At 38.7% G+C, this 57,671-nt stretch carries 52 protein-coding genes, 1 pseudogene and 1 other annotated feature; of the genes and pseudogenes, 39 read left to right on the plus strand and 14 right to left on the minus strand.

Translation table 11 applies throughout. The annotated features are described in order from the left end of the window. The first annotated feature begins 256 nt into the window (after window positions 1–256). Both A6J31_RS02810 and A6J31_RS02815 read left to right on the plus strand, forming a co-directional pair. Complete coding sequence (locus tag A6J31_RS02810; protein WP_002890593.1) at window positions 257–1,159, plus strand: HAD family hydrolase; 903 nt, start codon at window positions 257–259, stop codon at window positions 1,157–1,159. 57 nt (window positions 1,160–1,216) lie between these two features. After that, window positions 1,217–1,636, plus strand: coding sequence for a hypothetical protein (locus A6J31_RS02815; protein ID WP_014634219.1), 420 nt, complete (start codon window positions 1,217–1,219; stop codon window positions 1,634–1,636). Between the two features lie 100 nt (window positions 1,637–1,736). Here A6J31_RS02815 and A6J31_RS02820 read toward each other — a convergent pair whose 3' ends face one another. The 4 genes from A6J31_RS02820 to A6J31_RS02835 all read right to left on the minus strand — a co-directional run bounded on the left by A6J31_RS02820 (window position 1,737) and on the right by A6J31_RS02835 (window position 4,446). Further along, window positions 1,737–2,375: a histidine phosphatase family protein gene (locus A6J31_RS02820; RefSeq protein WP_080610398.1), complete on the minus strand. Its 639-nt coding sequence runs from the start codon at window positions 2,373–2,375 to the stop codon at window positions 1,737–1,739. A gap of 2 nt (window positions 2,376–2,377) precedes the next feature. Continuing rightward, entirely contained in the window at window positions 2,378–2,851 is a 474-nt protein-coding gene (locus A6J31_RS02825; RefSeq protein ID WP_014634221.1) for an aminoacyl-tRNA deacylase, read from the minus strand. A 112-nt stretch (window positions 2,852–2,963) separates the two neighbouring features. Continuing rightward, on the minus strand, window positions 2,964–3,866 hold the full coding sequence (locus A6J31_RS02830; RefSeq protein WP_070655210.1) for a glycoside hydrolase family 25 protein: 903 nt from the start codon (window positions 3,864–3,866) through the stop codon (window positions 2,964–2,966). A gap of 190 nt (window positions 3,867–4,056) precedes the next feature. After that, a complete protein-coding gene (locus tag A6J31_RS02835; protein WP_080611232.1) occupies window positions 4,057–4,446 on the minus strand; it encodes a sodium transporter in 390 nt (129 codons plus the stop codon). A gap of 151 nt (window positions 4,447–4,597) precedes the next feature. On the opposite strand from A6J31_RS02835, the gene A6J31_RS02840 reads away from it, so the two are divergent. After that, complete coding sequence (locus A6J31_RS02840) at window positions 4,598–5,440, plus strand: Cof-type HAD-IIB family hydrolase (RefSeq protein ID WP_080610399.1); 843 nt, start codon at window positions 4,598–4,600, stop codon at window positions 5,438–5,440. Between the two features lie 36 nt (window positions 5,441–5,476). Here A6J31_RS02840 and A6J31_RS02845 read toward each other — a convergent pair whose 3' ends face one another. Further along, complete coding sequence (locus A6J31_RS02845) at window positions 5,477–6,103, minus strand: Pr6Pr family membrane protein (RefSeq protein WP_080610400.1); 627 nt, start codon at window positions 6,101–6,103, stop codon at window positions 5,477–5,479. Window positions 6,104–6,212: 109 nt separating this feature from the next. On the opposite strand from A6J31_RS02845, the gene A6J31_RS02850 reads away from it, so the two are divergent. The 10 genes from A6J31_RS02850 to htpX all read left to right on the plus strand — a co-directional run bounded on the left by A6J31_RS02850 (window position 6,213) and on the right by htpX (window position 18,147). Continuing rightward, a complete protein-coding gene (locus A6J31_RS02850) occupies window positions 6,213–7,370 on the plus strand; it encodes an Mbeg1-like protein (RefSeq protein WP_080610401.1) in 1,158 nt (385 codons plus the stop codon). Window positions 7,371–7,400: 30 nt separating this feature from the next. Then, window positions 7,401–8,168: an SDR family NAD(P)-dependent oxidoreductase gene (locus tag A6J31_RS02855; RefSeq protein ID WP_080610402.1), complete on the plus strand. Its 768-nt coding sequence runs from the start codon at window positions 7,401–7,403 to the stop codon at window positions 8,166–8,168. Between the two features lie 9 nt (window positions 8,169–8,177). Then, window positions 8,178–8,309: a hypothetical protein gene (locus A6J31_RS11775; RefSeq protein WP_263970029.1), complete on the plus strand. Its 132-nt coding sequence runs from the start codon at window positions 8,178–8,180 to the stop codon at window positions 8,307–8,309. Between the two features lie 114 nt (window positions 8,310–8,423). Beyond that, window positions 8,424–8,759 (plus strand): nucleotide pyrophosphohydrolase, encoded by a 336-nt coding sequence (locus A6J31_RS02860; RefSeq protein ID WP_080610403.1) that lies wholly within the window; start codon window positions 8,424–8,426, stop codon window positions 8,757–8,759. Beyond that, entirely contained in the window at window positions 8,759–10,504 is a 1,746-nt protein-coding gene (locus A6J31_RS02865; RefSeq protein ID WP_080610404.1) for a DUF2075 domain-containing protein, read from the plus strand. Before A6J31_RS02860 ends, A6J31_RS02865 begins: the two co-directional genes overlap by 1 nt. Window positions 10,505–10,585: 81 nt before the next feature. After that, complete coding sequence (locus A6J31_RS02870) at window positions 10,586–11,521, plus strand: Rpn family recombination-promoting nuclease/putative transposase (RefSeq protein WP_080610405.1); 936 nt, start codon at window positions 10,586–10,588, stop codon at window positions 11,519–11,521. Window positions 11,522–12,053: 532 nt separating this feature from the next. After that, the gene (locus A6J31_RS02875; protein ID WP_080611234.1) at window positions 12,054–15,389 is read left to right on the plus strand and encodes a YSIRK-type signal peptide-containing protein; all 3,336 of its coding nucleotides are present in this window, start codon (window positions 12,054–12,056) and stop codon (window positions 15,387–15,389) included. A gap of 143 nt (window positions 15,390–15,532) precedes the next feature. After that, a complete protein-coding gene (locus tag A6J31_RS02880) occupies window positions 15,533–16,537 on the plus strand; it encodes a DNA/RNA non-specific endonuclease (RefSeq protein WP_080610406.1) in 1,005 nt (334 codons plus the stop codon). Between the two features lie 148 nt (window positions 16,538–16,685). Beyond that, window positions 16,686–17,246: a LemA family protein gene (locus A6J31_RS02885; RefSeq protein ID WP_002884070.1), complete on the plus strand. Its 561-nt coding sequence runs from the start codon at window positions 16,686–16,688 to the stop codon at window positions 17,244–17,246. Between the two features lies 1 nt (window position 17,247). Beyond that, window positions 17,248–18,147, plus strand: coding sequence for a zinc metalloprotease HtpX (gene htpX, locus A6J31_RS02890; protein WP_002884129.1), 900 nt, complete (start codon window positions 17,248–17,250; stop codon window positions 18,145–18,147). Window positions 18,148–18,197: 50 nt separating this feature from the next. Here the strand turns inward: htpX and A6J31_RS02895 are convergent, their stop codons facing one another. The 4 genes from A6J31_RS02895 to A6J31_RS02910 form a co-directional block, all read right to left on the minus strand. Further along, window positions 18,198–18,845 (minus strand): metal-dependent transcriptional regulator, encoded by a 648-nt coding sequence (locus tag A6J31_RS02895; RefSeq protein WP_037600899.1) that lies wholly within the window; start codon window positions 18,843–18,845, stop codon window positions 18,198–18,200. 79 nt (window positions 18,846–18,924) lie between these two features. Next, a complete protein-coding gene (locus A6J31_RS02900; protein WP_070476393.1) occupies window positions 18,925–19,851 on the minus strand; it encodes a metal ABC transporter substrate-binding protein in 927 nt (308 codons plus the stop codon). A 20-nt stretch (window positions 19,852–19,871) separates the two neighbouring features. Then, window positions 19,872–20,711 (minus strand): metal ABC transporter permease, encoded by an 840-nt coding sequence (locus A6J31_RS02905; protein WP_080610407.1) that lies wholly within the window; start codon window positions 20,709–20,711, stop codon window positions 19,872–19,874. Next, window positions 20,701–21,429: a metal ABC transporter ATP-binding protein gene (locus A6J31_RS02910; protein ID WP_021144381.1), complete on the minus strand. Its 729-nt coding sequence runs from the start codon at window positions 21,427–21,429 to the stop codon at window positions 20,701–20,703. The genes A6J31_RS02905 and A6J31_RS02910 overlap by 11 nt, the downstream gene beginning before the upstream one ends. 289 nt (window positions 21,430–21,718) lie before the next feature. On the opposite strand from A6J31_RS02910, the gene A6J31_RS02915 reads away from it, so the two are divergent. The 6 genes from A6J31_RS02915 (at window position 21,719) to A6J31_RS02940 (ending at window position 28,870) form a co-directional block, all read left to right on the plus strand. After that, the gene (locus tag A6J31_RS02915; RefSeq protein WP_014634243.1) at window positions 21,719–22,192 is read left to right on the plus strand and encodes a membrane protein; all 474 of its coding nucleotides are present in this window, start codon (window positions 21,719–21,721) and stop codon (window positions 22,190–22,192) included. Next, complete coding sequence (locus A6J31_RS02920) at window positions 22,189–22,584, plus strand: DUF4430 domain-containing protein (RefSeq protein ID WP_002884044.1); 396 nt, start codon at window positions 22,189–22,191, stop codon at window positions 22,582–22,584. Before A6J31_RS02915 ends, A6J31_RS02920 begins: the two co-directional genes overlap by 4 nt. A gap of 174 nt (window positions 22,585–22,758) precedes the next feature. After that, complete coding sequence (gene ppc / locus A6J31_RS02925) at window positions 22,759–25,581, plus strand: phosphoenolpyruvate carboxylase (RefSeq protein ID WP_021144379.1); 2,823 nt, start codon at window positions 22,759–22,761, stop codon at window positions 25,579–25,581. Between the two features lie 67 nt (window positions 25,582–25,648). Then, a complete protein-coding gene (gene holA, locus A6J31_RS02930) occupies window positions 25,649–26,683 on the plus strand; it encodes a DNA polymerase III subunit delta (RefSeq protein ID WP_048790741.1) in 1,035 nt (344 codons plus the stop codon). A gap of 95 nt (window positions 26,684–26,778) precedes the next feature. Continuing rightward, window positions 26,779–27,384, plus strand: a complete 606-nt coding sequence (gene sodA / locus A6J31_RS02935) for a superoxide dismutase SodA (protein WP_004182735.1) — start codon at window positions 26,779–26,781, stop codon at window positions 27,382–27,384. 97 nt (window positions 27,385–27,481) lie between these two features. After that, window positions 27,482–28,870, plus strand: coding sequence for a serine hydrolase (locus A6J31_RS02940; protein WP_080610408.1), 1,389 nt, complete (start codon window positions 27,482–27,484; stop codon window positions 28,868–28,870). A gap of 71 nt (window positions 28,871–28,941) precedes the next feature. Here the strand turns inward: A6J31_RS02940 and A6J31_RS02945 are convergent. Further along, window positions 28,942–30,191 (minus strand): annotated as a pseudogene (locus A6J31_RS02945) (ISL3 family transposase). A gap of 129 nt (window positions 30,192–30,320) precedes the next feature. After that, window positions 30,321–30,977, minus strand: a complete 657-nt coding sequence (locus A6J31_RS02950; protein ID WP_080610410.1) for a prepilin peptidase — start codon at window positions 30,975–30,977, stop codon at window positions 30,321–30,323. Window positions 30,978–31,086: 109 nt separating this feature from the next. Here A6J31_RS02950 and A6J31_RS02955 point away from each other — a divergent pair, with 109 nt between their 5' ends. The 17 genes from A6J31_RS02955 (at window position 31,087) to ileS (ending at window position 48,560) form a co-directional block, all read left to right on the plus strand. Continuing rightward, a complete protein-coding gene (locus A6J31_RS02955; protein WP_014634248.1) occupies window positions 31,087–31,608 on the plus strand; it encodes a Dps family protein in 522 nt (173 codons plus the stop codon). Window positions 31,609–31,695: 87 nt separating this feature from the next. Then, complete coding sequence (locus tag A6J31_RS02960; RefSeq protein ID WP_080610411.1) at window positions 31,696–32,133, plus strand: Fur family transcriptional regulator; 438 nt, start codon at window positions 31,696–31,698, stop codon at window positions 32,131–32,133. Between the two features lie 102 nt (window positions 32,134–32,235). Continuing rightward, window positions 32,236–32,442 carry a YqgQ family protein gene (locus tag A6J31_RS02965; protein WP_014634249.1) on the plus strand — a complete coding sequence of 69 codons (207 nt, stop codon included), beginning with the start codon at window positions 32,236–32,238 and terminating at the stop codon, window positions 32,440–32,442. Beyond that, a complete protein-coding gene (locus A6J31_RS02970) occupies window positions 32,435–33,403 on the plus strand; it encodes an ROK family glucokinase (RefSeq protein ID WP_014634250.1) in 969 nt (322 codons plus the stop codon). Before A6J31_RS02965 ends, A6J31_RS02970 begins: the two co-directional genes overlap by 8 nt. Window positions 33,404–33,547: 144 nt before the next feature. Beyond that, complete coding sequence (gene typA, locus A6J31_RS02975) at window positions 33,548–35,398, plus strand: translational GTPase TypA (protein ID WP_002884130.1); 1,851 nt, start codon at window positions 33,548–33,550, stop codon at window positions 35,396–35,398. Between the two features lie 19 nt (window positions 35,399–35,417). After that, window positions 35,418–35,687, plus strand: a complete 270-nt coding sequence (locus tag A6J31_RS02980; protein WP_002884134.1) for a DUF3165 family protein — start codon at window positions 35,418–35,420, stop codon at window positions 35,685–35,687. Window positions 35,688–35,814: 127 nt separating this feature from the next. Further along, window positions 35,815–37,167: a UDP-N-acetylmuramoyl-L-alanine--D-glutamate ligase gene (gene murD, locus A6J31_RS02985; protein ID WP_080610412.1), complete on the plus strand. Its 1,353-nt coding sequence runs from the start codon at window positions 35,815–35,817 to the stop codon at window positions 37,165–37,167. A gap of 3 nt (window positions 37,168–37,170) precedes the next feature. Further along, window positions 37,171–38,241, plus strand: coding sequence for a UDP-N-acetylglucosamine--N-acetylmuramyl-(pentapeptide) pyrophosphoryl-undecaprenol N-acetylglucosamine transferase (locus tag A6J31_RS02990; protein WP_002884072.1), 1,071 nt, complete (start codon window positions 37,171–37,173; stop codon window positions 38,239–38,241). Window positions 38,242–38,250: 9 nt separating this feature from the next. After that, on the plus strand, window positions 38,251–39,393 hold the full coding sequence (locus A6J31_RS02995; RefSeq protein WP_080610413.1) for a cell division protein FtsQ/DivIB: 1,143 nt from the start codon (window positions 38,251–38,253) through the stop codon (window positions 39,391–39,393). A gap of 126 nt (window positions 39,394–39,519) precedes the next feature. Beyond that, window positions 39,520–40,896: a cell division protein FtsA gene (gene ftsA, locus A6J31_RS03000; RefSeq protein ID WP_022496829.1), complete on the plus strand. Its 1,377-nt coding sequence runs from the start codon at window positions 39,520–39,522 to the stop codon at window positions 40,894–40,896. Between the two features lie 28 nt (window positions 40,897–40,924). Continuing rightward, window positions 40,925–42,247 (plus strand): cell division protein FtsZ, encoded by a 1,323-nt coding sequence (gene ftsZ / locus A6J31_RS03005; protein ID WP_002884133.1) that lies wholly within the window; start codon window positions 40,925–40,927, stop codon window positions 42,245–42,247. Between the two features lie 2 nt (window positions 42,248–42,249). Then, on the plus strand, window positions 42,250–42,933 hold the full coding sequence (locus A6J31_RS03010) for a YggS family pyridoxal phosphate-dependent enzyme (RefSeq protein WP_014634254.1): 684 nt from the start codon (window positions 42,250–42,252) through the stop codon (window positions 42,931–42,933). A 4-nt stretch (window positions 42,934–42,937) separates the two neighbouring features. Beyond that, entirely contained in the window at window positions 42,938–43,522 is a 585-nt protein-coding gene (locus A6J31_RS03015; RefSeq protein WP_038675734.1) for a cell division protein SepF, read from the plus strand. 3 nt (window positions 43,523–43,525) lie between these two features. Further along, window positions 43,526–43,783, plus strand: coding sequence for a YggT family protein (locus tag A6J31_RS03020; protein ID WP_037604445.1), 258 nt, complete (start codon window positions 43,526–43,528; stop codon window positions 43,781–43,783). Beyond that, the gene (locus A6J31_RS03025; protein WP_014634257.1) at window positions 43,783–44,586 is read left to right on the plus strand and encodes an RNA-binding protein; all 804 of its coding nucleotides are present in this window, start codon (window positions 43,783–43,785) and stop codon (window positions 44,584–44,586) included. The genes A6J31_RS03020 and A6J31_RS03025 overlap by 1 nt, the downstream gene beginning before the upstream one ends. A gap of 52 nt (window positions 44,587–44,638) precedes the next feature. Continuing rightward, complete coding sequence (locus A6J31_RS03030) at window positions 44,639–45,514, plus strand: DivIVA domain-containing protein (protein WP_080610414.1); 876 nt, start codon at window positions 44,639–44,641, stop codon at window positions 45,512–45,514. After that, window positions 45,501–45,714: a binding site (T-box leader), on the plus strand. It overlaps the preceding gene by 14 nt. 47 nt (window positions 45,715–45,761) lie before the next feature. Further along, complete coding sequence (gene ileS, locus A6J31_RS03035; RefSeq protein ID WP_048790743.1) at window positions 45,762–48,560, plus strand: isoleucine--tRNA ligase; 2,799 nt, start codon at window positions 45,762–45,764, stop codon at window positions 48,558–48,560. A gap of 91 nt (window positions 48,561–48,651) precedes the next feature. Here ileS and nrdF read toward each other — a convergent pair whose 3' ends face one another. The 3 genes from nrdF to nrdH form a co-directional block, all read right to left on the minus strand. Further along, window positions 48,652–49,611: a class 1b ribonucleoside-diphosphate reductase subunit beta gene (gene nrdF / locus A6J31_RS03040; protein ID WP_014634259.1), complete on the minus strand. Its 960-nt coding sequence runs from the start codon at window positions 49,609–49,611 to the stop codon at window positions 48,652–48,654. A gap of 157 nt (window positions 49,612–49,768) precedes the next feature. Next, complete coding sequence (nrdE, locus tag A6J31_RS03045) at window positions 49,769–51,928, minus strand: class 1b ribonucleoside-diphosphate reductase subunit alpha (RefSeq protein ID WP_080610415.1); 2,160 nt, start codon at window positions 51,926–51,928, stop codon at window positions 49,769–49,771. Between the two features lie 94 nt (window positions 51,929–52,022). After that, window positions 52,023–52,247, minus strand: a complete 225-nt coding sequence (gene nrdH, locus A6J31_RS03050; RefSeq protein ID WP_004182714.1) for a glutaredoxin-like protein NrdH — start codon at window positions 52,245–52,247, stop codon at window positions 52,023–52,025. 331 nt (window positions 52,248–52,578) lie between these two features. Between nrdH and acnA the strand changes: the two genes are divergently transcribed. The 3 genes from acnA to icd are packed head-to-tail and all read left to right on the plus strand — an operon-like array spanning window position 52,579 to window position 57,557. Then, window positions 52,579–55,242, plus strand: a complete 2,664-nt coding sequence (gene acnA, locus A6J31_RS03055; RefSeq protein WP_080610416.1) for an aconitate hydratase AcnA — start codon at window positions 52,579–52,581, stop codon at window positions 55,240–55,242. Window position 55,243: 1 nt separating this feature from the next. Then, window positions 55,244–56,368 carry a citrate synthase gene (locus A6J31_RS03060; RefSeq protein ID WP_014634261.1) on the plus strand — a complete coding sequence of 375 codons (1,125 nt, stop codon included), beginning with the start codon at window positions 55,244–55,246 and terminating at the stop codon, window positions 56,366–56,368. Between the two features lie 13 nt (window positions 56,369–56,381). After that, entirely contained in the window at window positions 56,382–57,557 is a 1,176-nt protein-coding gene (icd, locus tag A6J31_RS03065; protein WP_048674467.1) for an NADP-dependent isocitrate dehydrogenase, read from the plus strand. Window positions 57,558–57,671: the final 114 nt, after the last annotated feature.

Here is a 57,671-nt window from a genome sequence, read left to right on the forward strand (position 1 = left end):
AAAACACGAATAATCTTTCCTTAAGTGGGGTCAAAAATTGAAAAGAAAGGGCAAAAACGGTATAATAAGACTGTTTGGGCAATTGCATTCTGATAAAAAACAGACGAGTAAGATTGCCACAAGACAGTTGACTTAAAGCTTACTTTTGCAAGACTGAAGATTAAATTAGGAGCTGACTGATATTGCAGTTTAGTTATTAGACCTCTTAATTTACCTAAGTCTCTGACAAGAGAATGATATAAGAAAGAACGGACAGATGATTACCTCTATTGTTTTTGACGTTGACGATACTATTTACGACCAACAGGCACCTTATCGTATTGCCATGGAAAAATGTTTCCCTGACTTTGATATGAGTCACATGAATCAAGCCTACATTCGTTTCCGCCACTATTCTGATGTTGGTTTTCCACGTGTAATGGCAGGTGAGTGGACAACCGAGTATTTCCGTTTTTGGCGCTGTAAAGAGACCCTTTTGGAGTTTGGCTACCGTGAAATTGATGAAGAAACGGGTAACCATTTCCAAGAGGTTTACGAGCATGAATTGGAAAATATCACCATGCTTGATGAAATGCGCATGACCCTTGATTTCCTCAAGGAAAAAAATGTTCCTATGGGGATTATTACCAATGGACCAACAGAGCACCAACTTAAGAAAGTCAAAAAGTTGGGACTTTATGATTACGTTGATCCTAAGCGTGTCATCGTCAGTCAGGCAACAGGTTTCCAAAAGCCTGAGAAGGAAATCTTCAACCTCGCAGCTGAGCAATTTGACATGAATCCATCGACGACGCTCTACGTTGGAGACTCTTATGACAATGATGTCATGGGTGCCTTCAATGGTGGCTGGCATTCTATGTGGTTTAACCACCGTGGACGTAGCCTCAAACCAGGTACTAAGCCAGTCTTCGACTTGGAAATCGATAGTTTTGAGCAACTCTTTGGAGCGGTGAAAGTCCTTTTCGACCTTCCAAATAACAAATATATCTTTGATATCAATGATAATGAAAATCCAGTCCTTCAACTAGGTATCAATAATGGTCTTATGATGGCGGCTGAACGTCTTCTTGAGAGCAATATGAGTATTGATAAAGTGGTTATCCTTCTTCGTTTGAATGCGAACCAGGAAAAAATCCTTCGTATGAAATATGGAAGATAATAGAGCGGCCTCGTGTGGCCGTTTTATTGTCTAGAACGTGAGATAAGGAGTTTGAAAATGGTAGAAATCAACAACTTAAAACATGATATTGAAGCACTAAGTGCTGAACGTGAGGCTTTGAGAAAAGAGGTCGAATCACTCGAAGCCAAACGTGACGATCTCTTTGAAGGTGTTAGAGATGCAGAACAGATGAAGTGTCTTGCCTGGGATTCCTATAATGCATTATCAGACCACCTTAATACTGAAGAAAAGCAACGAGAGTTTGCTAACAACTATTGGGAACATGTTCATAGAACTGTCAAAATAGATATGGAATTTGTTTTGAGTCGTGGTCTTCGTTTTAAGCGTTTATTGTCTGAAGGACAGTATGATCTTGTCTTACAGGAACTAGACGTTTTCGAAAAGGAATTAGATGATTTGGCTCGAGGATTTGGTGTTGAATTAGACCGTTTGCCAGAGGAACCGAGTTGGAAATAATGGAAGTGAAGCTCTTGAAGTAGTAGGCTTTAAGGGCTTTTTGAGTGCAAAAAAGCGACCCTTGTTCAGGATCGCTTGTCTTATGAAGTCAGTCGATGATTTAGCTGATCTTGTTTTGTTCATCCATATAAGATGTATCATTCCAACATTTGAGAGTGAAGTGCTCGAAATCATTGGTTTCGAGAATAGTGACAGAAGCATTGTCAAGACCTCCTGCCTTACGAAGAAGACCCGGTTCAAAACCAAGGAGGGTACGGATAGAAGCTGTTAGGTTAGCTCCGTGACCAACAATGAGGATATTTTTAGCATCACTATCTTTAAGTGTTTTGACAAATTCGGCCACACGTTTGGTTGTCTGGTAAACAGATTCAGCTTGGAAGTCATTAGCACGGAAGTTGGCTAGGTTATGACGGAAGGCATCCATTTCTTTTGGATAGATGGCCTGAACGAGTGAAATTTTTTGTCCTTCCAGTTTGCCAAGCTGCCATTCACGCAAAGCTTTAGTGTAGGTAACTTTAGCTTTAGGTTTTTGAGACTCCATGATGAGCTCTGTAGTTTTTTTAGCACGTGGTAGGTCACTTGAGAAGACCAAGTCAAAATGAGTGTCACTAAGATAGTGACCTAGCTCACGTACTTGTTCAACAGATTCTTTAAGCAAAGGCGAGTCTCCCTTGGCGCCTTGAAGTCGGCCTTCCAAGTTCCACTCAGTTTTACCGTGACGTACAAAATACAGTTTCATGATTACTCCTTAATATCAGCAAATTCAGCATTAACAAAATCAGCAAGTTCTTGACTATTGATACGGATAGAGCGCCCAATTTCTCCCGCTGAGACAATAAGGAAGCCAGCTTCTTGGGCAGATTGATCGATGTAAATAGGGAAATTGTGCTTTTGGCGAATACCCACTGGGTTGTTGGCCCCGTGAACATAGCCAGTTGTTTTTTGGAGATCCTTTTGTGGAATCATTTGAACCTTCTTGTTCCCTGAAATTTTAGCTAATTTCTTTTCAGACAGGTGTTCGGTGATAGGGACGATACCGATGACTGGTCCTGTCTTATCCCCCTTAAGGGCAAGGGTTTTATAAATGCTCTCACGCGCCACATCTTCTGGAAGCTCCCCTTCTAAACCATTGAAGGATAAGCTATCATGGTCAATCTTAGCTTTATCAAGAATTTGGTCAACCAAGGTCTTCTTGACTTTGCCTTTCTTAGCCATTTTCATATCTCCTTTTAAAGTTATACATTTCTACCATCCATTATAACACATTCGACCGAACACGCCTAAACCAATTTGACAAGAAGAAAACCAGTGTCTAAGGCACTGGTTTTTACTGACTACTAGATGAACTTGTCGAAGTAGTCTTCTTATTTTTAGTTGGTTTTTGCTTGATCTTACCAAAGAGTTTTTCAAAGGTTTTACGTTTGTTTTTCTCAGGATTGATTTGGTTAAGATCTAGTATATTGTCGAAACCAGGTAGGCTTCCTTGTGATGTATATTGGTGAAGGTCATAGTCGATTTCAGTATTTGGCAAAGCCTCATAATAACCAGAATCGGTACCATAGGCTGGAATCCAAACAGCATCGAAGTTTTTAGTTGAAACTTCTTGCTCAAGCATGAAATAAGCACCAATATAGAGACCAACTTTTTCAGCTCCAAGACGTTTGAGCTCAGCGAGAAAGGCTTGAACACCTTCTTCCATGTTAGACATGGTTTCCTCTTCAACGTCAATCCAGTAATAGGTAGGTTTGTATGGAGAAGCATTTTTGTAGAAAATACGAGCTTCTTCCTTCATCTCCTTTACAGAAGTACCTTGAGCGTAAGAGTAAACGGCAACTGGAACGTCACGTTTTTTGAGTTCTTTGATATGTGTTTTAAAAGATTTGTCGATCCCATTTGAACTAGCGGCATTACTATCCTTACTAATCTGTGATCCACCAAAGACGCGGACGATAGCACCAGAAATATGATTTGACAAGACATCGTAATCGATATCCTGAGGTAGTTGCCACCCCGAAAGGTCGATAATGGGATTGAGTATCAGCTCCTCGTCGGAACTGCTAGATGTACTACTGGTTGTTGTTTTTGGTTTAGTAGCAGAAGGAATAGCAGATTTCACGTTTTGAAGATGCGCCTGCTGTTTGGACGTATTGTGAATATTTGCAATAACTAATGCTAATCCTAAAAGAGCTAGAACCACGTAAACAACGATCGGTTTTATTCTTTTTCTCATTACTCCCATTCTACCTTAAATAGCGCAAAAATGCAAAATAGAGTGTTTGTAAATTCTGTGAGAGATATTAAAGTGACTGATTTTCAAAAAGCCTTTGTAGTGCTGACTTAGGCACATTTTATGAATAAGGGTGTTTTGCGCTGGTCTTGAATTAAGTGAATTTTTCATTTATTAAAGCAAGAAATTTAACTTAAAAGTCAGTTTCTTCCTTGAAACTAGCGCCACTAGTGGCATCAGACCAGGCGACAAGAGCTTGAGCAGAGTTATCCAGATAGGTCTTGAGAGGTTGCTTCAAATCATAAATGGTCTCCCAAAATCCTAGGACCTTTCCTTCGTTGTCGATAGCAGCTTGGTAGGTTTGGATAAGGACTTGATCAAAACTGTCTGTTGGAATCTGATAACTTCTTTCTTTGGTAGGAGAGGCTAGCACTTCAGACATAATCCAATCAGGCAGATTTTCATCCTCACGGGGAAAGAAACTACCGTCAGCGCCACCGTTGTCGTAGAGAAAGTTTCCTTGGGCATCATAGGCTGCTAATTTATAGGGCAGGTGATTCAGTAGAGTTTTTAAATCATTCATACCTTCATCATAGCTTCTTTCAGGAGAAATGGCAATGCTTTGGATTGAGAAGAATACTATCATAGGATAGTATCAGTTTGTCCGAGGAAAGTATTATCTCTTGGAGCAGTATCAGGGTATAATAAGGTAAAAGAAGACTCGAGGTGAGAACATGTCAAAACTTATTTTTCTAGATGTTGATGGGACGTTGGTGGATTATCATAACCGCATTCCTGAGTCAGCAATCAAGGCTATTCGTCAGGCCCGTGAAAAGGGGCATCTGGTCTATGTTTGTACCGGACGTAGCAAGGCAGAAATGCAACCGGAATTATGGGAAATTGGCTTAGATGGGATGATTGGTGGCAATGGCTCTTATGTAGAGCATCATGGCCAAGTCCTCATGCATCAGCTGATTTCCAAGGAAGATGCAGCAAAGATTGTGGATTGGCTGACAGAGCGCCATCTTGCCTTTTATCTGGAGAGCAATAATGGTCTCTTTGCTAGTCCTGATTTTCGGGAGCGGGCGCGTGAGACACTTAAGACTTACGCTATTCAAAAGGGGCAATCTGCAGAATCTGTTGAGGGTAAGGAACCAGAAGATTTCATTCATGGCCTCCAGTATGGTGGAGAACTCTATCGTGACGACCTAAACAAGGTCAGTTTCGTTTTGGATTCCTATCAGGATCACTTGGATTCCAAAGAAGCTTTTCCACAGCTTGAAGCCCATACTTGGGGAGGGCGAGGTGAAACAGCCTTGTTTGGTGACTTGGGTGTTAAGTATATTAACAAGGCCCATGCCATTGATGTTCTTTTGGAACATTTGGGGGCTAAGCGTTCGGATACCATTGCTTTCGGCGATGCCAAGATTGATATCCCTATGTTGGAATACTGTGAGGTTGGCGTTGCCATGGGAAATGGTGACCCAGAAATCTTGGCTATGGCAGACCTAGTTACAGACGATGTTGAAGCTGATGGCTTGTATAAGGCTTTTGATAAATTAGGCTTGTTGCAATAGAAAAAACTGAGTTACCTAGGTAACTCAGTTTATGTTTTATGCTGGTTTACGACCGATAAATTTTTTCAAGAGATATAAGAGATAGCCAACAGCGATATACCCAGCACTGATGACTAGGACATTTACCAAGACCTTGTTCCAACCAAATTTATTGACATTGATAAAGAAGTAGGCGAAGGGGCTATCTTTGGCACCTGGAATTGGGAGTTTTAGCACCAAGCCATTTAGAAGGGCAAAGGCAAAGTAAGACAGAGGGACCACGGACCAGTAAATTGGCTCACGTAGACGGTAGGCTTTCTTAGCATCGAAAATGAGGGTATCAAGCACCAATCCCCAAGGGACAATATAGTGGACCAAGAAGTTACGGAGGGTCCAGAATTTCTCAGGTTCTGTAATAGGTGCCAAGAGGATGTGATAGATGACTCCAGTGATGAGGATGGCCATAGTTACACCACCCTTGTAACGCAAGAGTTGGGTGTTAGTCGTCGCATCCCCTTTTTTAAAGTCATAGATGATAAAGAAAATCAAACTAGAGAAGACCAGGATATTGGACAAAACAGTGTAATAGAGCAACATACCCCAACCATCGTCATGGATTTGGATAGAGACTCCTACCAAACCACAGAGAGCTAGTAAGATACGGTAAAATCGTGAAATAGCCATAAGCTTCCTTTTCCTAATAAATAATCTCTCTTATCATATCACATTTTTCACTAACAATTTATTGAAAATTCTAGTAAAATCAAAGTAAGAAAAACTTTAAGGAGTAATGATGTCCCATTTAATCGATTATCTTGATAAGGTTAAGGATTTGCCTTTCGACCAAGAGCCTCTTAATATCTTGGATAAGGTTTGCATCAATGAAATTGGCTACCTGACTTATGAAAAATGGCTCTCAGCAAGTGATTTGAAGGAAACCATCAATTTACATGACTATGCTGAAGGGAAGGACTTAAATCCAGACTACAGCTTCATGGTGACTAAGGAACGGGTAGATTTGGCTGAAGCCATGGTCAGGTCTAGGCGTTTCGCTGGACTTAATCTAAGTGACTACTGTAGTGTCTTGGACAAGGAAGTGGAAAAGCAGTTTGCGGCTATGATTTTCAGCTTGCCTGAATTGGACTACCAGCAGATTGTCTTTCGTGGGACAGATGATAGCGTTATTGGTTGGAAGGAGGATTTTCAACTGACCTACAGTCGGGAAATTCCTGCGCATCGCTCAGCTATGGCCTTTCTGGAGAAGCACTTGCCAAACCTCAGTGGTCATATCGCTGTTTCTGGACACTCCAAGGGTGGCAATCTTGCCCTCTATTCGGCTGTTCAGAGTTCGACTGTCTTGCGTGAGCAAATAGCAGAGCTCTTGCTTCTTGATTCTCCGGGCTTGATGAAGCCCCTCTTAGAGAAGCCTTCTTACCAAGAGTTGAAAGCCAAGATGACGGTTATCAGACCTCAAGAATCAGTTGTGGGAGTCATGCTCTACTGGGACAAGGTCGCAAAGCTCGTAGCAGCAGATGGCATAGGCATCGCTCAACACAATGTCTTGCTTTGGCAGGTTGACTTGGAAACAAATGATTTTGTTTATGTGGACCAGCCGACAGACCTGAGTCAACGCTTAAAAGAGACCTTCCAAGAATGGATTGAGACCTTGCCTAATCAAGAACTCAAGCAGGTTTGTGACTTGTTCTTTGATACCATTCTTGATTCTGGAATTGAAAGTCTGGATGATATTGGTATCAAAACCCTTCCTAAGCTAGGTCAACTCTTGCAAGAATTCGGCAATCTCTCGGACCAACAAAAGAAGGTCCTTCAAGACGGTTTCAACCAGTTACTCTGGATATTTTGGAAGTCGGGAAATAAGAAATCTAGTCTGCCCAAGCTAGAACTTCCTGATTTTATCAAGAAGTTGAGTGAATTAACCAACAACGATTAGAGACAGCAGATTATAGAAGTGGAGAATTTTATGCCTAAAAACGTATTGATTACAGGAGCAACATCAGGAATTGGGGAAGCAACTGCGCGTGCCTTTGCCGAAGAAGGAGAAAATCTCATCCTAACAGGTCGCCGTGTGGAGCGCTTAGAAGCTCTAAAAGAAGAGCTCCAAGCAACCTATCCAAATCAAAAAGTTTGGACCTTTGCCCTGGATGTCACTGATATGGCCATGGTCAAGGATGTTTGCCAAGGCATTCTCAAAAGTGTAGGTCAAGTCCATGTCTTGGTCAATAATGCAGGTCTGGCACTAGGTCTAACAGTTTATCAAGACTATGAGGAGTGGGACATGCTGACCATGCTCGACACCAATGTCAAGGGCTTGATGATGGTGACACGTCAGATTTTGCCAAGCATGGTTGCCGCCAATGAGGGCCATATCATCAATATGGGCTCTACGGCGGGCATCTATGCCTACGCAGGGGCAGCCGTTTATTCAGCTACCAAGGCCGCAGTAAAAACTTTCAGCGATGGCTTGCGTATCGATACCATTGCTACAGATATCAAGGTGACGACCATTCAACCTGGTATCGTTGAGACAGACTTCTCTCAAGTTCGCTTTCACGGTGATAAGGACAAGGCAGCCAAGGTTTATCAAGGGTTAGAAGCCTTGCAAGCCCAAGATATTGCGGACGCAGTTCTCTACGTCACCAAGCAACCACGACGCGTCCAAATTTCGGACATGACTATCATGGCTAACCAACAAGCCACAGGGTTTACCATTCATAGAGAGGAAGACTAGGAGAAGCTTATGAAGAATCACACTAATCCAGCCATCGGCAGTAGCTGGGAAGACTTACAAACAAAACTCTTTAGCAAGGAAGAAATTGAAGCCAGTTACCAAAGAGTGGAAAAACTCATTCAGGAAAAGGTTCGTAAATAGATAATGAAAACACGGCACCAAGCTGTGTTTTTTTGTTCGAATTTTCCCAAAACTATGAAAGAAACTGTGAAAATGCTATAATGTAAGGGATTACGACAGTTTTGAGGTAACAAAATGAAGAAATTAATGAATAGAATCAATCAATTTAGAGATGATAGGGATTGGCGTAAATTTCATAATGAAAAGGATTTAGCTATCTCCATATCACTAGAAGCAAGTGAACTTCTTGAGTTGTTCCAATGGAAAAACTCAGAGGAAGTTGTAGAGAGCTCACTTAATGAAATTAAGGAAGAACTTGCTGATGTATTGATTTACTCTTTGATGATGGCAGATAATTTAAATTTGGATGTTGAGGATATTATAAAAGAAAAAATTGAAATAAATACAAAAAAATATCCTATAGAATTAAGTAAGGGTAACAATAAAAAATATACTGAATTGGAGAAATAATGGTTAAAGTAAAAAGTCCAATTGTAAGAGAAATAGAGTATGCAAGCGACTCTCTCGTAAATCTTAAAAATCAACTTAAATATAGTGAGCACAAAAATGAAAGAAAATTACTATTTGATTATCCGGTAGTTTACATTGTTAATGATGAAAACAAGAATCAATTTAGTGTATATGTTGGAGAAACAACTGATATAATTCGGAGAACTAGCCAACACTTAATTGATGATATAAAAAAAGACGATAGAGATGATTGGAGAGATTTTGCGACATCTTCTACAACGAAGATGTTTGTAATTGGTCACAATCATTTTAATAAGTCGTTAACTCTAGATATAGAAAATCGTTTGATGCTTTATTTATCAAGTGTTGAAAATGTCAAAAGAGTACATAATAGAAAAGAAAATCCTCAAAATGAGTATTATACATCTGATGAGTTAGATTCAATTTTTCTTAAAATTTGGTATTCGTTAAGAAAGAGAAATAAGTATTTATTTCCTGCTGAGAGTATTGTTCGAAATTCAGCAATTTTCAAAGCATCTCCGTTTCATAAATTGACAGAAGAACAAATTGAAGCTAAAAATAGTATTATTAATAAAATAAGTGCCTCAATTAGTAAAAATGAAGAGGGGACACTTATTCTAGTTAAAGGAGAAGCAGGTGCAGGGAAGACGGTTTTAATGAGTTCTTTGGTAGATGATTTATTGAATTCTGATGATATTTCATTTATTAAAGATAATAATTACATTAATCTTATTGTAAACCATAACAACCAATTAAGTGTATATAAAGAAATTGAAAGAAAATTAAATTGGAATAGTGGTTCAAGCTTGGAAGTAGCGATGAAGCCTACTCAATTTTTAAACGCTTTGAGAAAAGAGAAAATCAAGGCTGGAGTAGTCATAGTTGACGAAGGGCATCTGCTTCTTACTGCGAAAAATCAAGCATATCTCGGCGGAAATCATTTAAAAGATTTATTAGCGCAGTCAAAAGTAGTTGTTTTGGTTTATGATGATAAACAAATTATGAATAAATCTCAAATGTGGACTGATAATACATTTTTAGAATTAGAACATGAGGCAAACCTAGAAGGAAATTTAATTCAATTACGTAATCAAATGAGAATAAAGGCTAATCCTGAAACTGTTAATTGGATTCGTAATATTATTGATGAAGGTGAAATTAAGGAATTAAAAAAAGACAATCAATATGATATTAAGTGTTTTGATTCTCCGTTGGAATTGCAAAATGCTATTAAATTAAAGGATAGTGATCAAAAATTAGGTATTTCTAGATTAGTGGCTACATATGATTGGCCATTTGTTGAAGAGAAAAAGAAACAGGCGACTCCGAAATGGTTTGTAGAGATTGATGATTGGAAAGCTCCTTGGAATCAACAATTAAAGGCAGATAAGAAATATGCAAAATTGTCTTGGATAGAACAACCTCAAACAATTAATGAAATAGGTTCTACGTTTACAGTTCAAGGATTTGACTTGAACTATGTTGGTGTTATTATCGGACCATCCGTGAAATATAGAAACGGCAAAATCGTATTTGATATTACTAAGAGTAAAAATAAAGGCGCTGTTCAAAACAGAAAACTTGAAACAGGTGAAATGATAAACTATGGAGAAACATTATTAAAAAATGAGTTAAATGTTTTGTTGACACGTGGCGTAAATGGCCTATACGTCTATGCAGTTGATGAAGAACTTCAAAAAGCATTAAAAAATGCGATAAAATAAGATAACTTACATATTCCAAAACTTTTTCCGAATAATAGAAGTAGAGGGGACAACCCTCTATTTTTAGTTGAGGAGATGTAAATGGAAAAAAGACATAAGCATGTCTCACCGACCTTGGATATTATGGCTAAGAAGATTTTTAGCCTGCCTGAGGTTACGGTGGCATTTATTCGAGATATTTTGGATTTGGATGTTGTGGATGCTCAGATTTTGGAGGGGACACAGCTTCATAAAAAGGACTTTGATGAGGATGAGCTCTTTTCAACCTCGGTGGATGTTCGAGCCAAGTTGAATGATGGAACCGAGGTTATCATTGAGATTCAGGTGCGTAAGCAGCATTATTTTCTCAATCGTTTTCATTATTATTTGGCTAACCAGCTGGTAGAAAATGTGCAACAATTACGCCAACAAGGGCAGACGCATAAGATGTATGAGCAGATGGAGCCGGTCTATGGTATTGCTATCTTGGAGAAGACCTTGTTGCCAGATGAGGAGTCCCCGATTAATACTTATTGGATGGCCAATAGTCGGACGGGGAGGCCTTTGAATGCTTACTATAAGGATGGGAAACAGCAGAACCTTCTTCAGATTGCCTTTTTAGAGTTGGATAAGTATAATAAAGATAAGCATATCAGGGATGAAGGGCGGCAGTGGCTAGAGTTCTTTGGAAATCTCCCATTTTCTAAGGAACCTAGTCAAGCGGTCACGCATGCCGATTCATTACTGGATTCATCCAGCTGGACACAGGAGGAAAAGGCGATGATTGATGAACGCATACGTATTCAAGAAAATTATGACATGACTATGGAAACAGCTATCGATGAAGCACGTGAAGAAGGCTTGGAACAAGGGTTAGAGCAAGGACTAGAGCGTGGACTTAAACAAGGGTTAGAACGAGGTCGTTATGAGGGACAACTAGAACTGATTCGTAAGATGCTGTCAAAAGGTCTGTCGTTAGAAGTAGTATCGGATGTGACTGGTTTATCGGTTGAAGAATTAGAGACATTGTTATCGTAAGAATCAGTTAGGAATAAACATTTATTTGAAAAGTCAGAGGCAGTTTTTGTCTCTTTTTTTATTTTTGGGTATTTAACATTTGTAATACTTAAACATTCGGAAAATAATACTTTGAATCGTAAAATTAAAAAAGACTGTCAAACGTTTGACATAAATCTGAGAAAACAGATTTAATACAATTTGATTGTTTTAGCCGATAAATCTTGCTAAATAAGCCTTTATGGAAGTTTAGAGTTTTCTCTTTCTTACACGTGAAAGAAATTACCTTTTTGTGCGACATTTTTAGACTATAATTTAGAAATGAATAACTGAACTTTCTAATATGACATTTTTGTTAAGGCCTTGTTAAAATGGATTACTTAGCCTTTTATTTTGTGTTCTCATGACTTATAATTTGTTTTGGTTTGTTTTGGATTAAAGAAACAACAGCATCATTAAGTACATCAAATATTTAAGAGTCTCTGTTTTTAGTTCGAGAATAGCTTAAAACTAAAATGGAGAGATTGTGAAAAAAAGTATCGGGAGAATTAACTTGTTTAGAGAAAGTAAAACAAAACCAAAGTACAGCATCCGAAAATATTCCATTGGGGCAGCATCGGCTTTGATTGGCTTCATGGCCCTTGCCAATGGGCAAGCAGTTCAGGCTGACGAGGCACAATCGATTAGTGACTTGACTGATGCTTCAAATCAAGCGCAGGCCCCTCAAGCGGTTTCAACAGCTCAGTTGGCGACTTCAGAGCTAGCATCAGAGAGTGTGCAAGCTTCTCAGCCTGCCAATATTATGCCGTCTCAACCTCAGGTAAGGACTGTTCAAGCAGCTGAGCAGACTCCGACCATCGATCAAGTGATTGAGACAGGCACCTCTCAAAATCAAGGAACGTCAGCAAATGTCTTAACCAATGCGACTGAGGGTCAAGGACAAGGCAAGGAGTATAACACAGATGCCTACGGTGCCAAAATGCCTTACACGACTCATGAAGCAGAAAATGCGACTATCGAAAATGGAGCTACAATCCAACAGTCAACTGACATGGAATCTACGGCCGTGGAAGCGACGAACCAAACTTATGTCGAGCTTCCTAAAAAAGATGCAGCAGTTACTTTCAATGTCACCGAGCCAGCCAATGCTTTGAATGTGCGTTATACAATACCTGATGGTGCATCAGGTCAGTTGGATGTGCAGGTTAATGGTTCAAGCGTTGGTAATCTTGATTTGTCATCTCACTCAGCATGGCAGTACCTTAAAGGTGACCACGAATATGATCAAGTCGTTGATGGATCAAGTGCACGCTTCCGTTTTGATGAGACACGTCTTCTCCTCAAGGACATCCAATTGAAATCTGGTGATAAGATTTCTTTGGTTAAGAAGAAAGATGACAATGTCCCTTATGGTATTGATTTTATTGAGCTAGAACAGGCTCCAGCGCCAGTTGCCCAAGGTGAAAATAGCATCAGTATTGTGGATAAGGGTGCATCTGCCAATGATGATAGTGATGACACAGCTGCCCTACTTGCGGCTGTTGAGGAAGCTAAAGCTAGCGGAAAATCTGTCTATATTCCAGAGGGACGTTTCAATTTCGACAAACAAGTTAATATCGAAGCTGATAATCTAAAAATTTCAGGTGCTGGTGTTTGGCATACACAACTGCACTTTACAAGTGATAAACGCTATGGTGGTGGAATTGTCTTCGGTCATAATAGTAATGGCATTGAGTTGAGCAATCTTTACATGGATTCTAACTTGACGTCTCGTTATAATGAGGATGCGCAGTACAAGGCTATTTCGGGAACACTTGGTAAGGATTCGAAAATTCACGACATCTGGGTTCAGCATTTTGAAGTCGGTATGTGGATTGGAGACTACGACCAGACGGGAAATATGAAGTATACGGACGGTCTTGTCGTTGAAAATGCTCGTATCCGTAATAACTTAGCTGATGGTATTAACTTTGCCCAAGGGACCAAGAATTCAACAGTTAAAAACTCTAATATCCGTGGGAATGGTGATGATGGTTTAGCCATCTGGTCAAGTATTTCAGATGGTACAAATGCCGCGGCTGAGGAAAATAATAAATTCCTCAACAACACCATTGAATCAGGCTGGCGTGCGGCTGGTATCGGTATTTTTGGTGGTAAGGGGCATGAAATTTCAGGAAACCTCATCAAGGACGTCTTTGCTGGAGCAGGTATCCGTGTAAACACAGTCTTTGCAGGCCACAATTTTGACCTCAATGATTCTGGAATTAAGATTCATGACAATACCATTCTACGTTCAGGGACAACTAATGACCTCTATAACCTCCATCGTGGTGCTATTGATTTCCAACAAGTTCGTGGAACAATCAAGAATGTCGATGTTTACGATAATAAACTATTGAATACCTTGGCTGATCCAGTGATTACCAAAAACTTTGAGATGGGTGACAATGGTAATGGAGAAATCCGTTTATCTAATAATACGATTGACAATAAGGCGACGATTGTTGGGGTTGTCTCAGCAGTTTCTCCAACAAAACCTGAACCAAAGCCTGTCAATAATCCAGTCTCTGAGACTTCAGTTTCCGAAACGCCAAAGAGTGAGGAAAGTTCATCAGCCCCAGTTTCCGAACCATCAAACAGTGAAGTAGCTTCCGAGACTTCAGTTTCAGAAACACCAAAGAGTGAAGCAGGTTCAAGCACCCCAGTTTCAGAAGCATCAAACAGTGAAGTGGTATCCGAGACATCAGCATCAGAAACACCAAAGAGTGAGGAAAGTTCAAGCACTCCAGTTTCTGAAGTATCAACTAGTGAAGTAGTTTCTGAGACATCAGCATCAGAAACACCAAAGAGTGAGGCCGGCTCAAGCACTCCAGTTTCTGAAGCATCAACTAGTGAAGTGATCTCAGAGACTTCAGTTTCAGGAACACCAAAGAGTGCGGAAAGTTCATCAGCCCCAGTTTCCGAAGTATCTAACAGTGAATTGGTTTCTGAAAATTCAGCATCAGAAACACCAAAGAGTGAGGAAAGTTCATCAGCCCCAGTTTCCGAGACTTCTAACAGTGAAGTAATCTCAGAGACTTCAGTTTCAGAAACACCAAAGAGTGAGGTAGGTTCAAGCACTCCAGTTTCCGAAGCATCAACTAGTGAAGTAGTTTCTGAGACTTCAACATCAGAAACACCAAAGAGTGAGGCAAGCTCAACTGCTCCAGCCTCTGAGTCACCAAAGAATGAGGAAACTTCGGTAGCTTCATCTACTAGTCAGGTTGACGTAGCAATTACTTCTGACAGCCCAGAGAAATCTCCAACTTCAGAAAGTACACAAAAGGATCCGATTAGCGAGGTTTCTTCAGAAGTTATTGAAAAAGGTTCAACAAGTCAGGTCGATGTCAAACTTTCTGAAGCTCCAACAACAGCACGTACATCTGAAGTTGTCAGCATCTCGCCAAATAGTCAAGTCGCTTATAACAATGACCTAAAAATCTCTGTAACAAGCAGTCAGCTCGCCTCAGAAGCTATTCGCTTTAATTCTCTTTTGAATGAGAAGTCTGTGGATGTGATTGCAAGTAAAGTCATGGCGGTTATGGCCTATGAAACATTAGCTTCAGAAGTGGCATCACTTACAAGCTCTGAAGGTGTTGCCAAAGAGATTAGCAGTGATTTGTCAGAATTGGCGGAAAGCAAGAAGGATGACACACCTAAGAATGTCGCTCGTATTGATAAAGCAACTGAGGCAAAACAGGTGGCCAAGAGTTCTGAAAGCCAAGCTAGCACTTCAAAAGAAAAAGGTAAGTCTAATACGACAACGGTCTTCCTACTTGTCGGAGTTGCTGCAGCACTAAGTATATCTACAGTTTATCTTACAAAACAAGGTAAAAAAGCAGGTAAGTAATAGATAAGAAGCATCCATTAAATTGGGTGTTTTTGTTTTTAAGCAAGATCTAAGATACCTAATGTCATTATTCTTTATTTTTAATCATCCACTTTGATTTGGTTCTGTATAATTAAAGTGATAAGAAAAATTAAGGAGTTAAGATGATGAAAGAAAAAAGAAATAGTAGGATTTGTTTATTTGCTCTCCTTGTTTTAGTATTTACTTTAGGATTCGGATTTTCATTAGATACTAGCAAACAATCTTTGGCTGTGAGCTCTCAAGTGGTTCAAGCGGATGAGAACAATGGTATCTTGGCTTTTAATGGTCAAAAGCAGTTTGTCATGGAGGAGAAGGACCAGCTAGGACGTGCCCGCAGTGCTCATATACAGTTACAAGATAAGGACGAGCCGAAGAATAAGCGTCCCGGTAAAATAAAATATGATCCTGTAGGATGGCATAACTATAAGTTTTATTATGGGGACGGTAAATCAAAATCTTGGCTAATGAATCGAGGGCATTTGATTGGCTATCAGTTTTCTGGTGTCAATGACGAGGGCAAGAATTTAGTACCTATGACTGCCTGGTTGAATTCTGGAAATTATAAAGGAACCGACGAAGGTAATCAGTCAGGTATGCTTTATTATGAGAATCGCTTGGATAACTGGCTAGCACTCCACCCTAACTATTGGTTAGACTATAAGGTAACAGCTATCTACAGTGGAGACGAGTTGTTGCCTCGTCAAGTAGAACTTCAGTATGTTGGTATTGATGGTTCTGGAAATCTCTTGGAAATTAAACTTGGTGGAGATAAGGAGACTCTTGACAGTCAGGGAGTTACGCATGTTATCTTGGATAACCAATCACCAAATGCAGAAATCAATTATGCAGATGGGACAGCGACAAATACGGTTACTGAATTTACTGAAGCACCATCTGAGCCTAGTTCTGAGAGTTCACAGGTGACTGAACAACCAAGTTCTGAACCAGAGCCTGTGCAACCTGCACAAGAAGAAAGTCGAACAGTTTATGTGGCGCGTCATGGTACAGCAGATGTTTATTGGTATGACATCAACAGTATGCCTAGCAATACCAACAAAGCAAATGTCGTTACAATGACAGAAGCAGATGCCCTAGCCCAAGGTAAACGACACACGTCTAAAGAGTAATACAAAAGCTGGACATCTTGTCCAGTTTTTTTGTAAAACGACTCAGATTTTACCACTTTTATCTGAAAATTTGATATACTGAGACTATCAAAGATACTTGAAAGAGAGGTTAATTGACTCTTTTTCAGTACAAGAAAGGAATAAAAATATGATTTGGATTATTATTGCCATTATCGTTGTTCTTGTAATTTTTGTTATTGCAAGTTATAACGGCTTGGTTAAAAGCCGTATGCAGACTAAGGAGGCATGGAGTCAAATTGATGTTCAATTGAAACGTCGTAATGACCTTCTTCCTAACTTGATTGAGACTGTAAAGGGATATGCAAAATACGAAGGTTCAACGCTTGAAAAAGTAGCAGAACTTCGTAATCAAGTAGCAGCTGCGACTTCACCAGCAGAAGCGATGCGTGCTAGTGATGAATTGACACGCCAGGTTTCTGGAATCTTTGCGGTTGCTGAAAGTTACCCTGACCTTAAGGCTAGTGCCAACTTCAGCCAGCTTCAAGAAGAGTTGACGAACACTGAAAACAAAATTGCCTATTCACGCCAACTTTATAACAGTGTAACAAGTAACTACAATGTGAAATTGGAAACATTCCCAAGCAATGTTATTGCTAAGATGTTTAGCTTTAAGGCTGCTGAATTCCTTGAAACACCTGAAGAAGAAAAAGCTGTTCCTAAGGTTGATTTCAGTGGACTAGGTAACTAATATGTTATTTGATCAGATTGCTCGAAATAAGAGAAAGACTTGGCTTTTGCTCCTGGTCTTTTTCCTCTTGTTGGGCCTTGTTGGTTATGGTGTCGGCTATCTTTGGTTAGGTTCAGGCTTCGGTGGTTTGATTCTTGCTCTAGTTATCGGTTTTATCTATGCCGTTACCATGATTTTCCAATCAACCAATGTCGTTATGGCTATGAATGGTGCACGAGAGGTTGATGAACAAACCGCTCCAAACCTTTATCATGTGGTTGAAGATATGGCTATGGTGGCACAAATACCGATGCCACGTGTCTTTATTGTCGATGATCCTTCAATGAATGCTTTTGCGACGGGGTCTAGCCCTAAAAATGCTGCTGTGGCTGCTACGACAGGTCTTCTTGCAGTTATGAATCGTGAGGAACTTGAAGGGGTCATAGGGCACGAAGTCAGCCATATTCGTAACTATGACATCCGTATCTCGACTATTGCAGTTGCCTTGGCATCTGCCATCACCATGCTAGCTGGTATGGCTCGCAATATGATGTTCTGGGGTGGAGGCCGTCGTCGTAATGATGATGACCGTAATGGAAGTAGTGGCTTGGAGATTATTCTTCTCATTATTTCCTTGATTGCCATTATTCTTGCGCCTTTGGCAGCTACCCTGGTTCAGTTGGCTATTTCACGTCAGCGTGAATTTCTAGCTGATGCTTCTAGCGTCGAATTGACACGTAACCCACAAGGTATGATTAATGCTCTGCTTAAACTTGATCATAGTGAACCGATGCAACATCACGTGGATGATGCTAGCGCAGCTCTCTATATCAATGATCCTAAAAAGGAATCTGGTTTGCAGAAGCTCTTTTATACGCACCCACCAATTTCAGAACGGGTGGAACGCTTGAAACAAATGTAAAAAAAGTGAGACTGATGACACTTCTAAGGGTGTTTATCAGCCTCGCTTTTTTAGTTTGATTCAATATAAAGGTTGCTAGCAACAGTTTCTGGAATTTGAATTTCTTTTCCATCAATATTCAGGCGGTAGAGTTGTGTAAAAGGGTCAAAGCCTTTCAAGGTAAAAGTTACTCCAATTTTAAGACCGACAGTTTCCAAATAATGGAGTAAATCAATTTGATCCTGAACTCGACGAAGTACATAGTCTCCAGGAGTTAGGTCTTGTGTAAAAGTCTGGTTGTAGATTTCCTCTATGAGCTGACCTGACTTGGGGATTTGCCCACCGTGTGGACAGGTTTGGGGGTAATTGAGTAGGCGGTCAAGGGCATTGATAAAGTGATCAGAGACAGTATGCTCTAAAATTTCAGCCTCTTGATGAATTAGGTCACAAGTATATTGCAAGTGGTCCACCAAAAAGACTTCGATGAGGCGATGTTTCCGATAGAGTTCAGCAACATTGATTTTACCAGTTTTCGTTAGAAGATAGCCTTTGACTTTGTCTTTGATGATGAGGTCTTCTGAAATCAATTTCTTAATCATTTCCGTCACAGCAGGTGGAGACACCTGCATACGGTTTGCGATTTCCTTATTGCTTATTTTACCTTCTTCAGTACCAATCTCATAGATACATTTGAGGTAGTCTTCTTTGTTAGGTGTCATTTCTCTTCCTTTGAAAATAGTCTCACCTTAGTATAACAGATTTATCATAAGAATACAGAATATTTCTTAGATGAGATTTTTACTGATTCAAGCCTTGGGTGATTTTATCCAGATTATATTTCATCATGTTGTAGTAGCTATCACCGTCTTGCCCTTTTTCAGCAATAGAATCTGTAAAGATCTTTGCATAAATAGGAATATTGGTATCCTTAGATACTGTTTTCATAGGGCGTTCATCGACACTGGATTCGACAAAGAGAGCTGGTACCTTTGTTTGACGTAGTTTTTCCACGAGTGTTTTGATTTGGTCTGGTGTGCCTTCTTCTTCTGTATTGATTTCCCAGATGTAGGCAGATGGTACGCCATAGGCTTTAGAGAAGTATTTGAAGCATCCTTCACTAGTGACAATCAGTTTTTTCTCATCGGGAATCTTGTTAAATGTCTCTTTAGCTTCTTGGTCCAGTTTACTAAGTTTGTCAGTATAGGATTTTAGATTCTTTTCGTAGAAGGTCTTGTTTTTAGGGTCCTTAGCAATCAGTTGCTTGGCAATATTTTGAGCATAAATAATCCCATTTTCCAGATTAAGCCAAGCGTGGGGATCTTCCTTACCTTTTTCTGATTGACCTTCAAGGTAAATTACCTCAACACCATCACTAACTGCAAAATAATCTTTATTTTCTGTCTTATGAGCATTCTTGACTAACTTAGTAAACCAAGCATTTCCACCAGTTTCTAAATTGATGCCGTTGTAAAAAATCAAGTCAGCTTGCGATGTCTTCTTTACATCATCAGGAAGAGGTTCGTATTCGTGAGGATCCTTACCAACGGGTACAATACTGTGGAGAGTGATTTTATCTCCAGCAATATTTTTGGTGATATCGGCAATAATGGAATTGGTCGTAACGACTCGTAATTTATCCTTGCTACTGCCTTGTTTATTGGTACAAGCTGTTAGAGTAACTACCGCTAAAAGTAGTAGTACTATTGTTGATAGTATTTTTTTCATATTATTTTCATCCTATTATTTTATTGTTTATAAGTTTTTTTCATGCCACTTTGTTTAGGGGCGATGAAAAAGCTGATGAGAAAGAGTAGAGCAGACGTTAATACAATGCACGAACCAGCTGCAATATTAAAACTATAGCCTATAAAAAGACCTAGAACAGATGCCAAAGCCCCCAATCCTGATGAGAGAAGAATCATTGTTTTTAGGCTATGAGCATAAAGGTAGGCAGTCGCAGCCGGTGTAATTAAAAGTGCCACAATAAGAATAGTACCGACACTTTGCATGGCAGTTACAGCAACCAAGGTTAGAATAACCATCAGTAAGTAATGGTAGAAGGAGACTTTAACTCCCATTGACTTGGCCAAAATTGGATCAAAGGATGTTAGGAGTAGAGGGCGAAAGAAGATTGTAATAGTTGCTAGTACGAGAAGTGAAACGATAATCGTTATCCACATGTCCATGTCTTGTACAGCTAGAATATTCCCGAAGAGAATATGAAAGAGATCTGTGGAACTATTAGCAACACCGATGAGAATAATACCGAGAGCTAGAAAGCTCGAAAAGGTAATCCCAATTGCCGTGTCACTCTTAATAATGGAATTACTTTTGATATAGGTAATCATTGTAGAAGCTAAAAGTCCAAAGATGATGGCTCCTATGAAAAAGTTAATACCCAAGATAAAGGAAATGGCTACCCCAGGTAGAACCGCATGTGAAATTGCATCACCCATAAGTGACATCCCTCTTAGAATAATAAAACAACCAACAGCACCCCCGACAATTCCAATAACTAAAGCCGTTATAAGAGCATTTTGTAAGAAGTGGAAATTTAGCAAACCATCAATAAATTCAGAAATCATTTACATCTCCTTTATAAAATAAACTGTTACCGTAGGTTTTACGGAGATTATCCTCATTAAAAATAAGATTAGTAGGCCCACTAGCAATCAGTTTACGATTTAGGAGGATAACTTGGTCAAAATAATGAGGAACTTTGCTCAAATCATGGTGGACAATAAGAATAAGCTTACCTTTGTCCCTAAGTTCTCTCAAGGTGTTCATGATAATATCTTCGCTAACGGAGTCAATCCCTACAAAGGGTTCATCTAATAAAATAATATCAGCCTCTTGTACAAGACAACGAGCGATTAGAACACGTTGAAATTGACCTCCTGATAATTGGCTTATTTGTCGATGGGCCAGATCATTTAGACCGAGTAGTGTTAAAGCCTCTGTGACCTTAGACCAATCACTTTTAGATAGACGTTTAAAGAACTTGGTTTTGGGATAGAGTCCTAGAGAGATGCACTCTCTGACAGTAATCGGAAAGTTAAAATCAATATCAGCCTTCTGTGCAACATAGGAAATACGATTCAATTGCTGACGAATAGGTTGTTTATTGAAAAGGATTTTTCCAGAGTGAGGAATAATATCAATTAATGCTTTAATTAGAGTTGATTTACCAGCACCATTTGGTCCAATAATTCCAGTAATACTAGGTCCCTCCAAGTTTAAGGTGATATTATCCAGAGCTAATGTCTGTTGGTAAGACACATTAATATTTTCAATTTGAATCATTAGCTACCTCCTTGAGTTTAATATACTTTAAAACAAAAATTAAGTCAAGTTAACTTATATAATTAATTGAACTTAATTATTTTATCGTTGTCAAGATGACAGAGGATAGTGAATGAGAGTACATTTTTTATATCAAATATTTAGCCTGATCAAACTGTTTGATATTTGGGAGAGGCTACAAGGAACATTATTTTTACAATTTGTACGATCTCACTCTGTATTTCAAGAAATCTTTAGTTTTTATTTTTTAAAACTAGTCATATTTCCTTATTTCTGGCATAATAGATATATGAAATTAACGATTCAACGAATGGCTCGAATAGCCATTCTGTCAGCTCTGGCAGTAGGATTGCGGTCAGCATTTATAGGATTGCCAAATATTCAGCCTATTACAGCTATGTTTTTTGTGGCTGTTCTTTATTTGGGTTTGGTTGATGGTCTATTGATTATGGCTTTAACCATGTCCATCTCAGGATTCATTTTTGGTTTTGGTCCCTGGGTCTTTAATCAGATTCTGGCTTTCGGCGTCTTGATGGCTCTTTGGAGTTTGATGGCACCTAGGTTGTCACTTGTTTGGCAGATTGCTTTGGTTACTCTCTTGTCCTTTCTCTATGGGGTTCTCATGGATTACAGCTATGGCCTCCTATTTAAAAGTGGGATTACCTTTGTTATTTCTGGTCTACTTTACGACACCTATCATGCAATATCGACGCTTCTATTTTATCCATTCATACAGTCTATTTTTCGGAGGTTTTTGAAATGAAAAAATTATTAACCTATATCTTTCTCGCCTTATCACTTGTTACCCTAGCAGCCTGTGGAAAAAATGAGGCAGCTAAACTTACTAGTAGCACAAACAATCATCAGTCTAAGGTTCAAGGTCAAGTGACTTTGATTTTGAAAACAGATAAGGAAAGTAAGAAAAAATCAGTAGAAATCCAAAAAGGGGATACAGTGCTTGATGTCTTGGAAGAGGTCTATCCTGTTCAAGAAAACGATGGCTTTATCACTGAGATTGATGGTATTTCTCAAGATAAAGATAAGGGCATCTATTGGATGTTTGATGTTAATGGGAAACTTGGTGAAAAAGCAGCCAACCAACTTAAGGTTGAAGATGGCGATGAAATCAAATTCTATCAAAAAAAGTATAATTAAGATTCTGAACTCTGTTTCAGAGTTTTTTTTTATAAAGTTCGGAAATAGACTTAAAAAATTGTTTGAAAAAGTCGGAAAATTGCAAAATAACTGACGATTTAAAGGAAAATAGTTTACTTTTGTTTTAAAAGTGATATGATAAAAGGGTACTACATAAAGTAAGGAGAATACGGTTTGGCTTTTAACAAATTGGAAAGCAGTAACAACCAGGAAATCATCTCTGAAGAAGTTGGTATCTTGAAAGAATTGTTGGATGATGCAACACGAGGCATGGCTGGAGAGCAAGGTCTCACAACAATCCAACATTTGGTTGAACTTTATGATGAAGGTGACTATGTGGCCCTTACACAAGCCATTTCAGAAATGACGAATGACGATATGGTCGTTGCATCACGTTATTTCTCTTTGTTACCTCTCTTGATTAATATCTCTGAGGACGTGGATTTGGCTTATGAAGTCAACCACAAGAACAATATTGATGAATCTTATCTAGGTAAGTTGTCTGAAACCTTTGATGTTGTCGCTGAAAGTGATAATGCACGTGACATTCTTGAACATGTCAATGTCGTGCCAGTATTGACAGCTCACCCAACTCAGGTTCAACGTAAAACCATGCTTGAATTGACTAACCACATTCACGAACTTCTCCGTAAGCATCGTGACGTTAAGGCTGGTCTTATTAATAAGGATAAATGGTATGCAGATTTGCGTCGTTATGTAGAAATTATGATGCAAACAGATATCATTCGTGAGAAAAAACTTAAGGTTAAAAACGAAATCACTAACGTTATGGAGTATTATAACTCCTCATTGATTAAGGCGATTACGAACCTATCACATGAATTCAAACGTTTAGCAGTTGAAAAAGGTATTGAACTCGACAATCCAACACCTATTACTATGGGTATGTGGATTGGTGGTGACCGTGACGGGAACCCATTTGTAACAGCAGAAACTCTTAAACTTTCTGCAACAGTACAAAGTGAAGTTATCCTCAACTACTATATCGAAAAAGTTGATAATCTTTACCGTTCATTCTCCCTTTCATCACGCTTGACTAAGGTTTCAGATACAGTAGCAGAGATGGCGAAACATTCTCCAGATACATCTGTTTATCGTGAAAATGAACCTTACCGTCGTGCTTTCAGTTACATCCAGTCTAAGTTGATTCAAACACTTCTTTTCTTTAAAGAAGGAAACTTCAGCAAGGAAAGAGTTGCTAAACGCCTTTCTGAAAATGTTCGTCTGGGTTCGGCTTCAACAGGTGAAGTAGTAGCTGATTACGTGCAACAACGTCTCAGCCAAAGTCTTCAAGCTGTCTCACAACAAACAACAGAATTCTACGAAACAGCAGATGCCTTCCATGACGATCTTTTGGCAATCAAAAATTCACTTCTTGAAAACGACGATGCTGTCTTGATTTCAGGTGATTTCGAAGAGCTTCTTCAAGCTGTAGAAGTCTTTGGTTTCTATCTTGCTACAATCGATATGCGTCAAGATTCAAGTGTTCATGAAGCATGTGTAGCAGAGTTGCTTAAATCTGCAAATATTGTTGATAACTATAGTGAATTAACAGAGGTTGAAAAAGTTGCGGTTCTTCTTAAAGAATTGCAAGAAGATCCTCGTACCTTGTCATCAACTAATGTGCCTAAGTCTGAAACACTTGAAAAAGAATTGGCAATCTTCCGCACTGCTCGTCTCTTGAAAGACTATATCGGTGAAGATGTCATCAAACAACATATCATTTCTCACACTGAGAGCGTTTCTGATATGTTTGAGTTGGCCATCCTTCTTAAAGAAGTTGGTTTGGTTGATACAGAACGTGCGCGTGTCCAAATTGTTCCACTTTTTGAAACTATCGAAGACTTGGAAAACTCTAATGATATCATGAAACAATATCTTGGTTATGATATCGTTAAACGTTGGATCAAGAATAGCAACAACTACCAAGAAATCATGTTGGGTTACTCAGACTCTAACAAAGATGGTGGTTACTTGTCTTCAGGTTGGACACTTTACAAAGCTCAAAACGAATTGACTAAGATCGGTGAAGAGCGTGGTATTAAGATTACCTTCTTCCATGGCCGTGGTGGTACTGTCGGTCGTGGTGGTGGCCCATCATACGATGCCATTACGTCTCAACCATTTGGTACCATTAAAGACCGTATCCGTTTGACTGAGCAAGGTGAAGTTATCGGTAATAAATATGGTAATAAGGATGCTGCCTACTACAATCTTGAAATGCTTGTTTCAGCTGCCCTTGACCGTATGGTAACACGTCAGATTGCAGACCCAGATGAATTGGTTGATTTCCGTGAAATTATGGACGGTATTGTTCATGATTCTAATGTTATCTATCGTGATCTTGTCTTTGGAAACGAACATTTCTATGATTACTTCTTTGAAGCAAGCCCTATTAAAGAAGTCTCAAGTTTGAATATCGGTTCTCGTCCAGCGGCTCGTAAGACTATTACTGAGATTTCTGGTCTTCGTGCGATTCCTTGGGTATTCTCATGGTCACAAAACCGTATCATGTTCCCAGGTTGGTATGGTGTGGGTTCTGCCTTTAATCGCTTTATCCAAGCTGAAGAAGGCAACCTTGAGAAACTTCAACATATGTTTGAAACATGGCCATTCTTCCGTTCACTTTTGTCAAACGTGGACATGGTGCTTTCAAAATCAGACATGAATATCGCCTTCCACTATGCACAATTGGCAGAGAGTGAAGAAGTACGCAGTGTCTTCAATATTATTTTGGATGAGTGGCAGTTGACTAAGGATGTTATTCTTGCTATTGAAAAACATGATGGCTTCCTTGATGAAAGTCCATCACTTAAAGCAAGTTTGGACTTCCGTTTACCATACTTCAATGTCTTGAACTACATCCAAATTGAATTGATTAAACGTCTTCGTAACAATGATTTGACCGATGACGAAATTAGCCTTATTCACATTACCATAAATGGTATTGCAACAGGTCTTCGTAACTCTGGTTAGTGAAGTAAAGTTCATCACTTTGGTGGTGGGCTTTTTGTTATGGTGAAAAATCTGTTATAATAAAACCATGATTGCTATGGAAACGATTGAAAAGCTGTCCAAAGAAAAGCTCCCCATGATAACGGTCTTGGCGGGCGAGGATTTAGGGCAGTATAGTCAAGCAAAAGAAAAATTTTTAAAACAAATTGGTTTTGATCCGGGTGACTTAACCTATTCTTATTTTGATATGTCTGAGACTGATTATCAAGATGCTGAGCTCGATTTAGAAAGCATGCCTTTTTTTGCAGATGAAAAGGTGGTCATTTTTGATCATTTCGCGGATATGACTACTGCTAAAAAATCGTATCTGGATGAGAAAGAGTTGAAGCGCCTTGAAAATTATCTTGAGTCTCCTGTTGAAACAACACGTCTTGTCTTGATGTCTGCAGGAAAGCTAGATGGAAAGCGTCGTTTAGTCAAACTTCTCAAACGTGATGCCATGGTGCTTGAAGCCAGTCCTTTAAAAGATGCAGAACTTAGAACCTATTTTCAAAAGCAGGCGCATCAAGAGGGGCTTACATTTGACACAGGAGTCTTTGAGGAACTTTTGATTAAGTCAAATTTTGACTTTTCAGATGTTCAAAAAAACTTAGCTTTTCTAAAGGGGTATAAAACGGAAGGAAATATCTCATCGCAAGATATTGCTGAGGCCATTCCTAAAAGTTTGCAAGATAATATTTTTGATATGACGCAACTTCTTTTGCGAGGCCATATCCAGAGTGTTCGTGAATTGGTTCATGATTTACGGCTTCAGGGTGAAGATGAGATTAAGTTGATTGCTGTTATGTTGGGACAATTTCGTACCTATTTACAGGTTAAACTCTTATCTGCTCAAGGCAAAAGTGAGCAGCAAATTGTTTCAAGTCTGTCAGATTATTTAGGGCGTAAAGTCAATCAATTTCAGGTTCGTTTTGCACTGAGAGATAGCCGTCCTTTGTCAGTAGCATTCTTAAAAAAGACGATTAAGATTTTAGTAGAGACAGATTACCAGATAAAAACAGGAACTTTAGATAAAGATTACTTGTTTGATTTAGCACTTTTAAAAATCGTATCAAACCGCTAGAAATTTGGAGTTTTCTTTGATTTTGTAAGCAAAATTTTTGAAAGCTCTACCACTTTACGGTAAAATGAAGAAAAAATGAAAAGAGGACCTTTACTATGGCAATTATCCTTCCAGACCTTCCTTACGCTTACGACGCTTTGGAACCATACATTGATGCTGAAACAATGACTCTTCACCACGATAAACACCACGCAACTTATGTAGCAAATGCTAATGCTGCTCTTGAAAAACACCCAGAAATTGGTGAAGATCTCGAAGCACTTTTGGCTGACGTGGAACAAATTCCAGCAGATATTCGTCAAGCACTTATTAACAATGGTGGTGGACACCTTAATCACGCACTTTTCTGGGAACTCTTGTCTCCTGAAAAACAAGAACCAACTGCAGAAGTAGCAGCTGCTATTAACGAAGCTTTCGGCTCATTTGAAGCTTTCCAAGAAGCTTTCACAGCAGCAGCAACAACTCGTTTTGGTTCAGGTTGGGCATGGCTTGTTGTTAACGCTGAAGGTAAGCTTGAAGTCGTTTCAACTGCTAACCAAGATACTCCTATCTCAGACGGTAAGAAACCAATCTTGGCACTTGATGTTTGGGAACATGCATACTACCTAAACTACCGTAACGTACGTCCAAACTACATCAAAGCTTTCTTTGAAATCATTAACTGGAATAAAGTTGCTGAGCTTTATGCAGCAGCTAAATAAGTTTAAAATTATCCTCACTATTGGGGATAATTTTTTTGTAATATGATTGTAAAATCTCCTTGATTTTTAGTGAATTATAGCTTAAACTATAATTGTTATGAAAAAAAAGAAAAAACATTCAAGCAAAAAGTATAGTGGAAGCCGCCGAAAAACTAAAGATAAAAAGAAAGATTCGGTAAAACAAGACCTTCAAAAAGACGTCCAAAAAGACACTAAAAAAGATGTCAAAAAAGGCGCTAAGAAAGACAACAAAAAAGCATCGAAAAAAGATGCTAAAAAGACTTCTAAAAAATCAGTAGACAAGAAGTCAGCTGAGGAAACAGTAGTACCAGTTGAACACAAGGAAAACGAAGCAAAAACTGAAACTTTGGCACTTAGAAGTAAGCGCTCTAAGAAATCTAAAGCTAAATCAAAATCATCTCGTGATGATAAAAAAGCTTATATTATCTTAGCCTTCCTAGGTGTTTTGGTAATTCTTCTGTTTGTTGCCATGCTTGCTTTAGCAGGACGTGGTAAACAAGCTGGTCACACTGGTGGTATTGGAAATATCTTCGGATCTAGTTCTAAAGTCACTAAAAAAGAAGACAAAGAAAAAGAGGAAAAGGTAACTCCAACTAATAAATCAGCCGAAGCTAAACAAGCCGTCATGGAAGCAGATGCAGATACCATGTATGGTAATGGCTTGTATTATGATTATGCTAACATGACATTGAACCAAGTGGTTGAAGCATTTATGGCTGACCAAGGTATTGAGTCTAGCCAAATTGCCTTTTCGTATAAAAATACCAAGACAAATGAGCAATTCTCTATGAATGATACTCAGCCAATGACTGCAGGATCAACTTATAAATTGCCACTAAACATGCTTGTCATGGATGAGGTTAATAAGGGTAAACTTTCTTTAACTGAACGTTTTGATATTACTAATACTGAGTATGAATACCAAGGTGAGCATGATAATTATGTTGCTGCTTTCGGTGGTTCAATGACTATTCCAGAGATGCAAGAATATTCTCTTGTATACTCTGAGAATACTCCTGCCTACGCTTTGGCGGAACGCCTTGGTGGTATGGAAAAATTCTATGGTATGCTCGATAAATACGGTAAATCAAAAGGTGAAGTGAAGACTATCCAAATGCATGGTAATAAGACAACAACAGATTATTACATTCAAGTTTTGGATTATCTCTGGAAACATCAAGATAATTACAAGGATATCCTTCACTACATTGGTGAGTCATTCCCTAATGAGTACTACAAGACATATCTTCCTAATCTGACAATTTATCAAAAACCAGGTTATGTCCGTGAAGCACTTAACGTTGATGCTATCGTTATGGAAGATACACCTTATATGGTTGCAATCTATACACGTTACCTTGGTGGATCAACTGAAAATTCAGATGAAATCAGCGGTTGGGGTCTCCAACAATTAGGAATGCTCTCTTATGTCATTAATGAGTGGCACCGTGTCAATATGAACTAATAAAGAAAAGCCGAATTTATCGGCTTTTTTTGGCTCTTTGTCAACTGTAGTGGGTGACGAAAAGCTAACATCTAGAGAGGACCTGATAGGTCTTCTCTTTTTTTATGTTCAGAGTGATTAAGATCCGCTTCCTAAAGTTGATGAAGTTTCTAAAACCAAATCCTAGACGTTTGATGTCTTTGATCAACTTGTTAGTCGCTTCAAGTTTTGCATTTGAATAGTCCGTTTCTAGTGCGTTTTTGATGTATTGCTTGTGTCTAAGAAAAGTCCTAAAGACAGTTTGAAAATAATGATTAACCTTGCTCCTATTTTCCTCTATCAGCTCAAAGAACTCAGCTACTCTCTTCTCCTGAAAATGAAAAAGTAAGATCTGATAAAGTGTATAGTAGTCGGTAAGCTCTTCTGAAAAGTCTAGTGTTTTCCCAACAACTTCATGTGGACTTAAGGTTTGGTGGAATGTCTTTGAATAAAAAGAGTTGAGAGATAACTTACGGCTGTCCTTTTGGAAGAGTCGCCAATGATTTTTCAAGGCTCGATAGGGTAGTGACTTCTTATCGAACTGGTTCATAATCGCAATTCTTGTCTTTAAAAAGGCACGACCAAGGTGCTGGATAATGTGGAAACGATCAAGAACGATTTTAGCGTTTGGAAAAAGTCTTTTGGCAAGTGGAATATAAGCTCCAGACATATCCATCGTGATAAACTGCACCTGTTGGCGAGCTTTTAATGGATACTTTAAAAAGTAGTTTCGTATAGAGGTTTGGCGACGATTATCAAGGATGGTTATGAGTTCGTTTGTCTCATAATTCTGCGCCACAAAAGCCAATTCCCCTTTCTTGAACCCAAACTCATCCCAGGACATAACAGCTGGAAGTTTGTCATAATGTTCTTTGAAAGTGAACTGGTCAAGCTTACGATAGACAGTGGACGTCGACACACGAAGTCTTCTGGCAATATCAGTTAGTGAGACCTTCTCAGTTAGGAGTTGTGCAACCTTTTGTCGGACTAGATTGGAGATTTGGCAGTTTTTCTCAACGATTGATGTCTCAGCTACCGTGACTCGTCTACAACTTTTACACTGAAAGCGACGTTTCTTCAGACGTAGTAGTGTTGGAGTTCCCGTTTGCTCGAGAAGAGGGATTTTAGAAGGCTTTTGAAAGTCATATTTGATCATCTTTCCTTGGCAGTGAGGACATGATGGTGCAGGGTAATCAAGTTTTGCTTGAATCTCTATATGAGTGTCAGTTTCAAAAACAAGTGAAATCTTGATATTTTGGTCTTTAATTCCGATTAATTCTGTGGTATTCTTAATAAGTCTCATAAGTTCTTCCTAATGATGGTTTGGTCGCTTTTCATTATAGTTCTTATGGGACTTTTTGTGTACACTTAAAAAGCTCTATAATCTCTACAGTGGTTTTACCCACTACAGAAATTATAGAGCCCTTTTTTTCTATATAATTGAACAAAAAGTAAGAAGTACTATCCCTAGAAAAAGAAATGGGACAAATGCGATGCATTCCTTGAGATTTCTTCGTAGAAGGAAGTAAGCTAGTCCTAATAGGCAGGCAATTTCGATAATAAGTAGTATTTTTGAAAATGGGAAAATAAGGGAGGCACTTGCTAAATAGAGAAAATCTCCTTCCCCAATATTTAGATGTTTCATATAAGAAAGGGTAGCGATGGTAATCCCCAAGGCAAATGTGAGGTAGTAGTTGCCCATGAATAAGAGTGGGACTGTTCCAACTATCCAAATCAGAAGCGGATAGGATTTATGTCTCAAATCAAAAATTGATAGACAAAGGCTGAAGTAAAGAAAGTAGGTTACTTCAAGACTTAAAAAGTCATAAAAATATAGAAGGCATATTACTCCACAAAATAGTTCCATAAAGAGGTAACGAAGAGGGATAGGAGTCTGACATGAACGACATCGAGATCTTAAGAAAAGTTGTGAGAGGATAGGGATCATCTCGAAAAAACACAACTGATGCTTGCAGTGACTACAGTGACTACTAGGAAAAATAATCGACTTTTCAAGAAAACGATCACAAATTAGTCCGATAAATGAACCTAAAGAGGCTCCTAGAAAAAAATAAATAATACTTAACATACCTAATTATTCGAAAAAGAGTGAGAAAAAGCATTTTACTTGCATCTTATTTAGAAATATTCTAAAATAAAAGTATAAATAATAGTAATTCTAAATAAGGAGAATTAATATGGTAGATTCAATTAAAGAAACAATCAATGAAACAGTTAACCAACAAGCTGAAACACCTTCATATACAAAAACTAAAGCAGTTTTGAATCAAGCAGTTGCTGATTTGTCTGTAGCGGCTTCAATTGTTCACCAAGTTCATTGGTATATGCGTGGTCCTGGTTTCCTCTATCTTCATCCAAAAATGGATGAATTGATGGATAGTTTGAATGCTCACCTTGATGTTGTTAGTGAACGTTTGATTACTATTGGTGGGGAACCATACTCAACTTTGGTAGAATTTTCATCTAATTCAGGCTTGACTGAAACTACTGGTACATTTGATAAACCAATGTCTGATCAAATCCAATTATTGGTTGATACATACAAATATTTGTCAGTATTGTTCCAAGTTGGTTTGGATATCACAGATGAAGAAGGAGATGCTCCTTCAAATGATATCTTCACTGCAGCTAAATCTGAAATTGATAAGACAATCTGGATGTTGACTGCAGAACTTGGACAAGCTCCAGGCTTGAGATAAGCATTTTTGAGTTAAGATGATTGTCAAGAGTTCCTCTAAAAGTGTATAATAGACGTAAAATACTTTTAGAAGAGGGGAGGCGGCGATATGTCTGAGCATCGACGTAGTCTAGGCGTTTATGAAGATGTCCTAAATCAGTTAAAAGCTAAAGGAATTCGGTTGACGGAATCTCGTAAAGCTGTTATTCGCTATTTGATGATGTCTGATCAACACCCTAGTGCAGATGTGATATATTATGACCTACTCCCTGACAATCCTGGGATGAGTTTGGCGACGGTCTATAACAACCTGAAGGTGTTGGTTGAAGAAGGGATTGTCTCTGAAATCAAGGTTAATAATGATAATACAACCTATTATGATTTTATGGGACATGACCACTTAAACATTGTTTGTGAAAAATGTGGTCACATTACTGACTTAGACTTACCGATTCCGTCTTTCAAGGAAGTGGTAGAATCACAAACTGGATTTCGCATTACTCGTGAACAGATGATTTTACATGGGATTTGCCCGAATTGTCAATAACCTGAGTCTAAATGACTTAGGTCTTTTTTGAAGTATACAATAATCTGTAAAGGTTTTCAAAACTATCTTGTCATGGCAGAAGCTTTTTGCTAAAATATTGCTATGAAAACTTTATATGACGTTCAACAGTTGTTGAAACAGTTTGGCATAGTAGTTTACCTGGGAAAAAGGCTCTATGATATCGAAATGATGAAGATTGAATTAGAAGCCCTCTACCAGAATGGTTTGGTGGACAAGGACAGCTACCTTACTGCTGAAATGATTTTACGACGTGAACATCGCATTGAAATGGAGAAAGAAAATGAGTAAAAAACTCTTGGGAATTGACCTTGGTGGAACAACTGTTAAATTTGGTATTTTGACTTCAGAAGGTGAAGTCCAAGAAAAATGGGCGATTGAAACAAATACGCTTGAAAATGGTCGTCACATCGTCCCTAACATCGTGGAGTCTTTGAAACACCGTTTGGAAATGTACGGACTTACTGCAGAAGATTTCATTGGAATTGGTATGGGTTCTCCAGGAGCTGTTAATCGTGAAAATAAAACGGTCACTGGTGCTTTCAACTTGAACTGGGCAGAAACTCAAGAAGTTGGATCTGTCATCGAAAAAGAACTCGGTATTCCATTTGCAATTGATAATGATGCTAACGTTGCTGCCCTCGGTGAACGTTGGGTTGGTGCTGGTGCTAACAATCCTGATGTTGTCTTTGTGACATTAGGAACAGGAGTTGGTGGCGGCGTTATCGCTGATGGTAACTTGATCCATGGTGTTGGCGGTGCTGGTGGTGAAATTGGCCACATTATCGTTGAGCCTGAAACAGGGTTTGAATGTACTTGTGGAAATAAAGGATGCTTGGAAACTGTAGCTTCAGCAACAGGTGTCGTACGTTTGGCACGTCATTTGGCAGAAGGCTATGAAGGTAACTCTTCTATTAAAGCTGCTGTAGATAATGGTGAGCAAGTAACAAGTAAAGATATTTTCGTTGCCGCTGCCGAAGGCGACAAGTTTGCTAATAGCATCGTTGACAAAGTCTCTGAATACCTAGGACTTGCAACAGCAAATATCTCAAATATTCTTAACCCAGATTCAGTTGTAATCGGTGGTGGTGTCTCAGCAGCTGGTGAATTCTTGCGTAGCCGTGTTGAAGGATACTTTACACGTTATGCATTCCCACAAGTTCGCCGTACAACAAAAGTGAAATTAGCAGAGCTTGGAAATGATGCTGGTATCATTGGAGCTGCTAGCCTTGCACTTACAATTGATAACTAATGAATGACAGAAGGTGTGTCTGACCAATTATAGGTGGACAGCACCTTTTTCTTGTTGAAAAACGTTTACAATCAGCTGAGCTCTGCCATTTTGTTGAAAATGTGGTATACTTTAAAAGTTGAAATAAAAATTAAAGAGGAAAAAATGACTAAACTTAGAGAAGATATCCGTAACGTAGCCATCATTGCCCACGTTGACCACGGTAAAACAACACTTGTTGATGAATTGTTGAAACAATCCCACACTCTTGACGAGCGTAAAGAGCTTGATGAGCGTGCAATGGACTCTAACGATCTTGAAAAAGAACGTGGAATTACCATCCTTGCCAAAAATACAGCCGTTGCTTATAACGGTACGCGTATCAACATCATGGATACACCAGGTCACGCGGACTTCGGTGGAGAAGTTGAACGTATCATGAAAATGGTTGATGGGGTTGTCCTTGTTGTCGATGCCTACGAAGGTACAATGCCTCAAACACGTTTTGTGTTGAAAAAAGCACTCGAGCAAAACTTGACACCTATCGTTGTTGTTAACAAGATTGATAAACCATCAGCTCGTCCTGAAGAAGTTGTTGATGAAGTTCTTGAACTTTTCATCGAGCTTGGTGCTGATGATGATCAGTTGGAATTCCCAGTTGTGTATGCTTCAGCGATTAACGGAACATCATCGTTGTCAGATAACCCTGCTGATCAAGAGCACACTATGGCTCCAATCTTTGACACTATTATTGACCACATCCCAGCTCCTGTAGATAACTCAGATGAGCCTCTTCAATTCCAAGTGTCACTTCTTGACTACAATGATTTCGTTGGACGTATCGGTATTGGACGTATCTTCCGTGGAACTGTAAAAGTCGGTGACCAAGTTACCCTTTCAAAACTTGATGGAACAACAAAGAACTTCCGTGTTACTAAACTTTTCGGTTTCTTTGGTTTGGAACGTCGTGAAATTGAAGAAGCAAAAGCTGGTGATTTGATTGCCATCTCAGGTATGGAAGACATCTTCGTTGGTGAAACAATTACACCAACTGATGCTGTTGAACCATTGCCAGTTCTTCGTATTGACGAACCAACACTTCAAATGACTTTCTTGGCTAATAACTCACCATTTGCAGGTCGTGAAGGTAAACACGTGACATCACGTAAGGTTGAAGAACGACTTTTGGCAGAGTTGCAAACAGACGTTTCTCTTCGTGTTGATCCAACTGATTCTCCTGATAAATGGACTGTCTCAGGTCGTGGTGAATTGCACTTGTCAATCCTTATCGAAACAATGCGTCGTGAAGGTTACGAACTTCAAGTATCTCGTCCAGAAGTTATCATCAAAGAAATTGATGGCGTGAAATGTGAGCCATTTGAACGTGTTCAAATTGATACTCCAGAAGAGTACCAAGGTTCTATCATCCAAGCCCTTTCAGAACGTAAAGGTGACATGCTTGATATGCAAATGGTTGGTAACGGTCAAACACGTCTTATCTTCCTTGTACCAGCTCGTGGTCTTATCGGATTCTCAACTGAATTCTTGTCTATGACACGTGGTTACGGTATCATGAACCATACTTTCGACCAATACTTGCCAGTTGTTGCTGGTGAAATTGGTGGACGTCACCGTGGTGCCCTTGTTTCTATCGATACAGGTAAAGCGACAACTTACTCAATCATGCGTATCGAAGAACGTGGTACAATCTTTGTTAACCCAGGTACTGAAGTTTATGAAGGTATGATTGTTGGTGAAAATGCTCGTGAAAATGACCTTGGTGTCAATATCACTACAGCAAAACAAATGACAAACGTGCGTTCAGCAACTAAGGACCAAACGGCTGTTATCAAGACTCCACGTATCTTGACTCTTGAAGAATCACTTGAATTCTTGGATGACGATGAGTACATGGAAGTAACGCCTGAATCTATCCGCTTGCGTAAACAAATTTTGAATAAAGCAGAGCGTGATAAAGCCAATAAACGTAAGAAAAAAGCAGCAGAAGCTGAATAATATATAGAGAGGAGAAGAGATGTTTTATCTGATTGTTGCTATATTGATTGCATCATTCTATTTCTTTATTGCACCAAAGTCGGTAAAAAACACCATGAATCTTCTCTTTGTCATGGCTACCTTAGCATTGCTCCTACTTTTAGCAGTGCTATCAATCATTAAATTCTTCAGTTTACCTGGTGAGTTCTTTGTTACGGTGGGAATGCTTGTATTGAGCTATTTCACCTTGAAAGATTTTTTCGCCATGTCAGAGCTTAATCATGAAAAAGCTGAACATGAAGATAAATAAGTAGCATGAGATTAAAAGTCAATCGAATAGATTGGCTTTTTCTTTTGCCAAGAAGAGGTAACTCCTTGAAATAGCTTGGGATAAAGGGTAAAATGATTATGATACAATTTGAGAGAATGGACGAATTATGAAATCAGTAACACAATTTGAAAATAAAAAAGTTTTGGTCCTTGGTTTGGCTAAATCTGGTGAAGCAGCTGCCCGCCTATTGGCTAAGTTGGGTGCTATTGTCACAGTAAATGATGGGAAACCATTTGAGGAAAATCCATCAGCACAGACGCTTCTTGAAGAAGGGATTAAGGTTGTCTGTGGCGGACATCCTCTTGAACTATTGGATGAAAATTTTGAATTAATGGTGAAAAATCCTGGAATTCGTTATGACAATCTAATGGTAGCTCGTGCACTTGAAAAAGGCATTCCTGTTTGGACTGAAGTGGAATTAGCTTACCTAGTATCTGAAGCACCTATTATCGGTATTACAGGCTCAAATGGTAAGACAACAACGACAACTATGATTGCTGATGTCCTAAACCATGGTGGCAAATCGGGTGTCTTGTCTGGAAATATCGGTTTCCCTGCGTCAGAAGTTGCACAGTCAGTTACTGCTCAAGATACCTTAGTTATGGAATTGTCTTCTTTCCAATTGATGGGGATTGACAGCTTCCATCCACATATTGCTGTGATTACTAACTTGATGCCGACACATATTGACTATCATGGTAGTTTTGAAGAATATGTGGCTGCCAAATGGAATATTCAAAATCAGATGACTGCGGATGATTTTGTTGTTTTGAACTTCAATCAAGACTTGGCTAAGGAATTAGCTACACAAACTAAAGCACAAGTAGTACCATTCTCAACAGTGGAAAAAGTAGATGGTTCCTATCTTGAAAATGGTGGTCTCTACTTCAAAGGTGAATTGGTGATGCAAGCTGATGAGATTGGCGTTCCTGGTAGTCACAATGTTGAAAATGCCTTGGCAACTATAGCTGTAGCAAAATTGTCAGGTATCTCAAACCAAGCTATCAAGGAAACCCTCGCAAGCTTTGGTGGGGTTAAGCACCGTCTCCAATTCGTTGACACTATCGATGAAGTGAAATTCTATAATGATAGTAAGTCAACAAACATTTTAGCGACACAAAAAGCACTTTCTGGTTTTGATAATAGCAAAGTCATTTTGATTGCCGGTGGTTTGGACCGTGGTAATGAATTTGATGAACTCATTCCTGACATTACTGGTCTTAAGAAAATGGTGATTTTAGGAGAATCAGCTCCCCGTGTCAAACGTGCTGCTGATAAAGCGGGCGTGACTTATCTTGATGCCAAAGATGTGGCAGATGCGACACGTATTGCTTTTGATCAAGCAAGTGCAGGAGATGTTGTCTTGTTGAGCCCTGCAAACGCAAGTTGGGATATGTACAAGAATTTCGAAGTGCGTGGTGACGAATTTATCACAACTGTTGAGCAATTGAAGGGATAGTCTATGGCAAAAGCGAAAAAGATTGTTTTTACCGGTGGTGGAACCGTTGGACATGTGACTTTAAATCTTATCTTAATTCCAAAATTTCTCAAAGATGGATGGGAAGTGCACTATATCGGTGACAAGCACGGGATTGAACATGAGCAGATTGATAAATCTGGCTTAGATGTGACTTTCCATAGTATTGCTACAGGTAAACTACGTCGTTATTTCTCATGGCAAAATATGTTGGATGTCTTTAAAGTTGGTTGGGGGATTCTTCAGTCTATTGCAATTATTGCCAAGATTCGCCCCCAAGCACTCTTTTCAAAGGGTGGATTTGTCTCAGTGCCACCGGTAATTGCTTCTAAATTATTAGGAGTTCCTGTATATGTGCATGAGTCTGACCTTTCTATGGGCTTGGCCAATAAAATTGCCTATAAATTTGCGACTACTATGTTTACGACTTTTGAACAATCAAAAGGATTGGCAAAGACAAAACATGTAGGTGCTATTACAAAGGTAGGAATGGCGACATCTAATCAGTCTGGTGCCCTTGATAAGATTAAAGAACAGTTTGATGACAACTTAAAAACTGTCCTTTTCATTGGTGGTTCAGCTGGTGCAAAGGTATTTAATGATTTTATTAGTAATACTCCACAACTGACGGAAAAATATAATGTCATTAATATTTCTGGGGACTCTTCATTGAATACCTTAGAACGTCATCTTTATAGAGTTGATTATGTGACAGATTTGTACCAACCTCTTATGGATACGGCAGATTTAGTTGTAACTCGTGGTGGCTCAAATACGATTTTCGAATTGTTGGCTATGAAAAAACTTCATTTAATTATTCCTTTAGGGAAAGAAGCTAGCCGAGGAGACCAACTTGAAAATGCTGCCTATTTTGAACGAAAAGGCTACGCACGTCAATTACAGGAAACAGAATTAAGTTGGGAAACCTTGAATCATGAGCTTGAACAACTTGTTGAACATGCAGAGACTTACAAAGAAGCGATGGCTAAATCTGAGGAAATCACTTCTCCTGATGATTTTTATAACCTATTAGTGACTAGTATTTCAAAAAAATAAAGGAATTTCATGGCAAAAAAGGATCAAGAATCACAAGAAAAACAAGTTCTCACAGAGTGGCAGAAGAGAAATCTCGAATTTTTGAGAAAAAAAGAAACCGAAGATTCTGAAGAATTTGCGAATGGAAAGGTCGTTCATTCACAAGAAGCGACTTCAAATGAGAGCCAGCCACCAGTGAAAAAGAAGGTTAAAAAGAAAAAAAAGACCAAAAGGAAGAAACGAAAAAAAGGTAATACAACTAGTAATATTCCAATTGCACAACAAAATCTTGCAGGACTAGTTGTTTTTATCGCTGCACTCCTAATCGTATTTTCACTTTTCTTTATTTCACCTTGGTCAAAACAAAAGGTTCTCACTGTATCAGGAACAAAAAATGCTTTACCAGAAGATGTGAAAGTTGCAAGTGGTATTCTTGATACAGACTATATCACTCATGTCTTTTTCAACCAAGGAAAGGTTGCATCAACTGTTGAAAAAACTAATGTTTGGGTTAAAAAGGCTACAGTTACATATAGTTTTCCAAATCAATTTAATATTGCAGTAAAAGAATACCCAATCGTGGCTTATCGTCAAACTACAAATGGTTATGTTTCTATTCTTCAAAGTGGTAAGACAGGAGGAACAGTTTCAACTAGTAATCTACCTGATAAATTCATCACCTTAAAGATGGATGACGAGAAGAAAATCGAAGAGTTAGTAAAAGAATTAAATAAACTTGATACAAAAATCAAGAATAATATTCAAATTATTAATCTTACGCCTACTAAAGCAACTTCAGATTTACTAACGATTGAGCTGTATGATGGCAATTCCATTCGTGTTCCACTTTCTCAATTAACAGTTAAGCTTCCTTACTACGAGAAAATTAAGAGTCAACTTTCAGATGGAAGTATTGTAGATATGGAAGTTGGACTTTATACAACGACTCCTGAAGTTGAATCATCAAAAACTGATGGGGATAAAAAGAAAGATAAAGATAAGACTGATAAAAAAGAAGAAAATGCAACTTCTGAAGAAGGTCAAGATACTACAACATCAACGGAACAGCATTCTGAAGAAGAAACTAATTCTGAAAATTCAGGTATGCAACCAGAAGAAAAACCAAGTGTTGGTCAAGAAACAACTCTTCGGACTTCCCCTGCTCAAGGCTAATATTGAATAATAAAAAACGTAAAATGCTGACATTTTACGTTTTTTTATGGTACAATAGTATCCGAATAATTCTGTTTTTATACAGTTTACAAAGATATTGAATGGAAAGATTGAGAGGTCGAGTGAATGGCTAGAGATGGCTTTTTTACAGGATTAGATATAGGAACTAGCTCGATTAAGGTTCTTGTTGCTGAGTTTATTGATGGATCAATGAATGTCATCGGAGTAAGTAATGTTAAGAGTTCTGGTGTGAAAGATGGCATCATTGTTGACATTGACGCTGCAGCGAAATCAATCAAAACAGCTATTGAACAAGCAGAAGAAAAAGCTGGGATTGTTATTGAGCAAGTGAACGTTGGGCTTCCAGCTAATCTTCTTCAAATTGAGCCTACACAAGGTATGATTCCTGTAACAAGTGAATCAAAAGAAATCAAAGATGAAGATGTTGAAAGTGTTGTTCGCTCAGCCTTGACAAAGAGCATTACACCTGAGCGTGAGGTTATCTCACTAGTTCCTGAAGAGTTTATTGTTGATGGCTTCCAAGGAATTCGTGATCCTCGTGGAATGATGGGGATTCGTCTTGAAATGAGAGGTCTCATATACACAGGTCCAACAACAATTCTTCACAACCTTCGTAAGACAGTTGAACGTGCTGGTATTCAAGTAGAGAATATTATCATCTCTCCTCTTGCAATGACACGTGCTGTTCTAAATGAAGGTGAACGTGAGTTTGGTGCTACTGTTATTGATATGGGTGGCGGTCAAACAACTGTTGCAAGCATGCGTGCTCAAGAACTTCAATTTACCAATATTTATTCTGAAGGTGGCGAGTACATCACTAAGGATATTTCAAAAGTTTTGAAGACTTCAATGCAGATTGCTGAAGCACTTAAGTTCAATTTTGGTAATGCAGATATTGAAGAAGCAAGCGAAACAGAAACTGTCCAAGTAGAAGTTGTAGGTGAGAATTCACCAGTTGAGATTACAGAAAAATACCTTGCTGAGATTATCTCAGCTCGTGTGAAGCATATCCTTGATAGAGTTAAACAAGACTTGACTCGAGGACGTCTACTTGATTTGCCTGGTGGCATTGTCCTTGTAGGTGGAACAGCTATCATGCCAGGTGTGGTTGAAGTTGCTCAAGAAATTTTTGAGACAAATGTTAAACTTTACGTGCCAAATCAAGTTGGTATCCGTAATCCAATGTTTGCAAATGTGATTAGTCTTGTTGAGTATGTTGGTCTTCTTACAGAAGTTGATATCATCGCGCAACAAGCTGTGTCTGGTGAAGAGTATCTTCGTCGTAAACCAATCGACAATGAGGCTCCTGCCTTGAGTTTTGATAGAACTCCTGCTCCAGCACCTCGAGTGGCTCCTCAACCAAATCCTATTCCAGTTGAGAATACCATTGAGGTACCTCTGCCAGTTGAAGAAGAAAATCATGAACAAAAACAAAAACTTGGTGATCGTGTTCGTGGTATTTTCGGCAGTATGTTTGATTAATTGAATCTAGTAAAAGCGAGGAAATAAAATGAGTTTTTCATTTGATAGCGCATCAGTTCAAGGTGCGGTAATTAAAGTTATCGGTGTCGGTGGAGGTGGCGGAAACGCCATCAACCGAATGATTGAAGAAGGTCTTGCTGGTGTTGAATTTATTGCAGCTAATACTGATATTCAAGCACTCAGCTCTTCTAAAGCAGAAACAGTAATCCAATTGGGTCCTAAATTGACTCGTGGCCTTGGTGCCGGAGGTCAACCTGAAGTTGGTCGTAAGGCAGCTGAAGAAAGTGAAGAAACACTTACAGAAGCACTTACAGGAGCTGATATGGTCTTTATCACTGCTGGTATGGGTGGTGGCTCTGGTACAGGGGCAGCACCAGTTATTGCACGTATTGCGAAAAGCTTGGGTGCATTGACAGTTGCAGTTGTGACACGTCCATTTGGATTTGAAGGTAACAAACGTGGTGCCTTCGCTGTCGAAGGTATTCAAGAATTGCGTGAGCAAGTTGATACCCTTCTTATTATCTCTAACAATAACCTTCTTGAAATCGTTGATAAGAAAACACCACTTCTTGAAGCTCTTAGTGAAGCAGATAATGTTCTTCGTCAAGGGGTCCAAGGTATTACGGACCTTATCACTAACCCAGGTTTGATTAACCTCGACTTTGCCGATGTGAAAACAGTTATGGCAAATAAAGGTAATGCACTTATGGGTATTGGTATTGGTTCAGGTGAAGAACGTATTGTTGAAGCTGCGCGCAAAGCAATCTATTCACCACTTCTTGAAACTACTATTGATGGTGCAGAAGATGTTATCGTTAACGTAACTGGTGGTCTTGATATGACGCTTACAGAAGCAGAAGAAGCATCTGAAATTGTTGGTCAAGCAGCTGGTAGCGGTGTTAACATTTGGCTTGGTACATCAATCGATGATACATTGAAAGATGAAATCCGTGTAACTGTTGTTGCAACTGGAGTTCGTCAAGATCGTGCTGAAAAAGTATCTGGTATGAAAGCTCAGCCACGTAAAGTGACTACAGCTCCTTCACAACCATCAGCTCCTGCTCAACAAGTTGTTCAAGAAGAGCAACGTCCAGTTTCTCAACCTTCATTTGAACGTCAACCAAATTTTGACTATAATGAAACACCTTCAATGCCTCAAGCAGGAGTTCGTCCTGCAGCGGCAGCTCCTCAACAAGAGCAGTCAGCTTTTGGTAATTGGGATTTGAGACGTGATAATATTTCTCGTCCTGAAACTGGTCAACTAGATAGTCAATTGACTATGTCTACATTCTCAAGTGATGTTGAAGATGATGATGAATTGGAGACACCACCATTCTTTAAAAATCGTTAATAATGACTATAGAAGAGAATAAAAATAATGTTTATCAAGCGGTAAAAAGAGCTTGTGAAAAGGCTAATCGCTCTAGCGATGACGTCAATATTGTTGCCGTAACCAAATATGTTTCAAGTGATGTCGCTGAAGAATTGGTTAAAACGGGAATCAAGCACATTGCTGAAAATCGCGTTGATAAATTCTTAGATAAGTATCAAGCTTTAAAAAATTATGATTTGACTTGGCACCTTATTGGTACCCTGCAACGTCGTAAAGTAAAGGATGTTATTAATTTAGTTGATTATTTTCATGCTTTGGATTCTGTTAAATTGGCAGAGGAAATTCAAAAGCGTGCCGACCACACCATTAATTGCTTCCTACAAGTTAACGTTTCAGGTGAAGAGTCAAAACATGGTTTTTCACCTGAAGAACTTGATACTGTTCTAAAACAAATTGAAAATCTTGATAAGATTTGTATAGTTGGACTCATGACTATGGCTCCAATTGATGCAGATGCTCAAGAACTTGATAAGATTTTTGCTGAGACAAATGAACTTAGACAATCAATTCAAGAGAAAAAACTAAAGAATGTTCCTTGTGATCAGTTAAGCATGGGGATGAGTCGAGACTATGACATGGCTATTCAGAATGGATCAACCTTTGTCAGAATAGGCAGTGCATTCTTTAAAGAGAACGGAGAATAACCTTATGGCATTAAAAGACGCAATTGATAAAATTGTTTCATATTTTGATACCGACGAAGTAACAGATTATGAAGATGCTGCTAAAGAAGAGGCTAAAGAACGTCCAGTGAAAGCACAGAAACCTGTGCAGACACCACCTCCTCGTCAGCAACGTCAACCTGAGCGTTCTCAGGCAACAGTCCCTCCTCGTCGCCAACATGTTCATTCAGACTTACAGGAAACTCAAGTCCTTCGTAGTTTACCTCTGAGTCGTTCACAAGCAAATCAGGGACCACAACAGATGAATACAACTAAAACAACAATTGCAATTAAATATCCTAAAAAGTATGAAGATGCTCAGGAAATTGTAGAACTATTGATTGAAAACGAATGTGTTTTAATCGATTTTCAATATATGTTGGAAGCGCAAGCTCGTCGTTGTCTTGACTTTATTGATGGTGCTAGCAAGGTACTTACAGGCAACTTGCAAAAAGTTGGCTCTTCAATGTATTTGCTTACGCCAATTAATGTCGTTGTTGACATCGAAGAGATTGGGTTGGCTCATGGCAACCAAGAAGCTAATTTTGACTTCGACATGAAGAGACGTTAAGCGATGTCTGTATTACTTTATGTTATTTGGGCACGTGTTGTTAACGTGATAGAGATTCTTCTTGTAGTCTATGCTTTGTTGTCCTGGTTTCCAGGAGCTTATGATACTAGCCTTGGAAGAATCATTAGACAAATTGTTCAACCGATTCTCGCACCATTTCGTCGCCTGAATTTAGCTTTTGCTGGTATTGATTTTTCAATATTGGTAATTGTACTTCTACTAAACTTTTCACTTAGAATTCTTAGATTTATTCTACTCTGATGTCAGATATTAAAAATATTGAACAGCATTACTCGTTAGATGAACGCCCTTTTCTAGAGAAGGTTAGGGGATTTTGTCAATTAGTTGATGAAAGGTACAGTCCTTACTTAACTGATTTCTTGAATCCTCGTGAAATTCAGATTGTTGAAGAGTTAGCTCATTACTACAATTTAAAATTTTTTGTGAGTTCTACTCCTGAATCTGAAGAATATGGAAGAGTTATTCTTGCTCCCGAATATTACGAGCTTGATGACGAAGACTTTGAAATTAAACGCCTAGAAATCTCTTATGCGAGACAGTTCAATAAATTGACACACCCAAAAGTTTTGGGAGCACTGATTAATCAACTTGGTCTTGATCGTCAAGTATTTGGAGATATTATTCTTGATGAAGAAGGACGTGTTCAATTTTCCATTGCTTCTCATTTAGCAAGTTATGCGATAATGACGATTACTAAGATTGGAAATGTTTCGGTTACTCTAAAAGAAGTAAGCAAAGACGATTGGATTTCAAATCAAGAAAACTATTCACAATCTTTTGTTTTACTTTCCAGTATGCGTCTTGATAATGTGTTGGCGACGGTACTAAACCTATCCCGTTCTAACGCCTTAAAACTTATTGCTTCTGGAAAAGTTAAATTAAATTATAGACAAATTGAGAAGGCTAATCAGACGGTTATGATTGGTGATATGATTTCGGTTAGAGGTTATGGTCGATTTCGACTAGCTCAACAAGACGGATTTTCAAAGTCCGGGAAAGCTAAAATCGTTATTGAAAGTCTGTTAAGACGGAGAAAAAAGTAGTTATTTAATTTAAACCATCAGATATGGTAATGAAAAATAAAGGAGGCCTGTAATGGCTATTACAGCACTTGATATTAAAGATAAACAGTTTACAACTAAATTTCGTGGATATAATGAGCAAGAAGTTGATGAATTTCTTGATATTATTGTAGATGATTACGAAGATTTGGTTCGTGATAATCGTGAACTTGCTGCTCGTGTAAAAGAGCTTGAAGAAAAATTGGCTTATTTTGATGAAATGAAAGAATCATTGAGTCAATCAGTTATTTTGGCTCAAGAAACAGCTGAAAAAGTTAAAGCTTCAGCGGCTGACGAATCAGCTAACTTGATTAATAAGGCTAACTTCAATGCTACTCATTTGGTTGAAGAAGCTAAATCTAAGGCATCTGAAATTCTTCGTGATGCAACAGATGAAGCCAAACGTGTTGCCATCGAAACGGAAGAACTTAAACGTCAAAGTCGTGTCTTCCACCAACGCCTATTGGCTGCAGTTGAAGGTCAGCTTAGCCTAGCAAGTGCTCCAGAATGGGGTGAATTGTTGCAACCAACAGCTATTTATCTTCAAAATTCAGATGCTGCCTTTAAAGAAGTTGTTGAAAAAGTTTTGGATGAGCATGTACCTGATTCAAATGATGCAGCTTCATTTGATGCAACTCGTCAATTCACTCCTGATGAAATGGCTGAACTTCAACGTCGTGTTGCTGAAAGTAATAAGCAAGTTGAAGATTTCTCTAGTCCAGAAGTTGATGAAACAAACGAAGTGGTTTCAACTCCTGTTGATTTTGGTATTCCAGATACTTTCGAGAGTGAAGTAGCAGATTTCCCAACTTCAGCACCAGTAGATGAAGTTTGTGATTTGCAACCTGAGTCAACAGGTGAAATTAATCTTAACGAAACACAAACGTTTAAATTGAATATTAGCGAATAAGAAAAATACAACTTACCAAGTATATTAACAGCGAGTGGGAGATGGTGTGAGTCCCACATTCCCTATTTGGATAGTTATCATTTTCAAGCATTCTAACTGAACTAAGTAAGTTAGAAGGATGGTCCTCCTTACGGACATATGAGGGAGCAAATGTTTTTTTGCTCTGAATTAAGGTGGTACCACGAGCTTTCGTCCTTTTTGATGAAGGCTCTTTTTATTTAGTAAATTAATTTAAAGAGGAGATATAATGAAACTCAAAGAAACCTTAAATCTAGGTAAGACAGCTTTTCCAATGCGAGCTGGACTTCCTAACAAAGAACCAATCTGGCAAAAAGAGTGGGAAGATGCTAAGATGTATCAACATCGTCAAGAGTTGAACCAAGGTAAACCTCACTTCACTCTTCATGATGGTCCTCCGTATGCCAATGGTAATATTCACGTTGGACATGCGATGAATAAAATTTCTAAGGATATCATTGTTCGTTCAAAATCAATGTCTGGTTTCTATGCTCCTTACGTTCCTGGTTGGGATACGCATGGTCTTCCAATTGAGCAAGTGTTGGCAAAACAAGGTGTGAAACGTAAAGAACTTGATCGTGCTGAATACCTTAAGATGTGTCGTGATTATGCACTTTCACAAGTTGACAAACAACGTGAAGATTTCAAACGTCTTGGTGTTTCGGCTGATTGGGATAACCCATATGTTACTTTGACACCAGACTATGAGGCTGCACAAATCCGTGTATTTGGTGAGATGGCTAAAAAAGGTTACATCTATCAAGGTGCAAAACCAGTTTATTGGTCATGGTCATCAGAATCAGCACTTGCTGAAGCTGAAATCGAGTACCATGATTTAGTTTCAACTTCACTTTACTATGCCAATAAGGTTAAGGATGGTAAAGGAGTACTAGATACAGATACATATATCGTAGTTTGGACAACAACACCATTTACAGTAACAGCTTCACGTGGTTTGACTGTTGGTGCTGATATTGAATATGTTCTCGTAAAACCTGCCGGAGAAGACCGAAAATTTGTCGTTGCTTCTGAATTACTTAATAGTCTTTCAGAGAAGTTCGGTTGGACAGATGTGGAAGTATTTCAGTCATACCGTGGTGAAGAATTGAATCAAATCGTCACTGAACACCCATGGGATACAGAAGTTGATGAGCTTGTTATCCTTGGTGATCACGTAACTACAGATTCAGGTACAGGTATCGTCCATACGGCTCCTGGTTTTGGTGAGGATGACTATAACGTAGGTATTGCTAATGGCCTTGAAGTTGCCGTAACCGTTAATGAGCGTGGTATCATGATGGAAAATGCTGGCCCTGATTTTGAAGGTCAGTTCTACGATAAAGTGGCGCCAATCGTTATGGAAAAACTTGGTGATTTGCTCCTTGCTAAAGAAGAAATCTCACACTCATACCCATTTGACTGGCGTACGAAGAAACCAATCATTTGGCGGGCTGTGCCACAATGGTTTGCCTCTGTTTCTAAATTCCGTCAAGAGATTTTGGATGAGATTGAAAAAGTTAAATTCCATTCTGAGTGGGGTAAAGTTCGTCTTTACAACATGATTCGTGACCGTGGTGACTGGGTAATCTCTCGTCAGCGTGCTTGGGGTGTGCCACTCCCAATCTTCTATGCTGAAGATAAAACACCAATCATGACTGAAGAAACAATCGAACATGTGGCTAAACTTTTCGAAGAGCATGGTTCAGTTATCTGGTGGGAACGTGATGCCAAAGATCTTCTTCCAGAAGGCTTTACACATCCAGGTTCACCAAACGGAGAGTTTACTAAAGAAACTGACATTATGGACGTATGGTTTGACTCAGGTTCATCATGGAATGGTGTCGTTGTTAACCGTCCTGAGTTGACTTATCCAGCTGACCTCTATCTCGAAGGTTCAGACCAATATCGTGGATGGTTTAACTCCTCACTTATCACATCTGTTGCTAATAATGGTGTTGCACCATACAAACAACTCTTGTCTCAAGGTTTTGCGCTTGATGGTAAGGGTGAAAAGATGTCTAAATCCCTCGGTAATACTATTGCTCCTAGTGATGTTGAGAAACAATTTGGTGCTGAAATTCTGCGTCTTTGGGTAACAAGTGTTGATACAACTAATGACGTTCGTATCTCAATGGATATCCTTAGCCAAGTATCAGAATCTTATCGTAAGATTCGTAACACACTTCGTTTCTTGATTGCTAATACATCTGACTTCAATCCAACAACTGATGCAGTAGCCTTTGAAGACTTGCGTTCTGTAGATCAGTACATGACTATTCGATTTAACCAATTAGTTAAGACTATTCGTGATGCCTATGCAAACTTTGAATTCTTAACTATCTACAAAGCCTTAGTTAACTTTATTAACGTTGAGTTGTCTGCTTTCTATCTTGATTTTGCTAAAGATGTTGTTTACATTGAAAGTGCAGAATCACTTGAACGTCGTCAAATGCAAACAGTCTTCTACGATATTCTTGTCAAGATTACAAAACTATTGACACCAATTCTTCCTCACACTGCAGAAGAAATTTGGTCATATCTTGAATTTGAAACAGAAGACTATGTTCAATTGTCAGAGTTGCCAGAAGCAGAAGAATTCGCTGGTCAAGATGCACTTCTTGAAAAATGGAATGCCTTCATGGATTTCCGTGGCCAAGCTCAAAAAGCTTTGGAAGAAGCGCGTAACGAAAAAGTTATCGGTAAATCGCTTGAAGCTCATTTGACAATCTATCCTGATGCTGAAGTCAAAGAACTTCTTGAAGGTTTGAATACTAACCTTGCTCAACTTTTGATTGTTTCAGCATTGACTATTGCTGAAGGAGATGCTCCTGAGTCTGCTGTAAGCTTTGAAGGTGTAGCATTCACAGTAGAACGTGCTGAAGGTGATGTCTGTGATCGTTGCCGTCGTATCGATCCAACTACCAAAGAACGTAGCTACAATGCGACTATCTGTGATCACTGTGCTAGCATTGTTGAAGAAAACTTTGCTGAAGGTGTAGCAGAAGGTTTTGAAGTAAAAGCAAAATAAAATAAAAAGAGTTCAATTTGAACTCTTTTTCTATTTGTTTTTCGAATATAGTATTGAACACAATAAAAAAACTAGCTCAGCTAGTTTTTTCTTATAGTCCGTAGTTATAATCATCATCTTGCATGGCTTCAACAGTACCTAGAAGGTAACCATTACCAACTTGAGAGAAGAAGTCGTGGTTAGATGTTCCTGTAGAAATACCATTCATAACGATTGGGTTAACATCGTTCGCACTATCTGGGAAGAGTGGATCTTGTCCCAGGTTCATGAGAGCCTTGTTGGCGTTGTAACGAAGGAAAGTCATAACTTCCTCAGTCCATCCAACACCATCATAAAGAGATTTAGTGTAGAGCTCTTCATTTTCATACAATTGGTAGAGAAGATCATACATCCATTCACGGAAACTTTCTTGCTCTTCTTCAGTCAATTCGTTGAACCCTAGTTGGAATTTATAGCCAATATAGGTTCCGTGAACAGATTCGTCACGGATAATGAGCTTAATGATTTCAGCGACATTAGCTAGCTTGTTATTACCAAGATAATAGAGTGGAGTGAAGAACCCTGAATAGAAAAGGAATGTTTCAAGATATGTTGAAGCAACCTTTTTCTGAAGAGGCGTTCCATTTTCATAGATATCGTTAATGATTTTCGCCTTGGTTTGGAGGTATTCGTTACTGTTAGTCCACTCGAAAATTTCTTCAATTTCAGATTTAGTATTCAAAGTTGAGAAGATTGAAGAGTAAGATTTGGCGTGAACAGATTCCATGAACTGAATGTTGTTCAATACAGCTTCTTCATGAGGTGTACGGACGTCTGCACGAATGGCTTCAACACCAGTTTGAGATTGCATGGTATCTAGCAAGGTTAAACCACCGAAAACTTTTCCAACCAAATCCTTTTCTTCAGCTGAAAGTTTACGCCAGTCATCAAGGTCATTTGAAAGTGGGATACGTGTATCTAGCCAAAATTGTTCCGTCAATTTTTCCCAAGTAGATTTATCAATCGCATCTTCGATTTCATTCCAGTTAATGGCTTTGTAGTAAGTTTCCATTAGAAACCTCTTTCTTTATTGATATCGTTACTATTTTATCATAATTCAAAATCATGATATAGTTTTTTGAGTTGATCTATTAAAAAAGTCGGCGAACCGACCTTTTAATGCATTTTGTAAATAAGACTAGTGAGGTTGTTATCGTTAAATCACTATCTTAGATGACACAGCTTTCACATTGGTTAGAACCAACCTCTTCACCGTCATCTGTATAAGTACGGATGTAGTAGATTGATTTAATTCCCTTGTTAAAGGCGTAGTTACGAAGGATAGAAAGGTCACGAGTCGTTTGTTTATTTTCTGTTTTCCATTCGTAAATTTCTTTTGGTAACTCACTACGCAAAAATAGGGTTAATGACAAACCTTGATCAACGTGTTCAGTTGCAGCGGCATAAACGTCGATAACTTTACGCATGTCCATGTCGTAGGCTGAAGTGTAGAAAGGAATTGTGTCTGTTGAAAGACCGTTGGCTGGATAGTAGATTTTTCCGATTTTCTTTTCTTGACGTTCTTCAATACGTTGTGTGATTGGATGGATAGAAGCCGAACAGTCGTTAATGTAAGAGATTGAGCCATTTGGCGCAACAGCCAAACGGTTTTGATGGTAGAGTCCATCTTTCTTAACGAGTTCACGGAGTTCTTCCCAATCTTTAGCTTGTGGGATGAAGTGACCATCGAAAAGTTCTTTGATACGGTCAGATTTAGGAACGTATTGGCCTGTAACGTATTTGTCAAAGTAAGAACCATCAGCATATTTTGATTTTTCAAAACCGACAAAGGTTTCTTGACGTTCACGGGCAATGTTGTTAGATTCAACTAAAGTCCAGTAGTTCATAAGCATGAAGTAGATATTAGTGAATTCAACAGATTCAGGGCTACCATACTTGATATGGTGTTTAGCGAGGTAAGAGTGAAGCCCCATAGCTCCCAAACCAAAGGTATGAGCTTGTTGGTTACCATTTTTGATAGATGGTACAGCATCAATACTTGAGCTATCTGTAACAAAGGTAAGCGCACGTGTCATTGCTCTAATCGAACGACCAAAGTCAGGTGAAGTCATCATGTTAAGGATATTAGTTGATCCAAGGTTACATGAAATGTCTGTACCGAGTTTAACAAACTCTTGTGCATCGTTAAGTTCACTTGGTGTTTGAACTTGGAGAATTTCAGAACAGAGGTTGGACATGATAATCTTACCATCGATTGGATTGTGTCGATTGGCTGTATCAACATTGACGATATATGGATAACCTGATTCTTGTTGGAGTTTAGAAATTTCAGTTTCTAGCTCACGGGCATTAATCTTGGTTTTTGTGATATTTGGATTGGCAACCAACTCATCGTACATAGCTGTAATATCAATGTAGTTATATGGTTTACCGTACTCTTTTTCGACTGAGTAAGGACTGAAGAGGTACATATCTTCATTATTACGTGCCAACTCGTAGAATTTATCTGGAACTGTAACACCAAGTGATAGTGTCTTAACACGCACCTTCTCATCAGCATTCTCTTTCTTAGTAGAAAGGAAGGCAAGGATATCTGGGTGGAAAACATCCAAATAAACAACACCAGCACCTTGACGTTGGCCAAGTTGGTTTGAGTAAGAGAAGCTATCTTCAAAAAGCTTCATAACAGGCACGACACCAGAGGCTGCCCCAGCATATCCTTTGATAGGAGCACCAGCTTCACGAAGGTTAGACAGGCTAATACCTACCCCACCACCAATACGTGATAACTGGAGGGCAGAGTTGATAGAACGTCCGATAGAATTCATGTCATCTGTTACTTGAATAAGGAAACATGACACGAGTTCACCACGACGGCTACGTCCAGCATTTAGAAATGAAGGAGTAGCAGGTTGGTAACGTTGGTGAATCATTTCGTTGGCAAGGTCACTAGCTAGGTTTTCATCACCATCAGCAAAGTAAAGGGCGTTGAATAGAACACGATCTTCAATACTTTCGAGGTAAGACTCGCCATCGTTTGTTTTGAGGGCATATTGTTGGTAGAACTTGTAGGCTGCCATGAAAGATTGGAAGCGGAATTTTTGAGAATGAATTTCTGCAGACAATTTTTCGATGAAAGCAGGTTCGTATTTACCGATGAATTCAGACTCAATATAATCGTTCTCAATCAAATAATTAATTTTATCTGTGATGTTGTTGAATGCCATTGAATTTGGCTTAACGTTTTCAAGGAAGAAGGCACGAAGCGCTTCTTTATCCTTATGCAAAGGAATTTGACCGTTAACAGGACGGTTAATTTCGTTGTTGAGGCGGAAGTATGAAACATCGCCAAGATTTTTTAAAGACATAATACAGATACCAGGCTCAGTTTATTTAATAGTAGATTAAGGTTAAAACATTAAACTAAGCAAACAAGTTCCTTTCTATATAAAAACTTGATAATTAAAGGATTTCTTTAAGTTTGGTAGGTTGAAAACCTGAAAAGACGATATCGCCGGCTTCAATAACTGGAGCAGCAGTGAAACCGAGGCTTTTAACGTAATCGATTTTTTCTGGCTGTTCATCAATGTTGATTTCTTCGAAATCAGCACCTTCCTTTTCCAAGAATTTTTTAGTCATTTTGCACTGCATGCAGTTGTTTTTAGAAAACAATGTGATCTTTGCCATTGCAAATACTCCTTTATAAAAAGATTTTAAGTGGCCAAGAGCCACTTTTTCGACTCTAATAGAATACCCAAAATATAGGGAAAAATCAAGCTAAATATCTTAAGGAAATACAAGATTTTGTGTTTAGTATTAAAACACAACCCTATATTTTGTGTTTTAAAGGCTTTTTTAAGTTTCCTAAATTAAATAGGATTTGTTTATGGAATTGACTAAAAAAGAAATATCTCACCTATGATGTTATATAATATAACATCAAAATGCCAATTCTATTTGTTTTTTCAAAAAAAACAGTGTAGAATAAAGAAAATTTTTAACTAATGGAGGTTCAAGTATGCAAGAATACTGTTCAAATCTAACTGTAAATGGTAAGACATTCTCTTTCTATGATCTCGAAAAAGCAGCAAAATCTCATGATGTTAAGGTCGGAGAGCTACCTTATACCATTCGAATAATACTTGAAAGTCTCCTCCGAAAAAAAGATGGCGAGGATGTTAAGGAATCTCACATTTCTGATCTAATGAAATTTCCGAATTTTCCAACAATTTCTGAAGTGCCTTTTAAACCAAGTCGTGTTATCTTACAAGATTTTACAGGAGTTCCTGTTGTTGTTGATTTAGCTTCAATGCGTGATGCTATAGTGGCTAATGGTGGTAAAGCCGAATTTATTAATCCCGAGATTCCAGTAGATTTGGTCATCGACCACTCTGTCCAAGTGGATTCATACGGATGTGATACTGCTCTTGAAGATAATATCAATCTAGAGTTTAAACGTAATAACGAGCGCTATGAATTTCTTAAGTGGGCTGAAAAGTCTTTTGAAAATTATCGTGCGGTTCCACCAGCTACAGGTATTATTCACCAGGTTAATATTGAATTTTTGAGTGATGTCATTATTGAAAATGATGGGCTCCTATATCCTGACTCTATGTTTGGTACAGATAGTCACACGACTATGATTAATGGTATTGGCGTCCTTGGTTGGGGCGTTGGCGGAATTGAAGCTGAAGCAGCGATGCTCGGTGAAGCATCTTATTTTCCAATTCCAGAGGTTATTGGTGTACATTTGACAGGAGAGTTGCCTAAAATTGCAACGGCAACAGATTTGGCTCTCAAGATTACTCAGGTGCTTCGTTCTGAAAATGTGGTTGGTAAATTTGTTGAGTACTTTGGACCTGGCTTGAAGAGTTTGTCTCTAGCTGACCGTGCCACAGTCGCTAATATGGCACCAGAATATGGTGCGACCTGTGGTTATTTTCCTATTGATGACGAGACTCTTAACTACATGCGTTTAACTAACCGTGATGAGGATCATATCCAAGTCACTGAAGCCTATACAAAAGCCAATCATCTTTTCTATGATCCAAGTAAAGAAGCCAAGTATACTAAGATTGTTGAAATCGATTTGTCATCTATTAAACCTTCTATCTCAGGTCCTAAACGTCCACAAGATTTGATTCTCTTATCAGATGCTAAGCAAGAATTCCAGGATGCAGTGGTACGAGAAGCAGGTGTCCGTGGTTTCGGTTTGGATAAGGAAGAGTTAGTAAAAACTGCAAACGTTGACTTTGAGGATCATTCAGAAACAATTCAAACAGGTCATGTGGCCATTGCAGCTATCACATCATGTACCAATACTTCAAATCCTTACGTTCTTATGGCAGCCGGTCTTTTAGCTAAAAAAGCGGTTGAGAAAGGATTAAAAGTCTCTCCAACAGTGAAGTCATCTTTGGCACCCGGTTCTAAGGTTGTTACTGGTTATCTCAAAGCTTCAGGCTTGCAAACCTATCTAGATAAGCTTGGCTTTAACTTGGTAGGTTACGGTTGCACAACCTGTATTGGGAACTCAGGAGACTTACGTCCTGAGGTGGCTAAGGCTATTGTAGACACTGATTTATTAGCGAGTGCTGTTTTGTCAGGAAATCGTAATTTTGAAGGGCGTATTAATCCACTTGTTAAAGCGAATTTCTTGGCTAGCCCACCATTGGTTGTTGCTTATGCCTTAGCTGGTAACACGAATATTGATTTGACAACTGAACCTTTAGGTTTTGACGACAATGGTCAAGCTGTTTATTTAGAGGATGTTATGCCATCTCGTGATGAAATTGAGACTTATGTTGATAAATACGTCACCCGTCAACTCTTCCAAGATGAATATGCCAGTGTCTTTTCTGATAGTGAGAAGTGGAATGCCATTCCTACTGAACAAAGTCAAAATTATAAATGGAATCAAAACTCTACCTATATTCAAAACCCGCCTTACTTTGATGCTTTAGGAGATGATTTGAGCATTAAACCATTGAAAGATTTGAAGGTTTTGGCTAAATTTGGAGATACGGTTACAACAGACCATATTTCTCCGGCAGGTAATATTGCCAGAAATAGTCCAGCAGCTCGTTATTTGACTGAGAATGGTGTTGATTATCAAGAATTTAATTCTTATGGTAGCCGTCGTGGTAATCATGAAGTCATGATGCGAGGAACCTTTGCTAATATTCGTATCAAGAATGAGCTAGCAGATGGAAAAATTGGTGGATATACTAAATATGATGGTGACATTCTACCTATATATGATGCTGCTATGAAATATAAAGAAGCTAATCAAGATACGCTTGTAATTGCCGGTAAGGATTATGGTATGGGCTCAAGTCGTGACTGGGCGGCTAAAGGTGCTAATCTTCTTGGTGTAAAAGTAGTGCTTGCTGAGAGTTTTGAGCGTATCCACCGTTCAAATCTCGTTATGATGGGGATTTTACCAGTCCAATTTATGGAAGGAGAAAATGCTGAAAGTCTTGGATTGACAGGACATGAGACCTTTAGCTTTGACCTTTCAGAAAATCCAGGTGTCCATGATGTTATCACTGTTACAGCTTCAACACCTGAACAAACCAAAACCTTTAAAGCCTTGGTACGCTTCGATGCAGATGCTGACATTCGCTACTATAAAAATGGTGGTATCTTGCCAATGGTTGTAAGAAAAAAATTGAAGGGGGCCTAATATGACAACAGTTGAAATTAATGGACTTAAGGATATGATTGCCTGTAATACTAGGATTTCATCTATTATCGATGATCATTTATCGTATTCGGGATATGATATTTCTGAGTTTATGGAAAATAAAGCGTCTTTTGAGGAAGTGATTTATCTCTTGTGGAATGGTCATCTTCCTACGCAAATGGAACTTAAGTATTTTGAAGCTGAGTTGCGTAAGAACTATGATATTTCTGATGCTGTAGAACAATGCATTCTTATCCAGTCTCGTCCACATTTGCACCCAATGAGTGTGTTACGTTCAACAGTCTCCCTTCTTGGAGTTTACAATGTTGACGCCGAGGAAAGATCCATGGAGGCAATTTATCAGCAAAGTATTGAATTGATGGCTAAATTGCCTACAATTATTACGACTTTTGCACGCTTACGTACTGGTAAAATGCCTCTCAAACCAAGAGAAGATTTAGGTTTTGCAGCTAATTTTCTCTACATGCTGAATGGTGTTGAACCTTCTGAAATTGAAATTGAAGCTATGAATAAGGCATTAATTCTACATGCTGACCATGAGTTGAATGCTTCAACTTTTGCAGCGCGTGTTTGTGCCTCGACTCTGACAGATATCTATTCTTGTGTCACAACAGCTATTGGAGCTCTAAAAGGTCCCCTGCATGGTGGAGCTAATGAACGCGTCTTTGATATGCTTAAAGAAATCCGTGAATCTGGTGATGTTAATGCTTACTTGCAGGAAAAACTTGATTCTAAAGAAAAAATCATGGGATTTGGACACCGTGTATACAAGAAACAGGATCCTCGTGAAATTTTCTTAAGAGATATGGCTAAAAAGTTGACAGAGGGTACTGAGAATGAAGAATTCTTTAATATGTCTCAAGAAATTGAAGAATTCATGAAAGATAAGAAGGGATTGATTCCCAATGTGGACTTCTATTCAGCCACCGTATACCATACTCTAGGAATTGACAGCGATATCTTCACCCTTATCTTTGCTATGAGTCGTGTTGCCGGCTGGATTGCTCATATTCAAGAGCAGCAAAAAAATAATAAATTGATTCGTCCACGCTCGCAGTACATCGGACAAGAAAATATGACGTATATTCCTTTAGAAAAACGCTAGGGAGGAAAGCTATATGGCAGAAAAAATCGTAATGAAAAATGGACAGCTTCAAGTTTCTGATCGTCCAATTATCCCTTTTATTGAAGGAGATGGTGTTGGACATGATATCTGGAAGAATGCCCAAGCAATCTTTGATAAAGCAGTAGAAGTAGCCTATGAAGGAAAGCGTCATATTGAGTGGCAAGAGCTTTTAGCCGGTAAGAAGGCTTATGACAAAACAGGTGAATGGTTGCCGAAAGAAACCTTGGAGGCTATTCGAGAAAGTTTAGTAGCTATTAAGGGACCGCTTGAGACGCCAGTAGGTGGTGGTATTCGTTCTTTAAATGTAGCTTTACGTCAAGAACTTGATCTCTACGCTTGTGTTAGACCTGTTCGTTACTTTGACGGAGTAGCAAGTCCACTTAAGGAACCAGAAAAAACAAATATTACTATCTTCCGTGAAAATACTGAAGATATTTATGCGGGGATTGAATGGGAAGCAGGAACGGCAGATGTCAAGCGCGTGATTGAGTTTCTCCAGACAGAAATGAATGTTAATAAAATTCGCTTCCCAGAATCAAGTAGTATCGGAATCAAGCCAATTTCAATAGAAGGAAGTAAACGTCTCATTCGCTCTGCTATCGATTATGCTCTCAAGAACAATCTAAAGAAAGTGACATTGGTTCATAAAGGGAATATTCAAAAATTCACAGAAGGTGGCTTCCGTAAATGGGGTTATGAAGTAGCTCAGGAAGACTATAAAGCAGAATTGCTAGCTGGTCGTCTAGAGATTAATGATATAATCGCTGATAACTTTCTCCAACAGATTCTTTTGAATCCAGAAAAATTTGATGTTGTTGCCTTAACTAACTTGAATGGTGATTATGCCAGTGATGCCTTGGCTGCACAAGTTGGTGGTATCGGCATCTCCCCTGGAGCCAACATTAACTATCAAACAGGCCATGCTATTTTTGAAGCAACACATGGAACAGCTCCAGATATCGCGGATCAAGATAAGGCTAACCCTTGCTCAGTTTTATTATCTGGCTGCATGCTTCTAGATTATATTGGTTGGACTGAGGCAGCTCAACTGATTACAAGTGCTATTGAGAAGACATTTAAAGCTGATATCTTTACAGCTGACTTAGCATTTGGGAAACAAGCTTATTCAACGAGTGCCTTTAGCAATCAAATTCTTTCAATTATGTGATTGTTTTTGCTCGAAAATGAAAATTAACGATTGAAAACACCATGAAAGAAATTTTCTGAAAATGTTGTAAATAACTAGAGACTAGTATTTGCTTATGTTTTAAAAAATGAAAAT

It is taken from the genome of Streptococcus sp. FDAARGOS_192, from assembly GCF_002073815.2.
Lineage (GTDB): Bacteria > Bacillota > Bacilli > Lactobacillales > Streptococcaceae > Streptococcus > Streptococcus salivarius_H.

What these genes read in the sequence shown, in the direction of transcription:
- A6J31_RS02810 (WP_002890593.1), top strand. Translation starts at nt 257, where the DNA reads ATGATTACCTCTATTGTTTTTGACGTTGACGATACTATTTACGACCAA.
- A6J31_RS02815 (WP_014634219.1), top strand. Translation starts at nt 1,217, where the DNA reads ATGGTAGAAATCAACAACTTAAAACATGATATTGAAGCACTAAGTGCT.
- A6J31_RS02820 (WP_080610398.1), bottom strand. Translation starts at nt 2,375, where the DNA reads ATGAAACTGTATTTTGTACGTCACGGTAAAACTGAGTGGAACTTGGAA.
- A6J31_RS02825 (WP_014634221.1), bottom strand. Translation starts at nt 2,851, where the DNA reads ATGGCTAAGAAAGGCAAAGTCAAGAAGACCTTGGTTGACCAAATTCTT.
- A6J31_RS02830 (WP_070655210.1), bottom strand. Translation starts at nt 3,866, where the DNA reads ATGAGAAAAAGAATAAAACCGATCGTTGTTTACGTGGTTCTAGCTCTT.
- A6J31_RS02835 (WP_080611232.1), bottom strand. Translation starts at nt 4,446, where the DNA reads ATGAATGATTTAAAAACTCTACTGAATCACCTGCCCTATAAATTAGCA.
- A6J31_RS02840 (WP_080610399.1), top strand. Translation starts at nt 4,598, where the DNA reads ATGTCAAAACTTATTTTTCTAGATGTTGATGGGACGTTGGTGGATTAT.
- A6J31_RS02845 (WP_080610400.1), bottom strand. Translation starts at nt 6,103, where the DNA reads ATGGCTATTTCACGATTTTACCGTATCTTACTAGCTCTCTGTGGTTTG.
- A6J31_RS02850 (WP_080610401.1), top strand. Translation starts at nt 6,213, where the DNA reads ATGTCCCATTTAATCGATTATCTTGATAAGGTTAAGGATTTGCCTTTC.
- A6J31_RS02855 (WP_080610402.1), top strand. Translation starts at nt 7,401, where the DNA reads ATGCCTAAAAACGTATTGATTACAGGAGCAACATCAGGAATTGGGGAA.
- A6J31_RS11775 (WP_263970029.1), top strand. Translation starts at nt 8,178, where the DNA reads ATGAAGAATCACACTAATCCAGCCATCGGCAGTAGCTGGGAAGACTTA.
- A6J31_RS02860 (WP_080610403.1), top strand. Translation starts at nt 8,424, where the DNA reads ATGAAGAAATTAATGAATAGAATCAATCAATTTAGAGATGATAGGGAT.
- A6J31_RS02865 (WP_080610404.1), top strand. Translation starts at nt 8,759, where the DNA reads ATGGTTAAAGTAAAAAGTCCAATTGTAAGAGAAATAGAGTATGCAAGC.
- A6J31_RS02870 (WP_080610405.1), top strand. Translation starts at nt 10,586, where the DNA reads ATGGAAAAAAGACATAAGCATGTCTCACCGACCTTGGATATTATGGCT.
- A6J31_RS02880 (WP_080610406.1), top strand. Translation starts at nt 15,533, where the DNA reads ATGATGAAAGAAAAAAGAAATAGTAGGATTTGTTTATTTGCTCTCCTT.
- A6J31_RS02885 (WP_002884070.1), top strand. Translation starts at nt 16,686, where the DNA reads ATGATTTGGATTATTATTGCCATTATCGTTGTTCTTGTAATTTTTGTT.
- htpX (WP_002884129.1), top strand. Translation starts at nt 17,248, where the DNA reads ATGTTATTTGATCAGATTGCTCGAAATAAGAGAAAGACTTGGCTTTTG.
- A6J31_RS02895 (WP_037600899.1), bottom strand. Translation starts at nt 18,845, where the DNA reads ATGACACCTAACAAAGAAGACTACCTCAAATGTATCTATGAGATTGGT.
- A6J31_RS02900 (WP_070476393.1), bottom strand. Translation starts at nt 19,851, where the DNA reads ATGAAAAAAATACTATCAACAATAGTACTACTACTTTTAGCGGTAGTT.
- A6J31_RS02905 (WP_080610407.1), bottom strand. Translation starts at nt 20,711, where the DNA reads ATGATTTCTGAATTTATTGATGGTTTGCTAAATTTCCACTTCTTACAA.
- A6J31_RS02910 (WP_021144381.1), bottom strand. Translation starts at nt 21,429, where the DNA reads ATGATTCAAATTGAAAATATTAATGTGTCTTACCAACAGACATTAGCT.
- A6J31_RS02915 (WP_014634243.1), top strand. Translation starts at nt 21,719, where the DNA reads ATGAAATTAACGATTCAACGAATGGCTCGAATAGCCATTCTGTCAGCT.
- A6J31_RS02920 (WP_002884044.1), top strand. Translation starts at nt 22,189, where the DNA reads ATGAAAAAATTATTAACCTATATCTTTCTCGCCTTATCACTTGTTACC.
- holA (WP_048790741.1), top strand. Translation starts at nt 25,649, where the DNA reads ATGATTGCTATGGAAACGATTGAAAAGCTGTCCAAAGAAAAGCTCCCC.
- sodA (WP_004182735.1), top strand. Translation starts at nt 26,779, where the DNA reads ATGGCAATTATCCTTCCAGACCTTCCTTACGCTTACGACGCTTTGGAA.
- A6J31_RS02940 (WP_080610408.1), top strand. Translation starts at nt 27,482, where the DNA reads ATGAAAAAAAAGAAAAAACATTCAAGCAAAAAGTATAGTGGAAGCCGC.
- A6J31_RS02950 (WP_080610410.1), bottom strand. Translation starts at nt 30,977, where the DNA reads ATGTTAAGTATTATTTATTTTTTTCTAGGAGCCTCTTTAGGTTCATTT.
- A6J31_RS02955 (WP_014634248.1), top strand. Translation starts at nt 31,087, where the DNA reads ATGGTAGATTCAATTAAAGAAACAATCAATGAAACAGTTAACCAACAA.
- A6J31_RS02960 (WP_080610411.1), top strand. Translation starts at nt 31,696, where the DNA reads ATGTCTGAGCATCGACGTAGTCTAGGCGTTTATGAAGATGTCCTAAAT.
- A6J31_RS02965 (WP_014634249.1), top strand. Translation starts at nt 32,236, where the DNA reads ATGAAAACTTTATATGACGTTCAACAGTTGTTGAAACAGTTTGGCATA.
- A6J31_RS02970 (WP_014634250.1), top strand. Translation starts at nt 32,435, where the DNA reads ATGAGTAAAAAACTCTTGGGAATTGACCTTGGTGGAACAACTGTTAAA.
- typA (WP_002884130.1), top strand. Translation starts at nt 33,548, where the DNA reads ATGACTAAACTTAGAGAAGATATCCGTAACGTAGCCATCATTGCCCAC.
- A6J31_RS02980 (WP_002884134.1), top strand. Translation starts at nt 35,418, where the DNA reads ATGTTTTATCTGATTGTTGCTATATTGATTGCATCATTCTATTTCTTT.
- murD (WP_080610412.1), top strand. Translation starts at nt 35,815, where the DNA reads ATGAAATCAGTAACACAATTTGAAAATAAAAAAGTTTTGGTCCTTGGT.
- A6J31_RS02990 (WP_002884072.1), top strand. Translation starts at nt 37,171, where the DNA reads ATGGCAAAAGCGAAAAAGATTGTTTTTACCGGTGGTGGAACCGTTGGA.
- A6J31_RS02995 (WP_080610413.1), top strand. Translation starts at nt 38,251, where the DNA reads ATGGCAAAAAAGGATCAAGAATCACAAGAAAAACAAGTTCTCACAGAG.
- ftsA (WP_022496829.1), top strand. Translation starts at nt 39,520, where the DNA reads ATGGCTAGAGATGGCTTTTTTACAGGATTAGATATAGGAACTAGCTCG.
- ftsZ (WP_002884133.1), top strand. Translation starts at nt 40,925, where the DNA reads ATGAGTTTTTCATTTGATAGCGCATCAGTTCAAGGTGCGGTAATTAAA.
- A6J31_RS03010 (WP_014634254.1), top strand. Translation starts at nt 42,250, where the DNA reads ATGACTATAGAAGAGAATAAAAATAATGTTTATCAAGCGGTAAAAAGA.
- A6J31_RS03015 (WP_038675734.1), top strand. Translation starts at nt 42,938, where the DNA reads ATGGCATTAAAAGACGCAATTGATAAAATTGTTTCATATTTTGATACC.
- A6J31_RS03020 (WP_037604445.1), top strand. Translation starts at nt 43,526, where the DNA reads ATGTCTGTATTACTTTATGTTATTTGGGCACGTGTTGTTAACGTGATA.
- A6J31_RS03025 (WP_014634257.1), top strand. Translation starts at nt 43,783, where the DNA reads ATGTCAGATATTAAAAATATTGAACAGCATTACTCGTTAGATGAACGC.
- A6J31_RS03030 (WP_080610414.1), top strand. Translation starts at nt 44,639, where the DNA reads ATGGCTATTACAGCACTTGATATTAAAGATAAACAGTTTACAACTAAA.
- ileS (WP_048790743.1), top strand. Translation starts at nt 45,762, where the DNA reads ATGAAACTCAAAGAAACCTTAAATCTAGGTAAGACAGCTTTTCCAATG.
- nrdF (WP_014634259.1), bottom strand. Translation starts at nt 49,611, where the DNA reads ATGGAAACTTACTACAAAGCCATTAACTGGAATGAAATCGAAGATGCG.
- nrdE (WP_080610415.1), bottom strand. Translation starts at nt 51,928, where the DNA reads ATGTCTTTAAAAAATCTTGGCGATGTTTCATACTTCCGCCTCAACAAC.
- nrdH (WP_004182714.1), bottom strand. Translation starts at nt 52,247, where the DNA reads ATGGCAAAGATCACATTGTTTTCTAAAAACAACTGCATGCAGTGCAAA.
- acnA (WP_080610416.1), top strand. Translation starts at nt 52,579, where the DNA reads ATGCAAGAATACTGTTCAAATCTAACTGTAAATGGTAAGACATTCTCT.
- A6J31_RS03060 (WP_014634261.1), top strand. Translation starts at nt 55,244, where the DNA reads ATGACAACAGTTGAAATTAATGGACTTAAGGATATGATTGCCTGTAAT.
- icd (WP_048674467.1), top strand. Translation starts at nt 56,382, where the DNA reads ATGGCAGAAAAAATCGTAATGAAAAATGGACAGCTTCAAGTTTCTGAT.